Consider the following 42,936-nt stretch of genomic DNA (forward strand, 5'->3'; position numbering starts at 1 on the left):
GCGATCGGAGTCCAGCGTGATAAACGGCGGCGTGCTACCGTCGTCCAGCATCAACATCATCAGCCAGCCGGCACTGCTGGACAGGCAAGGATCGCTCGTCTCTGTCAACGGTATTGTCGTCATGAAGACCACCCGCCCACCTTGCACCATCGCCGGAGTCAGCACCCGCTCGGCCGAACGAGCGCCTACCGGGAGCGGCAGATACCAACCCGCCTGCCTGCCCCAGTCCACCGTCGCCTCGCTCACCTGTCGGGTGTGCGGGTCCAGGCCAGGCAACACGCGCTGCGCCTGCAGGTCGCTGGGCGTGATGATCTGCTCGACATCCGTTGGCTGACTGCGCACGGCATAGAAAGCCTGCGCAGCCCGGTTGCCCGGGTCGCCCAACGCCAGCAGCCGGCCACTGCCGATCAGCAGCACCTCCTGCTGCGCAGCTGCGCTGTAGTGCAGCACCGGCGCGGTAGTCAGCGGCTGGTCAGGCGCCGCCTGGAATAGCGGTGCACCACCGTTGCCCACCTGCCAGTCAGCCGGGTTTTCCGCCGCCAACTCAAACCGCCAAAGCTGGCCGTGCAGATCACCTGCAAACCCGGCAAGCAATTGCCCTGACGCGTCCAGCTGCAGCGCCAACGCCGACAAGCCGTTAGCACCGTCTTCATCCCTTCGATCAGGCAGGTCAATCTGGCGGAGCAGCGCGCCACTCGTCGCATCAACGACCAGCAGTGCGGCACCGCCCGCCGGGCTGCCATAGCCATTGCCGGTAAGCAGCAGCGAACGACCGCCGTGCTCGATCAACAGGGGCTCAGCATAGATATGCCCTAGCGCGCTCCAACCCGGCTCACGCGAGCTGCGCTCCCAGAGTACCCCCGGCTCCGCGTCTCCCACGGCCTGACCATACAGCCGCACCGCGATCAGACCGCGCCCGCCAGCGCCCAGCCCGGTCGCTGCCACTGTCTGCCAGACGCCATCCTGCTGCAGATCCGCCAGCGCAACCCGACCATCGACGCCAGCCCGGTGCCACTGGCCGGCAGCGTAGTCCGGCGCCGCCCAGTCCATTACGTTGGACAACAGACTGGCGGGCAGGTAGCTGTAGCGCCGCCCGCTACCAATCGCAACAACATGCAAAAAGCCGTCATTACTGCCAACCAGCATCAGATCACCCAGTCGCGCTCGCTCGCGCAGGTAGCGTTGATAACCATCGCTGTCCGACTCAGCCAACGCCGCCCCTGCGGGTAGTACCTTGGGGCCATAACGTCCGGGATCACCGAGCAAGCGTGCACGTGGGCGAAGCCCCGAAACGGCGTCGCCACTTAGCCACCGCAGCAGATGCTGCTCCCCGTCTGCAATCCCCGGCAGCAGTCGGGCTGCGGCCCGCTGCAAAATCAGCTGCTGCTCGGCGCTCACACTCTCGAATGCAGCTGCGTCCAACGTCACCGGCGCGGATGCCAATCCACCATCGGCTGGCCGCCAGGTTTGCATCCGTCCACGCGGCGCAGAGGCAGCAAATGCCGGATCCGTTGTCCAGACCATAGACACCGGCTCCCCCGCCTCGCTCAGTTCCCAGAACTGAACCTCTCCACTCCATCCCAGTGGATGCTGATAGACGCGCATCAACAATGGTGCCCCATCGGCCAGCTGTAACCCATCCACCTGCCGGTTCAGCAGCGTACGCGGCTGAGTCGACTGCCCGACCATGTGGGTCAGGGCCGCAGCCAGCTGTCCGGCATCATCGACTGTTCTGTAGACCCCACCACCAGCCCTCGCCGCCGCCAGCAGACGGGGATCATCAACACCGAAGCCAAGCACATGGGTACGCAGGTTTTGCCGGGCAAACAGCGGGTCATCCCAACTCATTCCTGCGGCATCCTGACCACCCGACCGCAAATCCAGCTCGCGCGCAAAGGCAGCCATATCATCAAGGTAAAAGGTGCTACCCGGCTGTTGCCTGTCGCTATTCGACACATCGTTACCGGGATCCCGGTCCCAATCAGGTAAACCAAATACGCCGCTGTCTGGCAGAGCTCCGGCCGGGTCCTGTGCAATGGAAGCGGGGAACTGATCATCGTAGGTCGGCAAGCCATCGGTGACGACCAGCGCTGCATTAGGCTGACAACGCCACAGTAACGGGCTTTCGTAGGCAGGTTGGTCCGCGTTGTAGAACGAGTCCATGCCGCGCAGGTAACGGCTGATCTCGTAATGGGTTTCGGCCAGCGGCGTCCAGGTATAGCGATCTGGATCGCCGCCAGTATCTGGCGCCAGGCGGTCAAGGGCCTGCTCAAGTCGCAGCAGTTGCTGGTCTCCGGCGTCACCTGGTTTGATGTCCGCGACCTCAACTAGTAACCGGCCACCCGCGGTATCGCGCAGGGTCCCTTGCCCGGCCGAAGGGTTGAAGCTGAACAACCCAAAGCGCTGCTGCCGATTTTCGCGCAGCAACTGCCGAATCGCCTCGCGTGCTACCTGTAATCGGCTTTGATCACCGGCGGCGGTCATCGCCATACTGCTGGAACTGTCGAGCAGGATCACCACGTTGGCCGGCACCGCCGCACCGGGCAAGTAGGGACTGCTCAGCGGCTCAAATCCCGCGGCCGAGGAGCTCAAGAGTACGCCCAATGCAGCACCGCACCAGCGCCGACTAACGCAGGGTAAGCGCATAGGTGGCCTCCAGCGTATGCTCACTGCGTCCGGCCCGCGCGCGCACCGCTAGGCGGTACAGGCGACTGTTACCAGTGACGCTGATCTGAGCCGGAACACGGCTACTACCAAGCCAATCGACTCGATACCACAACTCCACCGGCCCTGAGCTTGCGAGCTGGCTCCAGCGTTCAGGCGCTCCAGCAACAACGTCCTCCAGCTGCACACTGCAGGAAATGCCGTTACACCGCTCTGGGGGTACCTCCAATGCTCCGGTGACGAGTTGCCTTTCCAGAATACGCAACGCCCCCTCCGCCGCTTGAAAGCTGCGTGTTGCCAACATCAGATTGGCCGCCTGCTGTTGCTGCACCCTTGCCGAGTTGCTTGCTGCAAGCGCTCCGACAGTGGTGACCAGCAGGCAGATCAGCGCCAGCGGTAAGGTCGCCCCCCGTTGCGCCTTAATCATGCCGATAACCATCCGGGCGATTGCGCAGACGCGTCACCTGACGAAACGCCAGATCACGCGTGCGACTGGCGGCAGCACGGCCCATGTCTGCCGCCAATACTAGGTGCACCCGTACACTGCGAAGCCGTGTCTGATCTGCGTCAGCCAACGCCCTCTGGTAACGGCCTGTCACCCCTGCCGCCTGCGCGTCCGCAGCCAGGCCGAAACTCAGCGTAAACCGCGCCACCTGCTCGATCAGGGTTTCGTAATTCCCGGTCCCATTGAGACGCACCTGAACGCGACCGCTCTGCTCGCGGTATTCCAGCTGCCGCAATGGCACGACCCAATCGCCCGGCAAGACCGTCAACGCCTCTCTTTCACCCAGTGCCACCCGCCGTTGGCAATCGCCTGCCAGCAGCCAGCGCGCACCGAAGTCCGATGCACGCAGCGCCTGTGGTTGATTGCTTGAGAACCGCGATGGGACTGCCGTAATCAGGCTCAGCACGCCTCTGTCGAACCGCACAGGCTGGGCGAGCTCGGGCGGCAGGCCAGCTGGCAGTGCTCGCTGCAGATCCAGACAACCGTAACTTCCTGCAGCGCGCAGATCGCGAGCCAGACGCCCCAGTAGATAACGCGCATCTTCCTGCTGACTGGCGCTCTGCTGCTGCAGCGCCCAGCTGTCGCGACTGCTACTCAGGAATTGCACCAAGGCCAATACCAGGGTCAAGCCGAGCAACATGGCGACCATCAGTTCAACCAGGCCAAAGCCACGCACCGGCAACCTCACGCGCCACCTCCGAGTTGCACCACCAGCAGCAGTTCATCGTCAGCGCCAGCGTCAATCCGCGCCTGCGACCACCTGATCCGGATCCTCACCAGCGCCTCGTCAACCTGCACCAGAGCACTGCCTTGCGGCAAGCTGCAGGTTACTCCGGCAGCAAAGTCGAGACGGTCTTGGCCAAGCACGGAAAGCGGGACAGCAGATTCGGCGACGCAGTCGCCCGCGACGACACCGGCGTAGGACGCCAGTTGCCCCGGATTGGCGCGCATGCGTTCCAGCAAGTCAGTTGCCAGCAGGCTGGCCTGGACACGATAGGCACTATCCTGAGTAAAACGCAGGGCATTGAGCTGCAGAGCTGCCGCGCCGAGTACGCCTAGCGCAACCAGCAGCAATGCAACCAGCACTTCAATAAGAGAAAAGCCACACTGCGCCCGAGCGGACGCAGTGTGAAAGGGGAATGCCATGACGGCTGAATCCTTGTGCCAAATCCATTTGGCGGATTCGCCGGACGCAGGGTACGCGGCGAACGTCATCCGTTGACGCCCGCCAGCTTAGGCTGACCTGCCCCTAATCACCCCACCCGAATGGGTGAGCGTCGCCACTCCAATGAGATGACGATAACACCCGATCAGGAGTTGACCTGACGTTGCGGCGCACCGCTGCTGAAGCTGCGCAAATTAGCCTCTAGCTGTCCAACAATGCGCTGGCGGGCTTCGCGACTACCCCAGGCACTGTGGGGTGTGATGACCAGATTCGGCAGCGTGGCATCAAGTAGCGGGTTGCCATTGACCGGCGGCTCGACAGTCAGCACATCGCAGGCAGCGCCACCGAGATGGCCGCTGCGTAACGCATCGGCGAGCGCCAGCTCATTGACCAGGCCACCACGCCCAGTGTTGATCAGCAGACTTCCCTGCTTCATCGATGCCAATTGCGCGGCACCAATCAGGTCGCGGGTCTGCTCGGTCAGCGGACAATGCAGGCTGAGCACATCGACCTGCGGCAGCAGGTCGGCTACCGATGGCCGCCCTGGCTGCTCACGGCCCGGCAGGGCACCGACCAGTACGCGCATGCCGAAGGCCTCAGCCAAACGACCGACCGCCTGCCCCAGTTCGCCAAACCCAAGGATGCCCAACGTACGACCGGACAGCTCGCCGATCGGATAATCGAGCAGACAAAACTGACTGCTGCGCTGCCAGGCACCCTCTCGCACCGCCTGCCGATAGGACTCGAAGCGGGTGATCAACACCAGCATCAACATCAAGGTGTGCTGGGCGACCGCCGGAGTGCCGTAGGCCTGGCAGTTGCAGACCACAATTCCCAGCTCGCGCGCGGCCTGCAGATCGACATTGTTAGTGCCGGTGGCAGCGATCAGGATCAGCTTCAATTGCGGATTGGCCTGCATGAGCGCTCGGTCGATCACCACCTTATTGGTAATCACCACCTGCTGCCCCGCCATGCGCTCGGCGGCTTCGGCTGGCGTGGTTCCCGAGTAGCTGGTGAAAGACGCACAAGCGGCCTCAAGTGCACTGAGGTCGAGGTCGCCAAGATCCAACGTGGCACGATCAAGAAAAACGGTGGAGAGTGCATTTTGCATGCTGACTGTACCTGTCTGCAGCCGCCTCCAGCGGGTAACATTGCCGGCCCAGAGGAGAGTGCACATGTATCTGAATGAATTCCTGCTGGTGGCGTTGGTCCACCTGCTGGCGGTGATCAGCCCCGGCCCCGATTTTGCCGTCGTAATTCGCAACAGCGTCAGCGGCGGTCACCGTATCGGCTTGTATACAGCTGTCGGGATCGGTATCGGCATTTTTGTGCACGTTACCTACTCACTGCTGGGGATCGGCCTGATTGTGTCGCAGTCGGTCTGGCTGTTCAATCTGATGAAGCTGCTGGCAGCCGCTTACCTGCTGTACATCGGCTTCCGCGCCCTGCGTGCGCAGCCGGCGTCTGCCGAACAACCCATGTCCGCGGGCAAGCAGCTGAATGCCAGACAAGCATTCATTCAGGGCTTCATTACCAACGGCCTGAATCCGAAGGCAACGCTGTTCTTTCTGTCGGTGTTTACCGTGGTCATCAGCCATGACACGCCACTGCTGGTGCAGGCGGGTTACGGCGTGTATCTGGCCCTGGCGACCGGCGCCTGGTTCTGCCTGGTCGCAATGCTGTTCAGCCGCGACGCTGTGCGCCGTGCCTTCAACCGTCTCGGCCACTGGTTCGACCGCCTGATGGGCGGGGTGCTGATTGGTCTCGGCCTACACTTGGCCCTGTCACAGTGGGTGAAGCGCGGCTGATACGCCTCACCCGTGCTCCGCGCTCAGGCCATTGCTGGCGTCTCACGCGCCCAGTTTGCCAACACCTCGATCCATTGCGGCTGATCATTAAGACACGGGATCAGCACCAGCTCCTCGCCGCCCGCTTCGATAAACTGCTCGCGGGCGCGATCACCGATCTCTTCCAGCGTCTCGATACAGTCGGCCACAAACGCCGGGCAGGCCACCAACAGGCGCTTGACGCCCTTTGCTGCCAATTCGTCGATTCGAGCCTCGGTGTAAGGCTCAATCCATTTGGCCCGCCCGAGTCTGGACTGGAATGCCTGCGACCACTGCTCGGCGCCCAGCCCCAGCGCCGCCGACAGTTCCCGGCTCACATGGCTGCAATGCGCCCGGTAACAGGTCGCGGTGGCAGCCGAAGCCCGCTCGCAACAGTCGCCGCTGGCTAGGCAGTGCGAACCAGTCGGGTCGGCCTTGCGCAAATGACGCTCGGGCAAGCCGTGATAGCTGAGCAGCAGATGGTCAAATCCTTGCTCCAGATACGGCTGCACCGACTGCGCCAGCGCGGCAATGTAGTCAGGCCGGCTGTAGAAGGCCGGCACCACGTTCAACTTGATATCCAGCCCGTGCTTGGCGATAACCCGCCGCGCCTCTTCGACAGACGTCGTAATGGTGCTATCGGCGTGCTGCGGGTACTGCGGCATGAACAGAACTTCACGCAGCCCCGGACGCTTGGCCAGCGCCAGCAGGCCACTTTCAATCGAGGGCTCGCCATAGCGCATAGCCAGCTCGACCGGCATATCCAACTGCTGCTGCAACGCCTGCTGCACCCGACGGCTGATGACGACCAGGGGTGAGCCCTCATCCCACCAGATAGAGGCATAGGCATGGGCCGAGGCCTTCGGACGGGTGGCCAGAATCAGGCTTACCAGCAGGCGTCGGGCCGGCCACGGCAGATCGATAACATAGGGATCCATCAGGAACTGGTTCAAATAGCGCCGCACATCCGCTACATCCGTGCTCTTCGGCGAGCCCAGATTAACCAGCAACACCCCACGATCAGACATCAATTCACTCCAGCAAACAAAACAAGGTCACTTCGCCCTCTGCAGCACATCCGCAAGCGCGGTCTCCAGATGGCGAAAACGAAAACTGAAATCGGCTTCCAGCGCACGCCCCGGCGACACCCGCTGCCCGACCAGCAACAATCGGGACATTTCCCCCAGGGCCAACTTCAACACCCAGCCGGGTGCCGGCAGAAACGCCGGACGATTGAGCGCCCGCGCCAGCTCGGCGGTAAATTCACGATTACTGACCGGGCTTGGTGCAGTGCCGTTGTATACCCCCCGGCAATCCGGCGACTCCATCAGCCACTGCAACATGGCCTCGATGTCCTGATGGTGAATCCAGGACATATACTGCTGGCCAGAACCGATGCGGCCACCCAAACCCAGACTGAACGGCAGTCGCATGCGTTGCAGAAAGCCTCCGTCCGGCGCCAGCACCAGGCCAATGCGCAGAATACACACGCGGATACCGTAGGACGCGGCACGCTTGGCAGCGTGCTCCCACGCATCACAAAGGGTGTGAGTGTACTCCACCCGCGCCGGGCTCGCCTCGGTCAGCAGCTGATCACCACCATCGCCGTACCAGCCAATCGCAGAGGCACTGACCAGCACCTGCGGACGCTGTGGCCTGCGCCCCAGCCAATGCACCAGCTCCTCGGTCAAGGTCACCCGGCTGTCCCACAGCAGCTCTTTGCGGGCATCCGTCCAGGGCCGATCGGCAACCGGAGCACCCGCGAGGTTAATCACGGCATCAAGCGGCTCGTCGTTCACTTGATCCAGGCTGGCGATTCCTCGCACCGCATCACCGCACAGCGCAGGCACCTGAGCTGGCCGGCGACTCCAGACCACCACTTCATGCCCGGCGTCGAGCAACTGTTGACACAAACGCCGGCCAATAAGACCGGTTCCTCCAGTCAGTAATACCTTCATCCTCGGCCTCCCTGATGCATACGGGTCAGTTGGCCCGCTGCACTCTCGCACGCAGAACACCAGCCACCGACGACAGCCCCAAGAGACGAAACACTATCGTCAGGCGCCCCAATGCTATACAAAAGAAAAAACTTGTATAGCCTTTTACGGCCTTTTGCCTATCATCGGTACAACATTCAACATCAGGAACCCGCATGTCCCTACCTACCAGCGTAGCCATAATTGGCGCCGGCATGGCCGGTATCAGTGCCGCCCGTCAGCTGAAAGAAGCCGGTGTAGCCGTCGAACTGTTCGACAAAAGCCGCGGCACTGGCGGCCGCATGAGCAGCAAGCGTACCGATCACGGCGAATTTGATATTGGCACCCAGTATTTCACCGCCCGGCACGGCGCCTTCCGTGCGGAGGTCGAGCGCTGGCACGCCTCCGGCTGGGTCGATACCTGGCAGCCCAACCTGTACCGCATCGACGAGCAGGGCATGCAGCCGTCCACTGACGAACAACATCGCTATGTCGGCAGTCCGCGCATGACCGCTCTTAGCCGCGCGCTGTTGGAAGACCTGCCGCTGCACAACTCTGTGCGTATCACCGCGCTGGACAAACACGAGCAAGGCTGGCTGCTCACCGACGCCGACGGCAACCACTACGGCCCCTTCGACCGGGTCGTCGTCGCCACGCCTGCGCCGCAGGCCGTGCCCCTGCTGAGCGCTGCCCCGCAGCTTGCCAAAGCCGCCGAGCAAATCGGCATGGAGCCCGGCTGGGCCGTGTCTGTGAGCTTCGCGACCCCGTTGAACACCCCGGTCGAAGCAGCCTTCGTACGCACGGGTCCGCTGGATTGGATCTGCGCCAACCACAGCAAACCTGGCCGCAGTGCAGCATGCACCTGGGTTCTGCAATCTACCCCGCAGTGGGCGGCTGCCCATCTGGAGACACCACCAGCCAAGGTCGCGGACCTGCTGCTTGAAGCGCTTGGCGAAACGCTGCACACCGCGCTTCCCGCCACCACCCTGGTGCACGCCCACCGTTGGCTTTACGCGCGCCCGGCCGAGGACAGCGAATGGGGCGCACTCGCGGCCCCCGACCTGGGCCTCTATGTCTGCGGCGACTGGTGCCTGGCCGGTCGATTGGAAGGCGCCTGGCTGAGCGGCCGGCACGCCGCCCACGCGGTTCTCGGCCAGCACTGAGCAGCTAAAAACCCGTTCGCCTGCCCAACCAGCAGACGGACGGTTAAAAAACTTGTACAAAAATCCTTAAATCGCGCTTATCCTTGTACAACAAGCAAAATGCTGTACAGGAGATAAGCCATGCAAACCGCTTCCACTGCGCGTATTCCGGTCGGCATCAGCCAGTGCCTGATCGGCGACCCTGTGCGCTTCAACGCCGGGCACAAGCACTCGCGACTGTGTACCGATCAATTGGGCTCCCTGTTCGACCTGCGTCCGGTTTGCCCGGAGGTAGCCATCGGGCTCGGCACGCCGCGTAAACCGATTCGCCTGGTTGGCAATCCGGAGGCACCTCGCGCCGTGGGTACCGTCGACAGCAGTCTCGATGTGACCGACGCTCTGCAGCAATACGCCGATGAGGTCAGCGCGCGCAGCCAGGATCTGTGTGGTTTTATCTTCATGCAGAAGTCGCCCAGTTGCGGGATGGAGCGGGTGAAAGTCTACGAGCCCAATGGCCACCCCGCCCCTGCCACCGGCCAAGGCGTGTTTGCCGCCCGACTGATGCAGCACAACCCGCTCCTGCCAGTGGAAGAGGAAGGCCGTCTGCACGATCCGGTCCTGCGGGAGAATTTCGTCACCCGCGTGATCGTCTACGCTGATTGGCAAGAGCTGCTGCGCGAAGGGATCAGCGCCAGCCGTCTGCTGGCCTTTCACGCTCGGCACAAATACCTGCTGATGGCCCATCAGGCACCCAGCTATCGCCGCATGGGCCAACTGCTGGCCAACCCGGGGAGAGGCGACGACTTGCGACAGACCGCAGCAGCGTACTTCAGCGAGCTGATGAGCGCGCTACGTCGGCCGGCCAGTCGGCGCGGCCACAGCAACGTGCTGCAGCACGTTGCCGGCCACTTCAAACGGGTCCTGAATTCGCCGGAGAAGGCTGAAATGCAGCAATTGATCAGCCGCTACCGCAGCGGCGTGGTGCCGCTGGTCGTGCCTATTACGCTGCTCCAACACCACCTTCTGCGCCACCCCGACCCCTACCTGCAACAACAGGCGTACCTGCAGCCGCATCCGCCAGAACTCAGCCTGCGCAACGCGATCTAGCCTAATAGACAGAAGGAGGGCCAGGTAAACGGCCCTCCTGAAAGGGAGAGTGACTTGAGTAACAACGTGCAACTGTGCTGGCTGCGAACCGACCTGCGCATTACCGACAACCATGCTCTCTGGCACGCCAGTCAGCGCGGCCCGGTCACCGCCGTGTACGTGGTCACGCCGAACGACTGGCAGGCCCACGACGACGCCGCGATCAAGGTCGACTTCTGGCGGCGCAACTTGCAGGCGCTCGCCAGCGAACTGCAGCAACTGCAGATACCGCTGCAACTGCTGCATGCCGAGCGCTGGAGCGACTGTCCGGCACTGCTGCTCGACCACGCACGTGCCGTCGGCGCCAGCAGTCTGCACTTCAACGACGAGTATGGCATTCACGAACAGCAGCGCGACGACGCCGTCAGCCAGGCTTTCTCGGGCGCGGGGCTGAACTGCCAGCGCTACACCGATCAACTGCTATTCGCCCCAGGCACTCTGACCACCCAAAGTGGCGGCATGTACAAGGTCTACAGCCAGTTCCGCCGCCAGGCTTATAGCCGCCTGCACCAGCACCTTCCAGCACTGCTGCCGGCCCCTGCCAAACAGCAGCCTCTGGAAATCGAGAGCACTGTCGTTCCGGATCACTTCGGCGACTTCACGCCCGCCGGCCCAGAACTCGAGCAACGCTGGCCTGCCGGTGAGCAGGCTGCCGCTGAACGCCTGCGGCATTTCAGCACGCAACTGATTGAAGACTACGCCGAAGACCGCGATCGCCCGGACCTGGACGCCACCAGCCGCCTGTCCCCCTACCTTGCCGCTGGTGTGCTGTCGCCGCGTCAGTGTCTGCACGCTGCGCTGCAGGCCAACCGCGGCGAGTTTGACGGCGGCAACCCCGGCGCTGTCAGCTGGATCAACGAACTGCTCTGGCGCGAGTTCTACAAACACATTTTGGTGTGCTACCCGCGGGTATCGCGCCACCGCGCGTTCAGACCGGAAACCGAGGCGGTGGCCTGGCGCAACGACCCGGAAGGCCTTGCGGCGTGGCAACAGGGCCGAACCGGTATCCCGCTGGTCGACGCCGCCATGCGGCAACTGCTGGCAACCGGCTGGATGCATAACCGCCTGCGCATGGTCAGTGCCATGTTCCTGACCAAGAATCTGCTGATCGACTGGCGCGAGGGCGAGCGCTGGTTCATGCAGCATCTGATTGACGGCGATCTGGCTGCCAATAATGGCGGCTGGCAGTGGAGTGCTTCGACCGGCACCGACGCTGCGCCCTACTTTCGCGTTTTCAATCCGGTCAGCCAGTCCGAAAAATTCGATCCGGACGGCAGCTTCATCCGCCAGTGGGTCCCGGAACTGGCGCACCTGCCAGCCCGCCAGATCCACTTACCCCCCAGCGGTGACCTGTTCTCCGGCGGCTCCTATCCGGCGCCTATCGTCGACTTACGTAGCAGCCGCCAGCGCGCCATTGACGCATTCCGTAATGCAGGAGAACCGGCATGATTGAACGCAGCCTGATCGAGAATTTTGCTCACCAGTTTGCCGCCGTCGATCGCGACAACCTGCATTTGCTCGAGCAGATCTATCACCCTGAGGTGCATTTCAGTGACCCGATTCACGAGGTGTTCGGGCTGGCCGCGTTGCAGAGCTACTGCGCCAGCCTGTACGAGAACGTTATCGCGCTGCACTTCGACTTTACCCAGCTTAGTCCGATCGACCATGAGCAGGCCCTGCTCTGCTGGACAATGACCTACCAGCACCCCCGGTTGGCCGGTGGGCAGGAAATCCGTGTCCCTGGCGTGAGCCAGGTCTGGTTCCGTGAGGGCAAGGCGTATCGCCACCTGGACCACTACGACGCCGGCGCCCTGCTATACGAACACGTACCGGTACTCGGCACTCTGATCCGTTGGCTAAAGAGGCGACTGACATGAATCCACAACGCAGAATTTGGCTGACCGGCGCATCCAGCGGGATTGGCCTTGCACTGGCCGAACTACTGGCGGCAGACGGCCATCGACTGGCCCTGACCGCTCGCCGCCGCGAGCCGCTACTCACCCTCGCTGCCCGCTACCCGGGACAGATTCTGGTGATCAGCGCCGACCTGACCGATCGCGACGCGGTAGCCGAGGCAGTCGAGCACATCGATGCCAGCTGGGGCGGGCTGGACTGGGCCATTCTCAATGCCGGCGCCTGCGAGTACATGGAGCTTCCGACATTTTCGGCCAGCCTTGTCGAGCGCGTCATGCAGGTCAACGTACTGGCCACTGCCAACTGCATCGAGGCAGCCCTGCCGCTACTGCGCCGAGGCAGTCAGCCGCGTCTGATCGCCGTTGGCAGCAGCGTTACTTATCTGCCGCTGCCGCGCGCCGAGGCCTACGGCGCGTCCAAAGCCGCGCTACGCTATCTGATGCAATCGCTGGAACTCGATCTGGCCGACGAGGGTATCGCCACGACACTGGTCAGTCCCGGTTTCGTCGATACGCCGATGACGGCCGCTAACGACTTCCCGATGCCGATGCAGATCAGCAGCACAAAGGCTGCGCAACGGATCCTTATCGGTCTGGAACGTGGTCAGCGGGAGATTCGCTTTCCCGGCCGATTCATCGTTGTGCTCCGCCTGTTGGCAGCACTGCCGGACTGGCTGCGCGTAGCGCTCACCCGGCGCCGAAGAACCTCCGCCACCCGACACCAAGAGGTGCACTGATGCGTATTGCGATTGTCGGAAGCGGTATTTCCGGCCTGGTTACAGCCTACCTGCTGTCCCGTCGCCACGAGGTGACGGTATTCGAAGCCGGCGATTGGATCGGCGGGCATACCCATACCGTTGACGTCGAAATCGACCAGCAGCGTCATGCCATCGATACCGGCTTCATCGTCTTCAACGACTGGACCTACCCGAACTTCATTCGTCTGCTCGAGCAACTCGGCGTGGCATCACAGCCAACCGAAATGAGTTTTTCAGTATCGGATCCGCGCAGCGGCCTGGAATACAACGGCAACAACCTCAATACCCTGTTTGCCCAACGCAGTAATCTGGTGTCGCCCGGCTTTCTGCGCATGCTGGCAGACATTCTGCGTTTCAACCACAAAGCGGTAGCCGATCTCGAGGCCGGCGGCCTGGACGCGCAACTGACGCTCGGCGACTACCTGCGCCAGCAGCGTTACAGCAAGCGCTTCATTGACCACTACATCGTGCCGATGGGCTCGGCGATCTGGTCAATGTCACTGCGTGACATGCTCGACTTCCCGTTGGCGTTCTTCATCCGCTTCTTCCGCAATCACGGCCTGCTGTCCGTGAACGAACGGCCGCAGTGGCGAGTAATCAAGGGTGGCTCGCGCAGCTACGTACCCTCCCTGACCGCTCCCTTTGCCGACCGCATCCGTCTGAACTGCCCGGTGCAGAATATTCGCCGCGATGACACCGGAGTGACCCTGCTCAGTCGTCAGGGAGAGGAACGCTTCGACCGGGTAGTACTGGCTTGTCACAGCGACCAGGCGTTGCAGCTGCTCGAGCAACCAAGCGATGAGGAACAGGCGATTCTCGGCGCCATTCGATACGCCGACAACGACGTGGTACTGCATACCGATACGCGCCTGCTGCCCAAACGCCAGCTGGCATGGGCAAGCTGGAACTACCGCCTGGGTGGCGACCCCAGCCAGCCCGCGGCGCTGACCTACAACATGAATATCCTGCAGGGCATCGAGGCATCGCGCACCTTCTGCGTCAGTCTGAACCAGACCGACCAGATCGACCCAGCGCAAATTCTCGGCCGCTTTACGTACGCACACCCACAGTTCAGTCTGGCCGCCAGCAACGCTCAGCAGCAATGGAAAAGCCTGCTGGGCAAGCAGCACACCTTCTTCTGCGGTGCCTGGTGGGCCAACGGCTTTCACGAGGACGGCGTGGTCAGCGCACTAAGGGTGGCTTCCCACTTCGGAGAGGCGCTCTGATGGAACTGCGCAGCGCGCTCTACAGCGGCCTGCTGCAGCACCGCAGGCATCAGCCTCGCGAGCACCAGTTTCGCTATCGCTGCAGCCTGCTGCTGCTGGACCTTGATGAACAGCAGCACGTATTTGGACTCAGTCACCTCTGGTCCGGGCGCTGGTGGTCACCTATGCGTTTTCGCGAGACCGACTACCTGCGCAGCGAGCGCCAACCGGGCGAGTCGCTCAAGGTCTGCGCTCAGCGCCTGGTCAAAGAGCACTTGCACCTGCAGCTGGACGGAGCGGTGCAGCTGCTGACCCAGGTCCGCAGCTTCGGCATGCTGTTCAATCCGGCTTCTTTTTTTTACTGCTACGACCGCCACGGCGCACTGCGCAGCATCATCTGCGAAGTAACCAACACCCCTTGGGGAGAGCACTTCTGCTATGTGATGGAAGCCGATGCAGAAAAACAGCAGCAGCAATTTACCCTGCACAAACGCTTCCATGTTTCGCCATTTCTGCCGCTGCAGGCGGACTACCACATGCGCTTCAGCCGTCCCGGCGAGCGCGTGCAGGTGCATATCGCCCATCAGCAGGGCGAGCAACGCCTGTTCGATGCCAGTCTCAGCCTGCAGCGCAAGCCGCTGAGCGCCAGCCTGCTGCGCCGCGAAACGCTGTCATTTCCCTTTATGGTGCTGCGTACCGTAACCGGCATCTATTGGCAGGCCCTGCGCCTGCTGCTCAAAGGTATCCCGCTGTATGACCATGCAGCCGCCACTCAATCGGTAGCGGCGCACCCGCTCAAGGAGTCCCGACATGAAACCGAGCAGACCTGAACTCACTTGCAGCAGCGACTACCGCGAGCGCGGTGGCTGGCTGCAACGTCTCTGCCGCCAGGCGGTTATGCGCCAACTGAAAGCGCTGCGCCGGGGCACGTTGTTGCTACGTACCGAGGATGAAGAGCTGCACTTTGGCCAGCCCGACAGTGACGGCCTGCACGCCGAAATTCGCCTGCACGATCCGGCAGCCTGGGTGCAGATTGCCTGCAACGGCAGCGTTGGCTCGGGCGAAGCTTACTTCAACGGCTATTGGAGCAGCCCCGACCTGACGGCCGTGACTCGCCTGTTTGTGCGCAACCTGGATGTGCTCGATGCGATGGAAACCGGCCTCGCACGGCTCGGCCAACCCGCGCTGAAATGGCTGCACCGCCTCAATCGCAACAGCCTGCGCGGCTCGCGCCGCAACATCAGCGCGCACTACGACCTGGGTAACGAGCTGTTCTCGCGCCTGCTCGACAGCAGCATGATGTACTCGGCAGCCATCTTCCCACCCGGCTGCGACGACTTGCATCAGGCGCAGCTGAACAAACTTGAGCGCATCTGCCGCAAGCTGGAACTCGGGCCGAACGACCATCTGCTGGAGATCGGTACCGGCTGGGGCAGCATGGCGATCTATGCCGCGCAGCACTTTGGCTGCCGTGTCACCACTACCACGCTGTCGCAAGAGCAGTACCGCCACGCCGAAGAGCGCATTCAGGCCGCCGGGTTGCAAGACCGCATCACCCTGCTGCTCAAGGACTACCGGGAACTGGAAGGTCATTTCGACAAACTGGTGTCGATCGAGATGATCGAAGCCGTCGGCCACGAGTACTTCGCCACGTACTTCAAGGCCTGCGCGGCGCTGCTCAAGCCCGACGGCCTGATGCTGCTGCAGGCGATCACCATGCGTGACCAGCGCTACGATCAGGCCCGCCGCAGCGTCGACTTCATCCAGCGCTACATCTTCCCCGGCGGCTCGCTGCCTTCCGTAAGCCTGATCGGCGAACTCACCCGCCGTCATACCGACTTGGCGATGCTGCACATGGAAGACATCGGCCTGCACTACGCGCGAACCCTGCGTCACTGGTATGACAACCTGCAGCGCTACCGTGGAGAGCTGGCGCAACTCGGGTATGATGACGCCTTTTTCCGGCTCTGGGAGTTCTACCTCTGCTACTGCGAAGGGGGCTTCCGCGAGCGTGGCATCGGCACGGCGCAGATTCTGCTCGGCAAGCCTGACGCCCGCCCCGGAGAACACTTCTGCGCTTAGGAGGCTGACATGCCTAACCGGCGACTGATCGCCAACGCCCTGCTGTTCCAGCTCGGCTGGCTAGCCTGCGTGCTGGGCGGCAACAGCTACTGGCTGGCGGTTCCGATTGTGGCCCTGCTGGTGCACTTTTTCTGGGTCAGCAGCTGGGCTGCCGAGGGCAAGCTGGTGGTGTCGGTGATGCTGGCCGGCGCCGCGCTCGACTCCTTCCTATTGCAGATGGGTGTCTTCACCTTCGTCGGCCAGGAGAGTCTGGCGCCGGTCTGGCTGGTGCTGCTATGGGCCCTACTGGGTACCACGCTGAACCATTGTCTGGCGTGGAGTGCCAAGCCTATTTGGCGGGCAGTACTGCTCGGCGCCATCGGCGGGCCACTGAGTTATGTCGCCGGCGCAGAGCTGGCTGGGGTGGGTTTGCCACTTGGAGAGCGCAACAGCGCCCTGCTGCTCGCAGGCGTCTGGGCGGTGGTATTCCCCCTGCTGCACGGCTTCGCCCACCTGTATCGTGAACAGTACCGCACACAACAACTGGCCAGACGCCGCTAGAGCGTCTGACCTGCCCCCTTACAGCGGGTAGCGGAAATACACCGCAGACTTGTTGATACCCGAGTTGGGCTGTTTGATACCGGCGTTTGAGTAGTGATACCAGCGTACGCCCAGTTCGGCTCCTGAGTTAAAGCGCAGCCCCGCACCAATGCGGTCCTCAAACTGGAACTTGGAACCCAGATCCCGGCGGTCCGCCAGATTGGTCTCGGTAAAAATTGCCGCGCCGATACCGCCCTCGATGAACGGTGTCACCCCGCCGTCACCCGGGAAGTTCAGCGTGAACACCGGCGCCAGACTGACCGTCTCGGCGTCGAGGCCGCTCCAGTGGGTATACCCCGCATCCCAGAAGCCGGTCAGCACCGCACCACCACCATCGCTTTGCCACAGCGTGCGGCCGAAATCGAATTGCGCACCTACGCGCCACACGTTGGTTGACTCGCTGCTGTCACCGCCTTCAACAGTGATGCCGTCCAATGCATATACAGCAGGGCTGAGGGTCATGGCCGCAAGCACGGAGCCGATGATCAAACCTGAACGTCTCATCGCGTCTTCTTCCTTTTTATATTCAACAAACAGCATCCGATAGACAGTTATATAGCTGATAGTTCGTAAGCGCGCCTCAAACCGGCAGCGACTCAACCTCACCTTCGCTGCCCCAGAGCACGGGCAGCACCCGAGCCATCTGCTGCGTATCACCGCTACTCCAGAAACGCACCACACCATTGCCGCCCAACGGCAACTGCGCGTTTTCCCCCAGCCGCGCCTGCAGCTGACGAGCTACCGCCTCTCCGGTGTCGACCAGCTGGATATCCGCTGGCAATAACTCCCGCAGCACCGGTTTGAGGAAGGGATAATGGGTACAACCGAGAATCAGCGTATCGCACTCGGCCTGCAGTAACGGCTGCAGATAACGCTGCAGCAATACACGCACCTGCGGGCCCTGAAGATCGCCCTGCTCGACACACTCGACCAACCCTGGGCAAGGCTGGGTGAGCACCTCCACGTCCCGCGCAAAGCGATCAAGCAGTGCAGCAAACTTGGCGCTCTGCAGCGTTCCGGTGGTCGCCAACACCCCGACCTTGCCGTTGCGGGTCGCCGCCGCAGCCGGCTTGACCGCAGGCTCCATACCGACGATCGGCATATCGAAGGTGCCGCGCAGTTCATTTACCGCGGCAGCCGTGGCGGTGTTGCAGGCCAGCACCAATGCACGGGCGCCCTGCCCGATCAAAAACTCGGCGATCCGCAAACTACGCTCTCGAATCACCTCGGGTGGCTTCTCGCCGTAGGGCACATGGCCGCTGTCAGCCACGTAAAGCAGGTTTGCGTGCGGCAGCAGCTGGCGGATTTCACGCAGTACGGAAAGGCCGCCAACACCCGAGTCGAACACCCCAATGGGCGCATTCATGCATCGGCCCCGCAGCAGCTGCAACCGGGATCGCGACGCACCCGCAACTCCCGAAAGCGACTGTCCAGCGCATCAATCAGCAGCAAACGGCCAACCAGTGGCTGACCAAATCCCGCCAGCAGCTTGAGCGCCTCCAGCGCCTGCAGACTGCCGACCAGGCCGACCAGCGGGCCAACCACCCCGGCTTCACTGCAGCTCAGCGCCTGCTCGTCGCCCTCGCCGTACAGACACTGATAGCAGGGGCTGTCATCACAGCGCAGATCAAAAACGCTGAGTTGGCCTTCCAGCCGAATCGCGGCGCCGGACACCAACGGCTTCGCCAATTGGACACAGGCGGCATTGACCGCGTGGCGGGTGGCGAAGTTGTCGGAACAATCCAGCACCAGATCGACGTCAGCCACTGCGCCCAGCAGCGCCTCGTCAGCCAAGGCAACGGGGAGCGTGCGGCAGGTAACCTGAGGGTTGATCGCCGCGACCCGCTCGGCTGCAGAGGCGACCTTGTCGCGACCGATATCGGCGGCGTGATGAATGATCTGGCGCTGCAGGTTGGTCAGATCGACCTGGTCAGGATCGGCCAGTACCAGCTCGCCGACGCCCGCTGCAGCGAGGTACAGCGCGACCGGCGAGCCCAGCCCGCCGACGCCGACGATCAGAACTCGGCTGCCCAGCAGCCGTTGCTGGCCGTCGATATCGATCTGCGGCAGCAAAATCTGCCGGCTGTAGCGCAGCAACTGCTGGTCATCCACGCCATTGCCCTCCCGTTACCCTTAGCTGCCCGCCCAGATCGCGCCAGCTCTGTACCTGCTCAAAGCCCTGCTCCCGCAACAGCACAGCGACCGCATCGGCCTGCTGCCAGCCGTGCTCGAACAGCAACCAGCCAGCCTGTTGCAGGTGAGTCGGCGCCTGCTGCACCAGGGTACGAATGTCATCCAGCCCATCGACACCGCTGACCAGCGCACTGCCAGGCTCAAAGCGCACATCCCCCTGCTGCAGATGGGGGTCGCTCTCGGCAATATAAGGGGGGTTGGAGACAATCAGGTTAAAGCGCCGGTCTGCCAGCGCGCCAAACCAGTCACTCTGCTCAAAATGGGCATTACCGATCTGCAGTCGCGCCGCGTTGTGCGCAGCCAACGCCACCGCGTCGGTAACCCGGTCGACGCCAGTCAGCTGCCATTGCGGACGTTCGACCGCTAGCGCCAGCGCAATCGCCCCGGTGCCAGTGCCCAGATCCAGCACTTCGGCAGCGCCCTGCGGGCCCAGTTCCAGAGCGACTTCAACCAGCCGCTCGGTGTCTGGCCGCGGAATCAGGGTCGCCTCGCTGACCTCCAGCTGCAGGCTCCAAAAGCCCTGCTCGCCGAGCAGATAGGCTACCGGCACGCCGCTGCGACGCTGGCTCAACAACGCTTGGAAGTGACGCACTTGCTCAACATCAGGCTGACGCTCGGGCCAAGTACGCAGATAGGTGCGGGGTTTGCCGATGGCGTGGCAGAGCAGCAGCTCTGCATCCAGCCGGGCAGTGTCCGAGTCCGACAGCTCGGCGCTGGCCAGCAACTCGGCCAGAGTCGGCGTCATGCCGACTCCAGCGCCGCCAACTGATCGGCTTGGTACTCGCGCAGCAGCGGCTCGATCACATTGTCGAGGTTACCGGCGATGACCTCGTCCAAACTATAGAGCGTCAGGTTAATACGGTGATCCGTAACCCGGCCCTGCGGGAAGTTGTAGGTACGAATCCGCTCAGAGCGGTCACCAGAGCCAACCAGCGAGCGACGGGTGTCGGACAGCTCCTTCTCCTGCGCTTCGCGCTGCTGGTTGACCAGCTTGGCCTGCAACAGGCTCATGGCGCGGGCGCGGTTCTTGTGCTGTGAACGCTCATCCTGACACTCGACCACGATGCCGGTCGGCAGGTGGGTGAGGCGAATCGCGGAGTCAGTCTTGTTGACGTGCTGACCACCAGCGCCGGAGGCGCGGTAGGTATCGACCCGCAGATCCGCCGGATTGATCTCGATCTCGGCTTGCTCGTCCATCTCCGGCAGGATGGCGACGGTACAGGCAGAGGTATGAATCCGCCCCTGCGACTCGGTTTCCGGCACGCGCTGAACGCGGTGTGCGCCAGACTCGAATTTGAGTTTGGCGTAAACCGACTGCCCCTCGACTCGGGCAATCACCTCTTTATACCCACCATGCTCACCCGGGTTCTCCGAGAGCACTTCGACACGCCAGCCCTGACGCTCGGCATAACGGCTGTACATGCGGAACAGGTCTCCGGAGAAAATCGCCGCCTCGTCGCCACCGGTCCCGGCGCGAATTTCAAGGAATACGTTGCGATCATCGTTGGGATCTTTCGGCAGCAACAGGCGATTGAGCTCTTCTTCCAGCTCCGCCAGTTGCGCCGTGCAGCTCTCAAGATCTTCTTCGGCCATGGCCCGCAAATCCGGGTCACTGTCTTTGAGCAGGCTGCGTGCCTCTTCGATGTCACCCTGCACCCGGCGCCACTGTTCGTAGCACTTGACCGTGCTTTCCAGCTCGGCGTACTCCTTCGAGTAGCTGCGGAAGCGGGTCTGATCGCTGATGACCTCGGCGTCGCTGAGCAGCGCCGACAGCTCCTCAAAACGTTCGCCAAAGGAGTCCAGCCGGTTCAACAGGGATGCTTTCATGAGTCGCCTTGTACCGTGGTATTGCTGTTGCCCGGAGCGTTGTCGCCCAAAGCAAAGAGTTCCTGCGCCAGCGCCAGCGCTTCAACCCGCCCCTGCGCCGTCATCTGCTTGAGCTGCACACTGGGTTCGTGCAGCAACTTGTTCGTTAACATGCGCGCCATTTCGGTCATTACCTGCTCGGGATCGGCGCCGCGCTGCAGCTTGGCCAGGGCTTTCTGCAGCTCCTGATCGCGCGCCTGCTCGGCCTTCTGCCGGTAGCTGCGCACCACATCCACCGCGGCCAGCGCCCGCAGGCGTTGCATGAATTCGCCGGTGCCCAGCTCGATCAGCCGCTCGGCGGCCTCGGCGGCGCCCTGGCGCGAACGCATATTTTCCTCGATCACCTCGTGCAGGTCATCGACGGTATACAAATAAACATCGGCCAGACTACCGACCTCCGGCTCGATATCGCGCGGCACGGCGATGTCGACCATGAACATCGGTTTGTGACGGCGCTGCTTGAGCGCACGCTCTACCGCGCCCTTGCCCAGGATCGGCAGCGGGCTGGCGGTTGAACTGATCACCACATCGCACTCGGCGAGGATATCGGGAATCTGGTTCAGCAGAATCGCCTGACCACCGAGCGGTTCGCTCAGCAGTTCGGCGCGCTGCAAGGTTCGGTTGGCAACGATGATGCGGCCGACACCCTGCTCAAACAGATGGCGGGCGACCAGCGCGATGGTCTCGCCGGCGCCAATCAGCAGTGCCGTACTGCGGCGCAGGTCGGCAAAGATCTGCCGGGCCAGACTGACTGCGGCGAAGGCGACCGAGACCGGGTTCTCGCCAATAGCAGTATCGGTGCGCACCTGCTTGGCCATATTGAAGGTGCTCTGGAACAGTCGATCCAGATAGGGCCCCAGGGTGCCTGCGGTCCGCGCGGTCTGCCAGGCATCTTTCATCTGGCCGAGAATCTGCGGCTCGCCCAATACCATCGAGTCGAGGCCGGCGGCCACGCGCATCATGTGGTTAACCGCGCCCGCATCCTGGTGCAGATAACTGGAACGGCGCACCTCATCTGCGGTCATACCGTGAAAGCGGGCGACCCATTCGACCAAGCGGTCGGCATTGAGCTGCTCCTGCGCACAATAAAGCTCTGTGCGATTGCAGGTCGACAGAATGGCCACTTCGTCGGCACCCGCTTCGGCACGCAGACGCTGCAGTGCATCGGGCAGCTGCTCAGGCGAGAAAGATACGCGCTCGCGTACCTCAACCCCTGCGGTCCGATGATTGATGCCCAGTGCGATGAAACCCATGATGCCTCGTATTGCGAGAACGGAGCTGCTGCCAAAAACGTGCAATTGTCCTATGTTAGTTCAAGCCAATCAATCGCCGCATGGCCAACGGTCGCTCGTATTGCGGCGTCAGGATGCCGCACACACCCGCTCAGAGCGCCCCTCTGGGTTTGTCACCGAGCCTGTGTCATGATGCTTCAAAGCGTTGCTGCACGTGGTTATCCGCCCCAACCAGCCCACCGTTTCGCACGAGATCTCCTATGAAGGTTACTTTCAATCCGACCTTGCCGGCGCTGCTGATCGCACTGACGCTTGGCGGCTGCAGCGTCCTTGATCAGGCCAACGCGCCGGCCAACCCAGCGCAACCGGCTGCGGAGATAGCCCCCCCGGCGGAGCCGACGGTCTACGGCCAGTTCCGCCAGGACACCCTGCTTGACCTGTTGACCGCCGAGATCGCGGGCCAGCGCAACCGCTTTGATATCGCCCTGGATAACTACCTGAAACAGGCCCGCAGCACCCGCGACCCCGGGATTACCGAGCGTGCCGTGCGCGTTGCCGAATTCCTCGGCAATGAAGAAGCCGCCAACGAGATGACCGCACTTTGGGTCGAGATTGCGCCGCAGGATCCCGAGGCGCTGCGCTCTGCAGCCATACATCTGGCGCGCGCCAACCAGCACGAGCAGGCGATGGACATGATGCAGCGCGCATTGGACCTGCATGGCGAAACCCATTTCGACTTTCTTGCCCTGGCCGCGGCACAAACCGACCCGCAGACTCGCAACGCCCTGCTGACCAGCCTCAAACAAATGCAGGAACGTCATCCGGACAACGCCCAACTGGTATTCGCCCGAGCGCTGTTGCTGCAGCAAGCTGATCGTCCGGAAGAGGCACTGGCATTGCTGGAATCTCACCCGCGCAGTAAAGAGGTGGCGCCGATCATCCTGCTGCACAGCCGCCTGCTCGCCGAACAGGATACCCAGCGCGCAGAAAGCCTCTTGTACGACGGCCTGGAGCGCTTCCCGGACGATATTCGCCTGCGCCTGATGCTCGCCCGCCTGCTGGTCAGCGACGGCAACTTCAAAGACGCCCGAGTGCAGTATCAGAAGCTCGCATCCGACAACCCGGACGACGCAGACCTGCTGCTCTCGCTCGGCCTCATCGACCTCGAACTGGGCAACGCCGAAGAGGCAGTCGTTCATCTGCAACACACCCTGCAGCTGGCGCCCGGCAACAATACCGCGCGCTATCACCTGGGCAGCGCCTATCTGGCCGCCGGTCGCAGCGAGGACGCCATGCTGACCTGGCAGAGCATCGATAGCGGCAACGAGCTGTTGACCTCGCGCGTTCAAATAGCGCGACTACTGCTGGAGCAGGAGCGCATTACCGCACTGCAGGCACAGTTTCAGCAGGACCGTGATCAGCATCCACAGCACGGTCTGACGCTATTCCAGATTGAAATTGAGGCGTTGATGGGCGCGCACCCCGAACTGGCCATGGCGCAAACCAACACCGCACTGCAGGCCTACCCGCAAGACACCAGCCTACTCTACAGCCGTGCCATGCTACATGCGCAGCTGGAGAATCTACGCGGCGTTGAAGAAGACCTCGGCGCCATCATTGAGCAAGAACCAAATAACGCGATGGCGCTCAACGCCCTCGGCTACACCCTGGCCGATCACAACGTCCAGCTGGACCGCGCACTCGCGCTTATCACCCGCGCAGCAGATCTGGCGCCAGATGACCCGGCCATTCAGGACAGCCTCGGCTGGGTACACTTCCGCCTCGGCAATCTGGACCGCGCAGAGGACCTGTTGCGCGCGGCCTACGAAGCCTATCCGGACCAGGAGGTCGCCGCTCACCTGGGCGAGGTCCTTTGGCGCCAAGGCAGCAAGCGCGAAGCACGCAAGGTTTGGCGCGAGGCCCTCAAGCTGGACCCCGAAAGCACTCTCATCCCAAGTACCCGCGATCGCCTGGAAGCCGAATAACTCATGCCCGTATTGCGCCTGCCTATATTGCTATGTTTGTTGCTGACCCTGACCGCCTGCGGCAACCTGCATCAACGCGAAACCATCGAATTCGGCGGCGATCAAACCGCCTGGAAAGCGCACCGCGCGCAAGTCGAGCCGCTGGATCGCTGGATTCTGCAAGGCAAGCTCGGCATCCGCAGCCCGCAGGAATCAGGTAGCGGCACATTATTCTGGCTACAGCGCCAGCACTATTACGACATTCGCCTGTCTGGCCCCCTCGGCCGCGGCGCTACGCGCATTCAGGGTGACCGCAACCAGACGACGCTGGAGGTGGCGGGACACCCGCCTGTCAGTGCCAGCTCCGCCGAAGAACTTGTCGCCCAGCAAATCGGCTGGCGTTTGCCGGTGGATCAACTGCTCTGGTGGGTGCGCGGTCTGCCTGCACCCGATGCAACCAGCCGCCTGCAGCTCGACAGCCAAAGCCGACTGGGTCGACTCAATCAGAGTGGCTGGACCATTGAATACAGCCGCTACCAGCAGGTTGGTGATCTGGATCTCCCCCAGCGCCTGCAAATCTCCGGTCACGATCTGCTACTGACACTGGTCATTACCGAATGGAAACCCGGCATCAACGAATGAACACCGCAACACTCAGCCTGCCCGCACCGGCCAAACTGAACCTGTTCCTGCATATCACCGGCCGACGTGCCGACGGCTACCACACCCTGCAGACCCTGTTTCAGTTTCTCGACCACGGCGACACCTTGCACTTCAACCTGCGCAGCGATGGCGAACTCAAGCTGCTGACCGACCTGCCTGGCGTCGATGCTGAAGACAACCTGATCATGCGCGCCGCCCGACTGCTCAAGCAGACCAGTGGCACAACACTTGGCGCGGACATTCAGCTCGACAAAGTACTGCCCATGGGCGGCGGCATCGGCGGTGGCAGCTCAGACGCGGCGACCACCCTGCTTGGCCTCAACCACCTGTGGCAAACCGGCTTGAGCATCGACCAATTGGCCGAGATCGGCATCACCTTGGGCGCAGACGTCCCCGTCTTTGTCCGCGGCCACGCCGCCTGGGCTGAAGGCGTTGGCGAGCAACTGACCCCGGTCGAGCTGGCCGAACCCTGGTTTTTGGTGGTTGCGCCGGACTGCCACGTCAGTACCGCTGAAATTTTTTCAGATGAGAGGTTGACGCGAAACACATCGCCCATTACATTAGCGGCCTTCGTCGAAGGCGGTGGTCGGAATGACTGCTTGCCGGTCGTCACAACGCGTTACCCTGAAATTCGTAACACGTTGATCTTGCTAAACAAATATTGTGAAGCTAAGATGACCGGGACTGGCAGTTGCTTGTTTGGGGCCTTCCCAAACGAACGCGAAGCTGATAAAGTTCGCGCCCGGTTGCCAGCCACACTGCGAAGTTTTGTAGCAAGAGGTTGTAACGTTTCCCCGTTACACCGCGAACTGCAAAAGCAAGCATGACGGATGCAGCCGTGCATCCGGACAGATACAGGGGCGTCGCCAAGCGGTAAGGCAGCAGGTTTTGATCCTGCCATGCGTTGGTTCGAATCCAGCCGCCCCTGCCATTTTTCTCTCCGGCAGCAATCAAGTACAGAACAGTTCATGTCTGGCTGGTTGAGGCCGTATCGGCATTCCCGCAGACCTGAATTCTCCGCCAAGCCACTACCCACAAAAGGTATTGCTGCGTGTCCAAGATGATGGTTTTCACGGGGAACGCCAACCCCGATCTGGCACGGCGCGTCGTGCGTCAACTGCACATTCCCCTGGGCGACGCTACCGTCGGCCGCTTCAGCGACGGTGAAGTCAACGTCGAACTGAACGAGAATGTGCGCGGCAAGGACGTTTTCATCCTGCAGCCAACCTGCGCACCGACCAACGACAACCTGATGGAACTGGTGGTCATGGCTGACGCGCTGCGTCGCTCTTCCGCCTCCCGTATCACCGCGGTAGTCCCCTACTTCGGTTATGCCCGCCAGGATCGCCGCCCCCGCTCTGCCCGTGTAGCGATCAGCGCCAAGGTGGTTGCCGACATGCTCGACACCGTTGGTGTTGACCGTCTGCTCACCGTTGACCTGCACGCTGACCAGATTCAGGGCTTCTTCGATATCCCGGTAGACAACATCTACGGCTCGCCGGTACTGATCGACGACATCCAGGACCAGCGCTTCGACAACTTGATGATCGTCTCTCCGGACATCGGCGGCGTAGTCCGCGCTCGCGCTGTTGCCAAGAGCCTCGGCGTAGATCTGGCGATCATCGACAAGCGCCGCCCGAAGGCCAACCAGTCCGAAGTCATGCACATCATCGGTGACGTTGAAGGCCGCACCTGCGTACTGGTTGACGATATGGTCGACACCGCTGGCACCCTGTGCCACGCAGCCAAGGCCCTGAAGGACCACGGCGCGGCTCAGGTTTATGCCTATTGCACCCACCCGATCCTATCGGGCAAGGCAATCGAAAACATTACTAATTCCGTGCTGGACGAGCTGGTGGTGACCAACACCATTCCGCTGACTCCGGCCGCTGCTGCCTGCGAGCGTATTCGCCAGCTGGACATGGCCCCGATTGTGGCCGAAGCCATGCGCCGCATCAGCAATGAAGAATCCATCAGCGCGATGTTCCGTTAAGGAACGCTCGCTGATTTAACTGCCCACAAGGGCATCACCTCTCGCTCGGTGCGTTGGTCGCAAACGCCCGGGTGAATTAGCAAGGAGACTACCAATGGTCGACTTCACTCTGAATGCGAAAGCGCGTACCGACCTAGGGAAAGGTGCGAGCCGCCGCCTGCGTCGTAACGCTGATCTGGTTCCCGCCATCGTTTACGGTGGTGACAAGGCTCCTCAGAACGTTGCTCTGGAAGCACGCGAACTGAAGAAAGCCCTGGAAAACGAAGCTTTCTACTCCCACGTCATCAGCCTGTCTGTAGACGGTAAAAAAGAAGACGTGCTGCTGAAAGCACTGCAGCGTCACCCGGCCAAGCCGGTGATCATGCACGCTGACTTCCTGCGCGTTGTTGCTGGCCACGAAGTGACCGTCAACGTTCCGCTGCACTTCGTTAACGAAGACAGCTGCGCAGGCGTCAAGAAAGGCGGCGTTATCTCCCACACCATGACTGAAGTGGAAGTTCACTGCCTGCCGAAAGATCTGCCTGAGTTCATCGAAGTCGACATGGCTGCCGTTGAACTGGATCAGATCGTTCACCTGTCTGACCTGAAGCTGCCGAAAGGCGTTGCTATCACTGCTCTGGCTCAGGGCGCTGATCACAACCTGCCGGTTGCTAACGTCCACGCTGCTCGCGTTGCTGCTGACGCGCCGGCTGCTGAAGGCGAGGAGTCCGCGGAGTAATCTCCCGCACGACTCTGAAGAGGGCGCCCGTTGTGACGCAGGGAATCAAGTTGATCGCTGGACTGGGAAATCCCGGGCCGGAATACGAACTGACCCGTCACAACGCTGGCGCCCTTTTTATTGAGCGTCTGGCCGCACGGCACAACACCAGCCTGCGTCCGGAGAGCAAGTTTTTTGGCCTGACCGCTCGCATCAGCATTAACGGTCAGGACATTCGTCTGCTGATTCCCACCACCTTCATGAACCGCAGCGGTCAGGCAGTCGCCGCGCTGGCGAGCTTCTATCGCATCGCACCGGAAGAAATTCTCGTTGCCCACGACGAGCTGGATCTACCACCGGGCGTGGTCAAGTGCAAAAAAGGTGGCGGACACGGCGGACACAACGGTCTGCGCGACATTATCGCCAAACTGGGTAACAACAACGGTTTTCACCGCCTGCGACTGGGTATCGGCCACCCTGGCCACAGCTCACAGGTGACCGGCTTTGTACTGGGCCGCGCGCCCCGCGCCGAGCAGGACGCACTGGACGCCTGCATCGACGAAGCCATTGGCGAGCTGCCGGGCATGGTCGAAGGCAACTGGACCGCTGTCATGCAACGCCTGCACAGCTTCAAGGCCTGAATCTCATTGCGCCGAACCATCGGCAGAGGACTACACCATGGGTTTTAACTGCGGCATCGTCGGACTGCCCAACGTCGGCAAATCTACCCTGTTCAATGCACTGACCAAAGCCGGTATCGGTGCCGAGAACTTCCCCTTCTGCACCATCGAGCCGAACAGCGGCGTGGTACCCATGCCCGATGCCCGCCTGGACGCCCTGGCCGCCATCGTCAAACCCGAGCGCGTCATCCCGACCAGCATGGAGTTCGTCGATATCGCTGGCCTCGTAGAAGGCGCATCCAAAGGTGAGGGCCTGGGTAACAAGTTCCTGGCCAACATCCGCGAGACCGACGCCATCGCGCACGTGGTTCGCTGCTTTGAAGACGAAAACGTCATTCACGTATCCAACAGCGTTAACCCGCGCCGCGATATCGAAACCATCGACCTGGAACTGATCTTCGCCGACCTGGAAAGCTGCGAGAAGCAACTGCAGCGCGTTGCCCGCAACGCCAAGGGTGGCGACAAGGAAGCAGTCGCACAGAAGGCGCTGCTGGAAAAGCTGATCCCGCACTTTGAAGACGGCAAGCCTGCGCGCTCGCTGCTGAAAGACCTCAGCCCGGAAGAGCGCCAGCTGGCCAAGGGTTTCCACCTGCTGACCAACAAGCCGGTCATGTACATCGCCAACGTCTCCGAAGAGGGGTTTGAAGACAACCCGCACTTGGACGTGGTGCGCGAAATCGCCGCCGAAGAAGGCGCAGTCGTGGTTCCGGTTTGCAACAAGATCGAAGCAGAAATCGCCGAGCTGGATGACGACGAGGAAAAGCAGATGTTCCTCGAAACCATGGGTATGGAAGAGCCGGGCCTGAACCGAGTGATCCGTGCCGGCTACGAGCTGCTGGGCCTGCAGACCTACTTCACCGCCGGCGTGAAGGAAGTGCGCGCTTGGACCGTGAAAATCGGCGCCACCGCACCTCAGGCAGCTGCAGTCATCCACACCGATTTCGAGAAAGGCTTTATCCGCGCCGAAGTAGTCGCCTATAACGACTTCATTCAGTACAACGGCGAAAGCGGTGCCAAGGAAGCCGGCAAATGGCGCTTGGAAGGCAAGGAATACATCGTCAAGGATGGCGACGTAATGCACTTCCGCTTCAACGTCTAAGCAGTCCTCTTGCACCGCTCACCCCGGCACACTGCCGGGGTGAGTTCGCCGCCTTCCCCTCTCCCCTCTCGCAACAACTGTGTCCGGATTTGCCGTTATTCCATCAACAAATGACGACACAAGCCGCTGCATTTCCCCAAGAATGACCGCCATCTGACGGCGCCGTTGGATAGAGCGCTGCGCCAATAACAATAAACAAAACAGGACACGGCAAATGAGCAAGACGCCAACCGAGTCAGCGTTCAAGATGATCCAGGCACGCGGCCTTACCTTTCGCGTGCTCGATCAGGGCGAGGGCATACCGCTGCTCCTGCTGCATGGCTTCCCCGACTCGCTGGACGTCTGGCAAGCCATGACTCCCACCCTGCTGGCTGCCGGGTTTCGAGTCATTGCCTACGATCAGCGCGGCTATGGCGAAACCGACGCCCCAGTCGACAGCGCCAGCTATCGCATCGACGAAATCGTCGCAGATGCGCCGGCGATCCTCGATGCGCTGGGCATTCAACAACCGGTTTGTCTGCTGGGCCACGACTGGGGCTCAGCCATTGCCTGGGCGCTGGCTCTGCAACACCCTGAGCGCGTACAGGCGCTGGTTGCCGTCTCCGTCGGACACCCCAAGAGCTATGGCCGCGCCGGTCTGAAACAGAAGCTGGGCAAAGGTCTGTATGTGCTCTGGTTCCAACTGCGTAGCCTCTGTGAGTGGTACCTGCTGCGCGCTGGCGGACTACGCCGCTGGCTGGGTAAAACGGAGCACGGTGACCGCGCCCTGCAGCAAATGTCACGCCCAGGGCGCCTCACCGCTGCCCTTAACTGGTACCGCGAAAATCTGCGCAAGGCCGTATTCGGTGAGTGGGGGCAAGTCCACTGCCCAACCCTGGGCGTGTGGAGTAGCGAAGATGCCTACCTGACTGAAGAGCAAATGCTCGACTCCGGGAACTTCGTTACCAGCGCATGGCACTATCAGCGTATCGAAGGCTGCGGACACTGGATTCAGCTGGAGCAACCAGAGCAGCTGGCGCAACTCGCAGTCCGCTGGTTTCGAGAATACGCGTCTCAGCCCACCGATACCGCTTTACCTAGCGAGGCTGGCTAAACGGCCTCAACACTCCGCTGCTACTGTCGAGCAAACTGCTGCTGCCCAGAGACGAACACCTGCAGCACTTTTACGTCGTCGAGATGCTCGGCGTTCACCGCATAGGGATTCTTGTCGACAACAACCAAGTCCGCCCACTTGCCGACCTCCAGACTCCCTGCCTGCTGCTCTATACCCAGCTGCCACGCGGCGTTGATCGTCATGGCCCGCAGCGCCTGCCGCACATCAATCGCTTGCGCAGCGTTCAGCACCAGCCCCGTTGAGGTCTGTCTGGTCACCGCCGTCTGCATCAGACTGAAGCCCTCAGTCGGAAACATCGGGCTATCGGCGTGCAACGACGGATGCATCTGCAACTCAAAGGCACGACGCACCGGCAACACCTGCTGAGCAGCGCGCTGGCCAATGATCGAGTCGGCCAGACGATCACCGTAGTAGAGAATGTGATTGATATGGAAGCTCGCGCTGACGCCACGCTCGGCCAGCGCGGGCAGCAGATCCTGCGGCAACATGACCGAGTGTTCCAGCCTGACCTGCCGCGTCACCGACTCAGCCGGTAGCGCCTTGAGAATCGCCTGTGCGACCTGCCGGTTGGACTCATCGCCCTGACTGTGGATTGCCACCTGCCAGCCCTGCCCGGTGTAACGCTGGATACGGTCGACGAGTTCATCCTGCGTAATCATCCCGGCACCATGACTGCCGGGCTCGATACCCAGGGTTTTACCCAGCGGGCTGTCCAGATACGGAACCGACGTCAGCATACTGCCGGTGTAGGGCGAGCCGTCGTGCCATAGTTTCACGCCGAGCACACGAAAGTAGGGATCGCCATGATCCGGCCGCTCCGGTAGGTATTTCAGCTCGCTGTCGACCAGATAGAAGAACTGTCGAATGCGCGGATGAAAGTCGCGCAGCGCTACCAGGCGGGCAATCCACGGCGGCAAGTTGTACCCCAACGAGGCGACCGACGTGAATCCCTGACTGATGTATCCATCCAGCGTATCGCCATAGCGGCTCACCAGCCCTAGCGGCGCGCGCAAGCCATCGACAAAGGGTGCCATGGCGCGGGTTTCGGCGATAAAGCCGGTAAAGGCCCCACTGGGATCTCGCTCATAGTAAGAGCCCAGCCCCGGGTCCGGAGTCTCTGCGTCAACGCCGGCAGCCTCAAACGCTCTGGAGTTGGCCCACGCCGAGTGCAGCGTCTGTGAGATCAGTAACACCGGGTTGTCCGGCGCCAACTGGTCCAGCGCTTCACGCATCGGGACCTTGAGATCCGGCACCAGAATGGCGTCCAGCCCTCCAGCGTAGACCCATTCACCCGGCGCTGTTTCGGCCACCGCCTTCTCCAGAGCCGCCCACACCTGCTCATTATTCTGGTGGGTGAATCCGGAAAGGTCGTGCGCGCCGCTGAACACCGCCGTCAGCGTGGGATGCTCATGAGCCGCCACAAAGCCCGGCAGTAATGCCCGCCCCTGCAGATCAATCACGTCCGTGGTCGCCGTGCGGTGAATCATGACCGAGTCTAGGTCGCCAACCGCGACGATCATCCCATCCTTCACCGCTAGCGCTTCGACGACCTGATTCTGTTCGTTGACGGTCAAAATCGGACCGCCATAAAAGATCAGATCGGATGAGGGCGCTCGACTCAGCCACCACCCGCCCCCGATCACCAGTGCAACCAGCACCGCCAGCCAGGCCGCAAACCTGCGCATTATGCTCATCCTTTGGGTCTTGTTGTTGTTAGCCATCTTAAAGCGCTTGCGCGCTAGCGATGCATGCCATACGTGCCAGACTCAAGACCATCGCAACATTGACCATAAAGACCGCACCAGCGCGATTCCCGTGCCATACTTCTCCGGTGCTCCGTGCTGCTGCGAGAAACCCATGCGCTTACGCAAGAAGACTCTGCTTGTTTCACTGTTGATCGCTGTTTTTGCCTACAGCCTGATAGGTACTCTGCTGTTGCCCGCAATCGTCCTGCACGTTGCCAACCAGAAACTCAGTCGACTGGCAACCGTTCCCGCAAAGCTGGAACGCGTCGAGTTCAACCCGTTCAGCTTCGAGGCAACAGTCTGGAATCTGCACATCGGCGAGCCAGATACCCCCCAATTCGCCTTCCGCCGAGCTTACGCCAACGTACAGCTCGACAGCCTCTGGCGCGGCGCGCTGCACCTCTCCAACATCGAACTCGAACGTGCTCACGTCGACGCCCGCTTCGACACCGAGGGCGAGCTGAACCTGCTGCATCTGTTCGACCTCCCTCCATCGGAGCCGAAAGAGAAAGACCCGAACGCCCAGCCTTTTCCGGTAGTGCTCGATCGCATCGCCCTGATCAAGAACAGCTTCAACTTCGAAGACCTGCGCCCGTCGGAGCCCGTCGAATTTGCCTATGACGACCTGTCTGTAGAGCTGCACAATCTGAGCACCCTGCCCGACAACAGCAGTGATATGACACTGGCCGCTGCCGGCCCCTATGGCGCTGCTCTGGACTGGGAAGGAGAACTCAGCCTGGTTCCACTGCGGTCCAGCGGCAGCATCAGCCTGCAGGCCGCCGAGCTCCACACCATTTGGCCATACGTGCATGAACGCTTGCCGCTGCTGCTACGCAGCGGCGCCGTCAGCGCCAGTACCGACTATCACATTGACCTATCAGAACGCACCGACGTACGTCTGAGCAATGCCGCCCTCAAGTTACGCGAACTGGTAATCGACAGGGGTGAAAAGCCATTACTGCGTGTCCCTTCACTGGATGTCAGCGACGGCTCACTCGACCTCGCCAGCCGCCAGGCACGGCTGGGCAGCGTGCAGAGTCAGGGCCTGGAAGCCTGGGCAGCACGCACCGAGGATGGCAAAATCGACATCCTCAGCCTGATACCCGCGCCAACCCGCACCGCCCAACCAAGCGCTACGAACGATACTGAAGCCGATGTAATTGACGGCGACAGTGCACCCGCCGAGCATGCCGACGAAGCAGAGGAACCCGCTCCAGCCTGGCAGCTGCAACTGGCAAACGCCGAGCTGATCGGCTACCAGCTGCACCTGCAGGACCGCCTTCCTGAAAGAAACGTCAGCCTGGAACTCGCGCCGTTCAATCTCACCCTCAGCGATTTTGATAGTGCCGCGGCAGCTCCCTTCAAGTTGACCGTAGACACCGGCGTGAATGGGGACGGCCACGTGAACGCCAGCGGCGAGATCAGCCTGCAGCCCATCGCAGCGAATTTCGACATCAGCACCCGCGATATCAACCTGCAGCTCGCCCGCTCCTACGTTGAGCCGCTGGTTCGCATTCAGTTGCGTAGCGGCCTGCTCGACAGCGATCTGAAGCTGCAACTGCTCGGCACATCGCCGCTTGATATGGGCGTCACTGGCGATGCCAGCGTCAACCAACTGCACGTTGTCGACTCCGCGCGCAAGCGTGATCTGCTCAAGTGGCAAAGCATTCAGGTTGCCGGCATCGACTATCAGGGCGACAGTCTCGGCATCGAGCGCATCTCGTTGCAGCGCCCCTATGTCCGCTTCATCATCAACGAAAACCTGACTACTAACTTCAGTGATCTGGTGGTAAAGCAACCGGGCCAACCGGAGCAGAACACCCAAGTGGCAAGCAAACCGCCAATGGCGCTGCGCATTGGCGGGATTTCCGTGCGCGACGGTTCCGCCAACTTCGCGGATTTCAGCCTCACACCCAACTTCGCCACCGCCATGGGGCAGCTTAACGGCCAAATTGGCACTATCGACAACCAGCGCCCCCTGGTCGCCGCCGTCGATATCAGCGGCCGCGTTGACCGTTATGCGCCAGTCACCATCAAGGGAGGCCTTACTCCCTTCGACCCGCTCAATAGCCTCGATATCGCCACCCGCTTTCGCAACGTCGAGCTGACGACCCTAACGCCCTACTCCGGCAAATTTGCAGGCTACCGCATCCGCAAGGGGCGCATGAACCTGGATCTCGAATACCGCATCCAGCAGGGCCAGCTAAACGCCCAGAACAAGCTGCTGCTGGAAGGCCTTCAGCTCGGAGAGAAAGTCGATAGCCCGGATGCTGTCGATCTGCCGGTGCGTCTTGCCGTAGCGCTGCTCAAGGACACCAAGGGCAATATCGACCTATCGTTGCCGGTCTCGGGCGACCTCAACGACCCACAGTTCAGCGTCATGCCGATTGTCTGGAAAACCCTCCGTAACCTGCTGCTGCGTGCGACCCAGGCCCCATTCAAGTTCATTGCCGGCCTCGTTTCAGGGAACGACCAGGACATCAGCCAGGTCAGCTTCGCTGCCGGTAGCGCCGAACTCGACGGCGCGGCCCAGAGTGCGTTGGATACCCTAGCTCAGGCGCTGCAGGAGCGCCCCGCTCTCATTTTGGAAATTGAAGGCCTGAGCGCCATTAAACAGGACGGCCCGCCACTGGCCGCTACGCGGTTGGAAAGCGAATACCAGCGCCTGCAGTACCAGATCCTGCAGAGCAGCGGTAAAAAGCTGCCAGCCGACCCCAGTGAGCTGATCGTCGACGAAGACGACAAACGCGTGCTGCTGGAAGCCATCTACCGGAGCCAACTCAAGCAGCAGCCACCAGCAGAATGGGCAGAGCTCGACAAAGAAGAACGCGCCATAAAATTGCGCCAGGCAGTGCTCGAGCATTGGCGAGGCAGCGAGCTGATGCTCCGCCGACTAGCCCAACTTCGCGCAGGCAACATCAAGGGCTACCTGATCGAACGTGCCGGACTGGAAGCTGAACGCGTGTTCCAGATCGACGTCAGCGTCAACGACGACAGCGGCGCCGACGGCGTCAGCGTACCCATGCAACTCGACAGCCGCTAAGCAAAAAACGCCCGACTGCCCGCTGCAAGCGGGTTCGGGTTAAACAATTGAAAAAGAAGATAAAAAAGTTTTGGAAACAGGGTTGACAACATTTCCGCAGAAATGAATAATGCGCGCCTCGGATGGCTACATAGCTCAGTTGGTTAGAGCACAGCATTCATAATGCTGGTGTCCCAGGTTCAAGTCCCGGTGTAGCCACCAACCTTTTCAAAGGCTTAGCTTCGGCTAGGCCTTTTTTTATGCCTTCGTATCCGCCTGATCCTCGCGCTACAGCCTGCTGATCACGCCGTCGGCAATAATCTCCGTAGTCCGATCCGCAAAATCAACCGAACCCGCCTCAGCCAAAAACGCTTCGACGGACGCTTCGAGTCGCTCAGCCAACTCCGGTTGCTGCCCGTGATATCTCAACAACAAGGCCGCGCTCAGTAGCGCTGCAATCGGATTGGCTCGGCCGGTACCGACAATATCCGGCGCACTCCCGTGCACAGGCTCGGCCAGTGCTATGCCCTGCCCCCAGTTAAGCGAGGGCGCCATGCCAAGTCCGCCTGACCAATAGCAGGCCAAATCAGACAGAATGTCGCCGAATAGGTTGGTGGTCGCCAGCACGTCAAAGCTTTCTGGTGACTCCACCAGTTGCAAGGCGGCCACGTCTACCAGCCGCTCATCCACCTGCGCATCCCAGCCACACTCAGCCAGCACCTGACGGCAACTATCACGGAACAACCCGCAGGTCAGAGGCAGGACGTTGGCCTTGTGCGCCAGCGTGATGCGCCGAGCACTGCGCTGCTCCGCCACCTCGACGATGCGCGCGGCGAACTGCTCACACGCAGGCCGACTGATCTGCCGCTCGGCGATAGCAATGTCCTCGCTCTGCATGTGCTCGCGACCGACATACAGACCCTCGCTGTTCTCCCGCAGGATGATCATGTCGATACCGCTGCGAGGCGAGATGACTGGCCAGCTGCGCACTGGCCGCAGGTTACAGTTCAGACCAAGCGCCTGCCGCAGGGTGAGAATCGCGCTGCGATACCCCTCGACCTTACGCGCGGGTGACGAGACCGCGCCGAACAGGCCAGCGCCGCAGTCGCGCATGCGCTCCAATGTCTGCTCTGGCACCGAGCGGCCGTTACGCTGAAAACACTCCCACCCCGCCTCAGCGGTCACTACTTGCAAGGCGGGAAGCAACCGCTGCAGCGCAGCAACGACAACCGGAATAACTTCATGACCGATCCCGTCGCCAGGAATAACACATAGACGGTTCATACCTTCCGTCCCTGCCTAGTGGCCAGCAGCAAACCGACAAAGGTCAGTGCACCGCCAGCGAGGTGATAAGCGTGCAATTGTTCATCGAGCAGCAAGATCCCCAATAGCGAGGCAAATATCGGCATCAGGTAGCTGAACAGGGACGCTGTTGCCGGCCCCAACACGCGCACACCATGATTCCACGCCGAGTACGCAACCAACGAAGCCATCACTGCGGTATAGCCAATCGCGCCAAACGCCTCCAGCGACCAGGGCATACCGCCACGGGAGCTCAGCTCCCAGAGATAGAACGGCAGTAGCAGCGGCACGCCAAACAACAGCATCGCGGCCAGGAGGGTAAACCCCGGGACCGGGACGGACCAACGCTGCAACAGCACGGAGTAAAGCCCCCAGGTGAGTACCGCCAACACCATGATCAAATCGCCCCGATTGAAGCCAATTTGCAGCAGTTGCCAGGGTTTGCCACCGCTCAGGATTGATAGCAGGCCGAGGAATGACAGCAAGGTGCCCAACAGTGTCAGTCGTGTCGGCCATTGCCGCAGCAGCACTACCGACCAGATAAATGCCGCCACCGGCAGGCCGGTGTTGACCAACGTGATATTGATTGCAGTGGTACTTTGCGCAGCCAGATACAGCAGCGTGTTGTAGGAAGAAATGCTGAGTGCTGCGAGTGCCGCAATCTGCTTCCAATGCACTGCAAGCAAATCACGGTACCGATACAAACTCGGCAAGGTAAACGGCAACAACAACAGCAGTGCGGTCAACCAGCGCCAAAAAGATAACCCGATCGGTGGCAGCATGCCTGCACTGGCCCGCGCCACCAGCGCATTGCCAGCCCACGCCAGCGTACATATCACCAGTCCGGCGATTGCGCCATTGCGACGCGCGCTGGACATGGGTCAGTCGATCAGTGGACAGGCCATCACCAGCGCATCTTCGCGCCCGCCCACCGCTGGATAATAATTTCTGCGTCGACCGATTTCATTGAAGCCGTAACGCTCGTATAGACGCGCAGCGCTCTGATTGGACTCACGCACCTCAAGGAAAGTGACCTCGGCATCACGAGCCTTGGCCTGCTGAATCAGATGGTCGAGCAACGCCAAGCCGTAACCGTTGCCCTGGCTCTCAGGCTTGATGGTGATATTAAGCAGATGCGATTCCCCCGCCGCCGCCGACAGCACCCCATGACCGACCTGCTGCTGCCCACTGAAGGCGATCCAGCACTCATGCCCCGAGCGGACGCAATCGAGAAAGATGCCGCGCGTCCAAGGGTGACTGAACGCAGCGAACTCGACTGCCAGCACCGCATCCAGATCCGACTCCTGCATGCGGCGAAACGACAACACACTCATGACTTCTCCTGCCAGCGCGCTCGCACACGGCGCAACAACGTCCACAACGCCGCCTTCTCCTGCGGGCGTTTCAGCAGGCTGTCGAGACTGGGCGCAAACCACACAGGTGGCAGCCCTTCAACAGATTCCTCACAACCCAAAAGCGCGTCGGCCTGGGTTAGATCGGTTTCAACCAATAGGGTGTTCATCGCTCCAAAACAGCCGACAGACACGATCTGCCGCGCTTCAAGCCGCGCCTGCAGAAACGCCAGCAAGCCACGATTGGCAGCCGCAGCACTGCGGTCCAGCTGCGGGTTGCGGTTGAGCGGCCAACGAAAGTCGCCAACCAGCGTCGGGCGCTCCGGTAGCTGCACCGCACGCAAGATGTCCTGCAGCAGAATAAATCCGGGCATCGCGCTTTCCAGCCCAGGCTCCGGCGTCTCAATCAGCAGCATGCACGGGCCAGACTGCCACAGCTGCAGATAGAACGCGGCCACCGGCTCCGCCGCCGGACCTTTCTGCACAGGCTCAGGAGCAGGGGGCGGCGCCGGCGGAGTACTCGGTACAGGAGTCACTGATGGCTTCACTGGTCGCGGTACTTCAATGCGAGGCGCAGCTGCGGGGCGTTCGGCACGGAGCTCAGCCCCCCCTGGCGCAGGTGCCTCAGGCTCAGGCAACAACAACGCAGGAGTGCGCGCCGGAGCCACCGCCAGAGGTTCACGAGGAATCCAGTTGGTGACGCCTAGCGCCTCCAGATAGGCGAGTCGAGTCGCTTCGTACATCAAACGTCCGCCGCCTGCGGATGGGCGCGATACGCGCCTTCACGCATCAGGTTCAAGGCGTTGATATAGGCTTTGGCAGACGCAACCACAATATCGGTGTCAGCGCCGTTACCGTTGACGATACGTCCAGCCTTCTCCAACCGCACAGTGACCTCGCCCTGCGAATCAGTACCCTGGGTAATCGCATTGACGGAATACAGCTGGAGACTGGACTGCGAGCCGATCAATTGCTCAATCGCCTTGAAGGTCGCGTCGACCGGTCCGGAGCCTTCGGCGCTCGACGCCTTTTCTTCGCCATCGACGATCAACTGCACCTGGGCAACCGGCACCTCACCCATGCAGGAAGTCACCTCAAGGTGAATCAGACGGATGTGCTCTTCCACTTCGGTCAGGGTATCGGTCACCAACGCCTGGAGATCTTCGTCGAAGATTTCGTGCTTGCGATCAGCCAGTTGCTTGAAGCGTGCAAAGGCGGCGTTCAGCGCCTCACCACTCAGCTCAATACCCAGCTCTTCCAGCCGCGAGCGAAAGGCGTTGCGGCCGGACAACTTGCCGAGAGACAGCTTGTTCGTGTGCCAGCCGACCGACTGAGCGCTCATGATCTCATAGGTTTCGCGGTGCTTGAGCACACCGTCCTGGTGAATACCGGACTCATGCGCAAAGGCGTTAGCGCCAACAATGGCCTTATTCGGCTGTACCGGGAAGCCGGTGATGCCGGACACCAGACGCGACGCCGCGAGAATGTTCTCGGTCTGGATGCGGGTATCCACATTGAGCAGATCCTTGCGGGTCTTGATCGCCATAACGATCTCTTCCAGCGCCGCATTACCGGCCCGCTCACCCAGGCCGTTGATCGTGCATTCAACCTGGCGGGCACCCGCGGTCACTGCTGCCAGGGAGTTGGCAACGGCAAGGCCAAGATCGTTGTGGCAATGGACCGAGAAGATCGCCTTGTCGGCATTTGGCACACGGGTGATGATCTGGCGAATGGTGTCGGCAAACTGATGCGGAATCGCGTAACCGACAGTGTCCGGAATATTAATCGTGCGCGCGCCGGCATCAATCGCCGCCTCAATGATGCGACAGAGAAAGTCGATTTCCGAGCGCCCCGCATCTTCGCAGGAAAACTCCACATCCGGGCATAGATTGCGAGCACGCTTGACCGCTCTGACCGCCTGCTCAACAACCTGATCCGGCGGCAGGCGCAGTTTGTGCTCCATATGGATTGGACTGGTAGCGATAAAGGTGTGGATGCGTCCGGCGTTGGCACCGGCCAGCGCTTCCGCGGCACGATCGATGTCGGCATCCACCGCGCGGGACAGACTGCAGACAATGCTGTCCTGAATGGTGTCGGCGATCAGCTTGACTGCCTCGAAGTCGCCCGGACTGGCAATCGCAAAGCCGGCCTCAATCACGTCGACGCGCAGCTTCTCCAACGCGCGGGCAATGCGCAGCTTCTCGTCTTTGGTCATGGACGCGCCGGGGCTCTGCTCCCCGTCACGCAGTGTGGTATCGAAGATGATTACCTGATTCTGTGTCATGCCTGCGGCCCTCTCGCGTGGTCACGTCCTAGCGTTACCCTAAGCCGTTAACTATACCCGATCCGCGCCCCTCAACGGGACGCCCACTAAGCGCTGTTTATTGCCTGCCAACACGGGAGCGCAGTTTGATTCCCTCCTGCCTCGCCGTTCCCCTATGCTGCAACCGTGCCCAAATACAACAGTTGGTGCCAGCCAGTGGCCACAGCGCCGACAACAACAGGAGACTGGATGTATGTTTGATCGTCATTTTGCAGTATGGCCGGAGCAGGTACCCCGCACGCTAGAGCTGCCCGCAACCAACCTGTATCACAACATCACCGTCTCGGCGCTACGCTACCCTGAACACCCAGCCATCCATTACTACGGCACCGATATCAGCTACCGGGAGCTGCAAGACCAATCCGAGCGCTTGGCCGGCTACCTGAAAAAGGCTGGCGTACAGGCTGGTGATCGGGTCCTGCTGTACATGCAGAACAGCCCGCAGTACATCATCGGATACTTCGCGATTCTGCGCGCCAATGCGGTCGTGGTACCGGTCAATCCAATGAATCGCACTGCCGAGCTTGCTTACCTGATTGAAGATACCCAAGCCCCTATCGCCCTGTGCGCACAAGAGCTGAGCGAGTTTGTGGCTCCACACGTCGGCAAGAGCAGCCTGCGCGAGGTGATCGTCAGCGCCTACAGCGAGTACGTCCAGAACCCGACTGACTTGCCGTTACCTGAGGCGGTAAGTGAGCCGGAAACAAGCGGCACGTCGGCTGGTGTCAGTCGCTGGCAGGATGCGCTCAGCGCCAACCTGCGCCCCGGGCCGCTGACGGCAGGGCCTAATGATCTCTGCGTCATTCCGTACAGCTCCGGCACCACCGGCAACCCGAAGGGCTGCGTGCATACCCATCACAGCGTCATGGCAACCACCGTCTACGGCGCGGCTTGGGTGAACACCCAGCACAGCTGCATTCATCTGGTGTCAGTCCCTATGTTTCACGTAACCGGCATGCAGTCGTGCATGAACTCGACGCTCTATGCTGGTGGCACGCTGGTGGTGATGACCCGCTGGGATCGCAAGGTTGCCGCAACGTTGATTGAGCGCCTGAAGATCAACACCTGGCGCAACATCTCGACCATGGTGATCGACATGCTGTCCGATCCCGATATCGACAAATACGACATCAGCTCCCTCACTGGTATCGGTGGCGGTGGTGCTGCGATGCCGGCAGCAGTAGCAGCCAAGCTGAAAGAGAAGACCGGCCTGATCTATATGGAAGGCTATGGCCTATCCGAGACCATAGCGGCAACGCACGCTAACCCGCCACAGGCGTGCAAAGCACAGTGCCTGGGAATTCCGTTCATCGGCGTTGACTCGCGCGTTATCGATGTCGAGACGCTCAAGGAAGTAGAACCAGGCGTAACCGGCGAGATCATCATGCGTGGCGAACAGATCTTCCAAGGTTACTGGAACCGTCCGGACGCCACAGAGGAAGCCTTCGTCGAACTGGATGGGCATCGATTCTTCCGCTCCGGCGACCTTGGCTACTACGACGAAGAGGGCTACTTCTTCCTTGTCGACCGGGTCAAACGGATGATCAATGCTTCTGGCTTCAAGGTCTGGCCTGCAGAGGTCGAGTCACTGATGTACGCGCACCCTGCCATTCAGGAAGTCTGCATCATCTCCACTCCGCATGAGCGCCGCGGCGAGTCCGTCAAAGCGGTAGTTGTGCTCGCAGCGGGTCAGGAAGGCACCACCGAACAAGACATCATCAGCTGGTGCCATGAAAATATGGCGGCCTACAAGTGCCCTCAGATGGTTTCCTTCACCGACAGCATTCCAAAGTCCCCTACCGGCAAGATCATGTGGCGACACCTCCAAGACGTGGAGTGGGGCCGCGCCTGATCCCATCCCAAACAAAAAGAGCGCCTAGGGGCGCTCTTTTTGTTTGTAGCTGATGGATTATCAGCCCTTCGTTGCAAACCCTTCATACAGAAAGGTCATCGGACGCGGTCCTTTGATATAGCCAGTCTCAAGCTGCTCGATGGAGAACCCAGCCTCTCGAATCAAGGCAGGAATATCCCGATCAAGATGGCAGCCGCCTGCAAGCGGCTTCCACCAGGGCGTAAGTCTATGCTGCCACCGCTGAACACCTGGCTCCGGGGCAAGGCCGTGCTCACAGAACAACAGCCGCCCATCGTCACGAAGCACTCGACGCATCTCCCGTAAGGCAGGCAAAGGGTCACCAATACTGCAAAGAGTAAACGTCATGACAATGGTGTCGAACCGACCGTCGTCCGCATGTATGCCCTGCACGTCGACCGCGACCATTTCGATAGGAAACTCAAGATAAGCACTGCGCTGCTGCGCCAACGTCTGCATCTGTGCCGCAGGATCAACACCAATTAAGCGTGTCACCTTAGCGGGATCGTAATAGCGAAGATTGAGTCCTGTCCCGATGCCAATCTCCAGAACCTCTCCCTGTGCCTGAGGTACCAGACGGGCCCGCCTAGCCATCACGTCCCCCATCCCGCAGGCGGTATCAATCAACTTCGGCAAGACATAACGATCATATAAGCCCATATCCCCTCCTCTGCGTCAGTGCAGCTTAGCAGCCTTCGGAGATGAACAGAGCACGGAATAAGCCGGAAGGACGAGTTGCTCAGGGATGTAACGAGTGAAGCTGAGCGAGGGGGGTGGGTGCAGCCATGTCTAGCCCGGGGCACCCAACTTTCCATTCGCGCAAAGAAGAACACCCCGACCATATCTGATCGGGGTGTTCG

The 42,936-nt window shown here is 61.3% G+C and carries 40 protein-coding genes and 2 tRNA genes (1 of these 42 cut by a window edge); 22 read left to right on the plus strand and 20 right to left on the minus strand.

All coding sequences use genetic code 11. The features are described from left to right. The 5 genes from AAFM31_RS08355 to AAFM31_RS08375 form a co-directional block, all read right to left on the minus strand. A protein-coding gene (locus AAFM31_RS08355) for a PilC/PilY family type IV pilus protein (RefSeq protein WP_341707460.1) crosses the window boundary here: on the minus strand, positions 1–2,646 show its 5' portion. The gene continues 222 nt to the left of window position 1, outside the view; 2,646 of the gene's 2,868 nt are visible here — the first part of the coding sequence; its start codon is at positions 2,644–2,646; the stop codon falls past the left edge of the window. Further along, complete coding sequence (locus AAFM31_RS08360; RefSeq protein ID WP_341707461.1) at positions 2,627–3,091, minus strand: PilX N-terminal domain-containing pilus assembly protein; 465 nt, start codon at positions 3,089–3,091, stop codon at positions 2,627–2,629. The genes AAFM31_RS08355 and AAFM31_RS08360 overlap by 20 nt, the downstream gene beginning before the upstream one ends. Further along, positions 3,084–3,857, minus strand: a complete 774-nt coding sequence (locus tag AAFM31_RS08365; RefSeq protein ID WP_341707462.1) for a hypothetical protein — start codon at positions 3,855–3,857, stop codon at positions 3,084–3,086. Before AAFM31_RS08365 ends, AAFM31_RS08360 begins: the two co-directional genes overlap by 8 nt. Continuing rightward, on the minus strand, positions 3,854–4,315 hold the full coding sequence (gene pilV, locus AAFM31_RS08370; protein WP_341707463.1) for a type IV pilus modification protein PilV: 462 nt from the start codon (positions 4,313–4,315) through the stop codon (positions 3,854–3,856). Before pilV ends, AAFM31_RS08365 begins: the two co-directional genes overlap by 4 nt. A 164-nt stretch (positions 4,316–4,479) precedes the next feature. Further along, positions 4,480–5,445, minus strand: a complete 966-nt coding sequence (locus AAFM31_RS08375) for a 2-hydroxyacid dehydrogenase (RefSeq protein ID WP_341707464.1) — start codon at positions 5,443–5,445, stop codon at positions 4,480–4,482. 64 nt (positions 5,446–5,509) lie between these two features. Between AAFM31_RS08375 and AAFM31_RS08380 the strand changes: the two genes are divergently transcribed. After that, positions 5,510–6,142 (plus strand): LysE family transporter, encoded by a 633-nt coding sequence (locus tag AAFM31_RS08380; RefSeq protein ID WP_341707465.1) that lies wholly within the window; start codon positions 5,510–5,512, stop codon positions 6,140–6,142. Between the two features lie 23 nt (positions 6,143–6,165). Here AAFM31_RS08380 and hemH read toward each other — a convergent pair whose 3' ends face one another. Continuing rightward, positions 6,166–7,188, minus strand: a complete 1,023-nt coding sequence (hemH, locus tag AAFM31_RS08385; RefSeq protein WP_341707466.1) for a ferrochelatase — start codon at positions 7,186–7,188, stop codon at positions 6,166–6,168. Between the two features lie 27 nt (positions 7,189–7,215). Further along, positions 7,216–8,118, minus strand: a complete 903-nt coding sequence (locus AAFM31_RS08390; protein ID WP_341707467.1) for a TIGR01777 family oxidoreductase — start codon at positions 8,116–8,118, stop codon at positions 7,216–7,218. A gap of 194 nt (positions 8,119–8,312) precedes the next feature. Here AAFM31_RS08390 and AAFM31_RS08395 point away from each other — a divergent pair, with 194 nt between their 5' ends. From AAFM31_RS08395 to AAFM31_RS08435, 9 genes are all read left to right on the plus strand, one after another. Then, positions 8,313–9,299, plus strand: coding sequence for an FAD-dependent oxidoreductase (locus AAFM31_RS08395; RefSeq protein ID WP_341707468.1), 987 nt, complete (start codon positions 8,313–8,315; stop codon positions 9,297–9,299). A gap of 120 nt (positions 9,300–9,419) precedes the next feature. Next, positions 9,420–10,385, plus strand: a complete 966-nt coding sequence (locus AAFM31_RS08400; protein WP_341707469.1) for a DUF523 and DUF1722 domain-containing protein — start codon at positions 9,420–9,422, stop codon at positions 10,383–10,385. A gap of 66 nt (positions 10,386–10,451) precedes the next feature. Then, entirely contained in the window at positions 10,452–11,873 is a 1,422-nt protein-coding gene (gene phrB / locus AAFM31_RS08405; RefSeq protein ID WP_341707499.1) for a deoxyribodipyrimidine photo-lyase, read from the plus strand. Then, positions 11,870–12,301 carry a nuclear transport factor 2 family protein gene (locus tag AAFM31_RS08410; RefSeq protein WP_341707470.1) on the plus strand — a complete coding sequence of 144 codons (432 nt, stop codon included), beginning with the start codon at positions 11,870–11,872 and terminating at the stop codon, positions 12,299–12,301. The genes phrB and AAFM31_RS08410 overlap by 4 nt, the downstream gene beginning before the upstream one ends. After that, the gene (locus AAFM31_RS08415) at positions 12,298–13,074 is read left to right on the plus strand and encodes an SDR family NAD(P)-dependent oxidoreductase (RefSeq protein WP_341707471.1); all 777 of its coding nucleotides are present in this window, start codon (positions 12,298–12,300) and stop codon (positions 13,072–13,074) included. Before AAFM31_RS08410 ends, AAFM31_RS08415 begins: the two co-directional genes overlap by 4 nt. Continuing rightward, positions 13,074–14,321 carry an FAD-dependent oxidoreductase gene (locus AAFM31_RS08420; protein WP_341707472.1) on the plus strand — a complete coding sequence of 416 codons (1,248 nt, stop codon included), beginning with the start codon at positions 13,074–13,076 and terminating at the stop codon, positions 14,319–14,321. The genes AAFM31_RS08415 and AAFM31_RS08420 overlap by 1 nt, the downstream gene beginning before the upstream one ends. A gap of 5 nt (positions 14,322–14,326) precedes the next feature. Next, positions 14,327–15,130 (plus strand): DUF1365 domain-containing protein, encoded by an 804-nt coding sequence (locus AAFM31_RS08425; protein ID WP_341707500.1) that lies wholly within the window; start codon positions 14,327–14,329, stop codon positions 15,128–15,130. Positions 15,131–15,197: 67 nt separating this feature from the next. Next, positions 15,198–16,382: a cyclopropane-fatty-acyl-phospholipid synthase family protein gene (locus AAFM31_RS08430; protein ID WP_341707501.1), complete on the plus strand. Its 1,185-nt coding sequence runs from the start codon at positions 15,198–15,200 to the stop codon at positions 16,380–16,382. A gap of 9 nt (positions 16,383–16,391) precedes the next feature. Next, entirely contained in the window at positions 16,392–16,922 is a 531-nt protein-coding gene (locus tag AAFM31_RS08435; protein WP_341707473.1) for a DUF2878 domain-containing protein, read from the plus strand. An 18-nt stretch (positions 16,923–16,940) separates the two neighbouring features. Here AAFM31_RS08435 and AAFM31_RS08440 read toward each other — a convergent pair whose 3' ends face one another. The 6 genes from AAFM31_RS08440 to hemA form a co-directional block, all read right to left on the minus strand. Further along, positions 16,941–17,465, minus strand: a complete 525-nt coding sequence (locus AAFM31_RS08440) for an acyloxyacyl hydrolase (protein ID WP_341707474.1) — start codon at positions 17,463–17,465, stop codon at positions 16,941–16,943. 76 nt (positions 17,466–17,541) lie between these two features. Next, complete coding sequence (murI, locus tag AAFM31_RS08445) at positions 17,542–18,327, minus strand: glutamate racemase (RefSeq protein WP_341707475.1); 786 nt, start codon at positions 18,325–18,327, stop codon at positions 17,542–17,544. Continuing rightward, complete coding sequence (locus AAFM31_RS08450; protein WP_341707476.1) at positions 18,324–19,073, minus strand: molybdopterin-synthase adenylyltransferase MoeB; 750 nt, start codon at positions 19,071–19,073, stop codon at positions 18,324–18,326. The genes murI and AAFM31_RS08450 overlap by 4 nt, the downstream gene beginning before the upstream one ends. After that, a complete protein-coding gene (prmC, locus tag AAFM31_RS08455) occupies positions 19,066–19,899 on the minus strand; it encodes a peptide chain release factor N(5)-glutamine methyltransferase (protein ID WP_341707477.1) in 834 nt (277 codons plus the stop codon). The genes AAFM31_RS08450 and prmC overlap by 8 nt, the downstream gene beginning before the upstream one ends. Next, complete coding sequence (gene prfA / locus AAFM31_RS08460) at positions 19,896–20,981, minus strand: peptide chain release factor 1 (RefSeq protein ID WP_341707478.1); 1,086 nt, start codon at positions 20,979–20,981, stop codon at positions 19,896–19,898. The genes prmC and prfA overlap by 4 nt, the downstream gene beginning before the upstream one ends. Next, positions 20,978–22,273 carry a glutamyl-tRNA reductase gene (gene hemA / locus AAFM31_RS08465; protein WP_341707479.1) on the minus strand — a complete coding sequence of 432 codons (1,296 nt, stop codon included), beginning with the start codon at positions 22,271–22,273 and terminating at the stop codon, positions 20,978–20,980. The genes prfA and hemA overlap by 4 nt, the downstream gene beginning before the upstream one ends. A gap of 239 nt (positions 22,274–22,512) precedes the next feature. Here hemA and AAFM31_RS08470 point away from each other — a divergent pair, with 239 nt between their 5' ends. From AAFM31_RS08470 to AAFM31_RS08510, 9 genes are all read left to right on the plus strand, one after another. Beyond that, positions 22,513–24,237, plus strand: coding sequence for a tetratricopeptide repeat protein (locus AAFM31_RS08470; RefSeq protein ID WP_341707480.1), 1,725 nt, complete (start codon positions 22,513–22,515; stop codon positions 24,235–24,237). Positions 24,238–24,240: 3 nt separating this feature from the next. After that, on the plus strand, positions 24,241–24,858 hold the full coding sequence (gene lolB / locus AAFM31_RS08475; protein ID WP_341707481.1) for a lipoprotein insertase outer membrane protein LolB: 618 nt from the start codon (positions 24,241–24,243) through the stop codon (positions 24,856–24,858). After that, complete coding sequence (gene ispE, locus AAFM31_RS08480; RefSeq protein WP_341707482.1) at positions 24,855–25,706, plus strand: 4-(cytidine 5'-diphospho)-2-C-methyl-D-erythritol kinase; 852 nt, start codon at positions 24,855–24,857, stop codon at positions 25,704–25,706. The genes lolB and ispE overlap by 4 nt, the downstream gene beginning before the upstream one ends. A gap of 29 nt (positions 25,707–25,735) precedes the next feature. Next, positions 25,736–25,810 (plus strand) — tRNA-Gln (locus AAFM31_RS08485). Positions 25,811–25,930: 120 nt separating this feature from the next. Then, positions 25,931–26,872: a ribose-phosphate pyrophosphokinase gene (locus AAFM31_RS08490; protein WP_341707483.1), complete on the plus strand. Its 942-nt coding sequence runs from the start codon at positions 25,931–25,933 to the stop codon at positions 26,870–26,872. 94 nt (positions 26,873–26,966) lie between these two features. After that, entirely contained in the window at positions 26,967–27,590 is a 624-nt protein-coding gene (locus AAFM31_RS08495; RefSeq protein WP_341707484.1) for a 50S ribosomal protein L25/general stress protein Ctc, read from the plus strand. Positions 27,591–27,634: 44 nt separating this feature from the next. Continuing rightward, the gene (gene pth, locus AAFM31_RS08500; protein ID WP_341707502.1) at positions 27,635–28,210 is read left to right on the plus strand and encodes an aminoacyl-tRNA hydrolase; all 576 of its coding nucleotides are present in this window, start codon (positions 27,635–27,637) and stop codon (positions 28,208–28,210) included. Positions 28,211–28,247: 37 nt separating this feature from the next. Then, the gene (gene ychF / locus AAFM31_RS08505) at positions 28,248–29,348 is read left to right on the plus strand and encodes a redox-regulated ATPase YchF (RefSeq protein WP_341707485.1); all 1,101 of its coding nucleotides are present in this window, start codon (positions 28,248–28,250) and stop codon (positions 29,346–29,348) included. A 214-nt stretch (positions 29,349–29,562) separates the two neighbouring features. Beyond that, positions 29,563–30,441 carry an alpha/beta fold hydrolase gene (locus AAFM31_RS08510; protein ID WP_341707486.1) on the plus strand — a complete coding sequence of 293 codons (879 nt, stop codon included), beginning with the start codon at positions 29,563–29,565 and terminating at the stop codon, positions 30,439–30,441. 20 nt (positions 30,442–30,461) lie between these two features. On the opposite strand, the gene AAFM31_RS08515 is transcribed toward AAFM31_RS08510, so the two are convergent. After that, complete coding sequence (locus AAFM31_RS08515; protein ID WP_341707487.1) at positions 30,462–32,147, minus strand: amidohydrolase; 1,686 nt, start codon at positions 32,145–32,147, stop codon at positions 30,462–30,464. Positions 32,148–32,319: 172 nt separating this feature from the next. On the opposite strand from AAFM31_RS08515, the gene AAFM31_RS08520 reads away from it, so the two are divergent. Together AAFM31_RS08520 and AAFM31_RS08525 are read left to right on the plus strand one after the other, a co-directional pair. Beyond that, positions 32,320–35,250, plus strand: a complete 2,931-nt coding sequence (locus tag AAFM31_RS08520) for a DUF748 domain-containing protein (RefSeq protein ID WP_341707488.1) — start codon at positions 32,320–32,322, stop codon at positions 35,248–35,250. 124 nt (positions 35,251–35,374) lie between these two features. Beyond that, positions 35,375–35,451: transfer RNA gene (locus AAFM31_RS08525), tRNA-Met, on the plus strand. 66 nt (positions 35,452–35,517) lie between these two features. On the opposite strand, the gene AAFM31_RS08530 is transcribed toward AAFM31_RS08525, so the two are convergent. The 5 genes from AAFM31_RS08530 to AAFM31_RS08550 are packed head-to-tail and all read right to left on the minus strand — an operon-like array spanning position 35,518 to position 40,167. Then, on the minus strand, positions 35,518–36,513 hold the full coding sequence (locus AAFM31_RS08530) for an isocitrate/isopropylmalate family dehydrogenase (protein WP_341707489.1): 996 nt from the start codon (positions 36,511–36,513) through the stop codon (positions 35,518–35,520). Next, on the minus strand, positions 36,510–37,409 hold the full coding sequence (locus AAFM31_RS08535; RefSeq protein WP_341707490.1) for a DMT family transporter: 900 nt from the start codon (positions 37,407–37,409) through the stop codon (positions 36,510–36,512). The genes AAFM31_RS08530 and AAFM31_RS08535 overlap by 4 nt, the downstream gene beginning before the upstream one ends. 3 nt (positions 37,410–37,412) lie before the next feature. Continuing rightward, positions 37,413–37,865, minus strand: a complete 453-nt coding sequence (gene rimI, locus AAFM31_RS08540) for a ribosomal protein S18-alanine N-acetyltransferase (protein ID WP_341707491.1) — start codon at positions 37,863–37,865, stop codon at positions 37,413–37,415. Next, the gene (locus AAFM31_RS08545) at positions 37,862–38,626 is read right to left on the minus strand and encodes an energy transducer TonB (RefSeq protein ID WP_341707492.1); all 765 of its coding nucleotides are present in this window, start codon (positions 38,624–38,626) and stop codon (positions 37,862–37,864) included. The genes rimI and AAFM31_RS08545 overlap by 4 nt, the downstream gene beginning before the upstream one ends. Beyond that, positions 38,626–40,167 (minus strand): 2-isopropylmalate synthase, encoded by a 1,542-nt coding sequence (locus tag AAFM31_RS08550; RefSeq protein ID WP_341707493.1) that lies wholly within the window; start codon positions 40,165–40,167, stop codon positions 38,626–38,628. Before AAFM31_RS08550 ends, AAFM31_RS08545 begins: the two co-directional genes overlap by 1 nt. A 232-nt stretch (positions 40,168–40,399) precedes the next feature. Here AAFM31_RS08550 and AAFM31_RS08555 point away from each other — a divergent pair, with 232 nt between their 5' ends. Further along, entirely contained in the window at positions 40,400–42,058 is a 1,659-nt protein-coding gene (locus AAFM31_RS08555; protein ID WP_341707494.1) for a long-chain-fatty-acid--CoA ligase, read from the plus strand. A gap of 60 nt (positions 42,059–42,118) precedes the next feature. Here the strand turns inward: AAFM31_RS08555 and AAFM31_RS08560 are convergent, their stop codons facing one another. Then, positions 42,119–42,736, minus strand: coding sequence for a methyltransferase domain-containing protein (locus tag AAFM31_RS08560; RefSeq protein ID WP_341707495.1), 618 nt, complete (start codon positions 42,734–42,736; stop codon positions 42,119–42,121). Positions 42,737–42,936: the final 200 nt, after the last annotated feature.

This window comes from Halopseudomonas sp. (assembly GCF_038130085.1).
GTDB lineage: Bacteria > Pseudomonadota > Gammaproteobacteria > Pseudomonadales > Pseudomonadaceae > Halopseudomonas.

What these genes read in the sequence shown, in the direction of transcription:
- AAFM31_RS08510 (WP_341707486.1), top strand. Translation starts at nt 29,563, where the DNA reads ATGAGCAAGACGCCAACCGAGTCAGCGTTCAAGATGATCCAGGCACGC.
- pilV (WP_341707463.1), bottom strand. Translation starts at nt 4,315, where the DNA reads ATGGCATTCCCCTTTCACACTGCGTCCGCTCGGGCGCAGTGTGGCTTT.
- AAFM31_RS08395 (WP_341707468.1), top strand. Translation starts at nt 8,313, where the DNA reads ATGTCCCTACCTACCAGCGTAGCCATAATTGGCGCCGGCATGGCCGGT.
- AAFM31_RS08550 (WP_341707493.1), bottom strand. Translation starts at nt 40,167, where the DNA reads ATGACACAGAATCAGGTAATCATCTTCGATACCACACTGCGTGACGGG.
- AAFM31_RS08360 (WP_341707461.1), bottom strand. Translation starts at nt 3,091, where the DNA reads ATGATTAAGGCGCAACGGGGGGCGACCTTACCGCTGGCGCTGATCTGC.
- AAFM31_RS08560 (WP_341707495.1), bottom strand. Translation starts at nt 42,736, where the DNA reads ATGGGCTTATATGATCGTTATGTCTTGCCGAAGTTGATTGATACCGCC.
- AAFM31_RS08380 (WP_341707465.1), top strand. Translation starts at nt 5,510, where the DNA reads ATGTATCTGAATGAATTCCTGCTGGTGGCGTTGGTCCACCTGCTGGCG.
- AAFM31_RS08415 (WP_341707471.1), top strand. Translation starts at nt 12,298, where the DNA reads ATGAATCCACAACGCAGAATTTGGCTGACCGGCGCATCCAGCGGGATT.
- rimI (WP_341707491.1), bottom strand. Translation starts at nt 37,865, where the DNA reads ATGAGTGTGTTGTCGTTTCGCCGCATGCAGGAGTCGGATCTGGATGCG.
- AAFM31_RS08470 (WP_341707480.1), top strand. Translation starts at nt 22,513, where the DNA reads ATGAAGGTTACTTTCAATCCGACCTTGCCGGCGCTGCTGATCGCACTG.
- AAFM31_RS08435 (WP_341707473.1), top strand. Translation starts at nt 16,392, where the DNA reads ATGCCTAACCGGCGACTGATCGCCAACGCCCTGCTGTTCCAGCTCGGC.
- AAFM31_RS08410 (WP_341707470.1), top strand. Translation starts at nt 11,870, where the DNA reads ATGATTGAACGCAGCCTGATCGAGAATTTTGCTCACCAGTTTGCCGCC.
- AAFM31_RS08375 (WP_341707464.1), bottom strand. Translation starts at nt 5,445, where the DNA reads ATGCAAAATGCACTCTCCACCGTTTTTCTTGATCGTGCCACGTTGGAT.
- AAFM31_RS08400 (WP_341707469.1), top strand. Translation starts at nt 9,420, where the DNA reads ATGCAAACCGCTTCCACTGCGCGTATTCCGGTCGGCATCAGCCAGTGC.
- hemH (WP_341707466.1), bottom strand. Translation starts at nt 7,188, where the DNA reads ATGTCTGATCGTGGGGTGTTGCTGGTTAATCTGGGCTCGCCGAAGAGC.
- AAFM31_RS08430 (WP_341707501.1), top strand. Translation starts at nt 15,198, where the DNA reads ATGCGCCAACTGAAAGCGCTGCGCCGGGGCACGTTGTTGCTACGTACC.
- AAFM31_RS08520 (WP_341707488.1), top strand. Translation starts at nt 32,320, where the DNA reads ATGCGCTTACGCAAGAAGACTCTGCTTGTTTCACTGTTGATCGCTGTT.
- lolB (WP_341707481.1), top strand. Translation starts at nt 24,241, where the DNA reads ATGCCCGTATTGCGCCTGCCTATATTGCTATGTTTGTTGCTGACCCTG.
- ychF (WP_341707485.1), top strand. Translation starts at nt 28,248, where the DNA reads ATGGGTTTTAACTGCGGCATCGTCGGACTGCCCAACGTCGGCAAATCT.
- AAFM31_RS08440 (WP_341707474.1), bottom strand. Translation starts at nt 17,465, where the DNA reads ATGAGACGTTCAGGTTTGATCATCGGCTCCGTGCTTGCGGCCATGACC.
- AAFM31_RS08535 (WP_341707490.1), bottom strand. Translation starts at nt 37,409, where the DNA reads ATGTCCAGCGCGCGTCGCAATGGCGCAATCGCCGGACTGGTGATATGT.
- hemA (WP_341707479.1), bottom strand. Translation starts at nt 22,273, where the DNA reads ATGGGTTTCATCGCACTGGGCATCAATCATCGGACCGCAGGGGTTGAG.
- AAFM31_RS08555 (WP_341707494.1), top strand. Translation starts at nt 40,400, where the DNA reads ATGTTTGATCGTCATTTTGCAGTATGGCCGGAGCAGGTACCCCGCACG.
- AAFM31_RS08515 (WP_341707487.1), bottom strand. Translation starts at nt 32,147, where the DNA reads ATGCGCAGGTTTGCGGCCTGGCTGGCGGTGCTGGTTGCACTGGTGATC.
- AAFM31_RS08530 (WP_341707489.1), bottom strand. Translation starts at nt 36,513, where the DNA reads ATGAACCGTCTATGTGTTATTCCTGGCGACGGGATCGGTCATGAAGTT.
- prmC (WP_341707477.1), bottom strand. Translation starts at nt 19,899, where the DNA reads ATGACGCCGACTCTGGCCGAGTTGCTGGCCAGCGCCGAGCTGTCGGAC.
- AAFM31_RS08390 (WP_341707467.1), bottom strand. Translation starts at nt 8,118, where the DNA reads ATGAAGGTATTACTGACTGGAGGAACCGGTCTTATTGGCCGGCGTTTG.
- murI (WP_341707475.1), bottom strand. Translation starts at nt 18,327, where the DNA reads ATGAATGCGCCCATTGGGGTGTTCGACTCGGGTGTTGGCGGCCTTTCC.
- prfA (WP_341707478.1), bottom strand. Translation starts at nt 20,981, where the DNA reads ATGAAAGCATCCCTGTTGAACCGGCTGGACTCCTTTGGCGAACGTTTT.
- AAFM31_RS08495 (WP_341707484.1), top strand. Translation starts at nt 26,967, where the DNA reads ATGGTCGACTTCACTCTGAATGCGAAAGCGCGTACCGACCTAGGGAAA.
- AAFM31_RS08420 (WP_341707472.1), top strand. Translation starts at nt 13,074, where the DNA reads ATGCGTATTGCGATTGTCGGAAGCGGTATTTCCGGCCTGGTTACAGCC.
- ispE (WP_341707482.1), top strand. Translation starts at nt 24,855, where the DNA reads ATGAACACCGCAACACTCAGCCTGCCCGCACCGGCCAAACTGAACCTG.
- AAFM31_RS08545 (WP_341707492.1), bottom strand. Translation starts at nt 38,626, where the DNA reads ATGTACGAAGCGACTCGACTCGCCTATCTGGAGGCGCTAGGCGTCACC.